Source organism: Pseudomonas sp. TUM25319, assembly GCF_056388475.1.
Genome location: NZ_CM150751.1, coordinates 3,264,088 through 3,321,758, shown reverse-complemented (window position 1 = coordinate 3,321,758; position 57,671 = coordinate 3,264,088). Strand labels below are relative to the sequence as shown.

Here is a 57,671-nt window from a genome sequence, read left to right as displayed (position 1 = left end):
CTTGAAATGCGCGATGCGGTTCTTGCACCAGGCCTGCAGCTCGACGTCAGTGGCGCTGTGGCCGGGGTGGAACTTGATCCAGGCGACGATTTCCTCGCCGTAGCGATCATCCGGAATGCCGATCACCTGCACGTCCGCCACGGCCGGATGGGTGAAGAAGAACTCTTCCAGTTCCCGTGGATAGATGTTCTCGCCGCCCCGGATGATCATGTCCTTGTTGCGCCCGGCAATGCACACGTAGCCCTGCTCGTCCATGCTCGCCAGGTCGCCGGTGTGCATCCAGCCCGCCGGGTCGATGGCTTCGGCCGTGGCCGACGGATTGCCCCAATACCCCAGCATCACGCTGTAGCCACGGGTACACAGCTCGCCGATCTGTCCCCGCGGTACCACGCAGCCGTGCTCGTCGATGATCTTGCTTTCCAGTTGCGGCTGGGTGCGGCCGACGGTGGTCACCCGCAATTCCAGCTCGTCATCGGGACCGGTCTGCAGCGACACCGGGCTGGTCTCGGTCATGCCGTAGGCGATCTGCACCTCGCTCATGTGCAGATCGCTGATGACCCGACGCATCACCTCGATCGGACAGGTGGCGCCGGCCATGATCCCGGTGCGCAGGCTCGACAGGTCGTAGTCCTGGCGCTGCGGCTGGTCCAGTACGGCGATGAACATGGTCGGCACGCCATACAGCGCGGTGGCCCGCTCTTCGGCCACGGTCTGCAGGGTCAGGGCCGGGTCGAAGGCGTCGTTGGGGTAGATCATGGTGCTGCCGTGGGTCATGCAGCCGAGGTTGCCCATGACCATGCCGAAGCAATGGTAGAGCGGCACCGGGATGACCATGCGGTCGTGCTCGGTCAGGCCCAGGCTCTCGCCCACCATGTAGCCGTTGTTGAGGATGTTGTAGTGGCTCAGGGTCGCGCCCTTGGGGAAGCCGGTGGTGCCGGAGGTGTACTGGATGTTCACCGCCTGGTCGAATTGCAGGCTCTGCTGGCGGGCCTGGAAATCGTCGACGCTGATCCGCTCGGCGAACTCGCCCAGGTCGTCCCAGCGCAGAAAACCCGGAGGCGGCGCGTCGCACAGGCTGACCAGCCCGCGCAGGTCGGGCAGGCGCTCGCTGTTGAACTGCCCCGGCGACAGGCTGGCAAGCTCCGGCAGCAACTCGCCGAGCATGCCGTGGTAGTCCGAACTCTTGAAGGCCCCCGCGCAGATCAGCCACTGGCAGCCGGACTGCTTGAGCACGTACTCCAGCTCGCTGGTGCGATAGGCCGGGTTAATGTTGACCAGGATGATCCCGGCCTTGGCGCTGGCGAACTGGGCGATGCACCACTGCGCGCAGTTCGGTGCCCAGATGCCCAGACGGTCGCCGGTCTTCAAGCCCAGGGCCATGAAGGCGCGGGCATGCAGATCGACGGCGGCGGCGAGTTCCGCCCAGCTGTAGCGCAGGTGCTGATGGCGGACCACCAGGGCCTCGCGTTCGGCAAAACGTGACACCGTGCGGTCGAATGCCTGACCGATGGTCATGGCCAGCAAGGACTTGTCCTGACGGCCCTGGGTGTAGCTGGGTTGATTCATGGCGATCCCTTTTTGTGGTTGTTCTGGGAGCTGATTCGGGGCGCGAACTACTCTGGCGCAAATTTACGTTAACGTAAAGGTCACAGTGATGATTGACAGCTTCCGGACTCAGGTTTACGTTAACGTAAAGGTTACGGACCAGACCCACACCCCTCCAAGAACAATCAATAGAAGGTGCCAGAGCATGCGTTATCCCTCCCTGAACTTCGCCCTGGGCGAAACCGTCGACATGCTGCGTGACCAGGTACAGGCGTTCGTCGCTAGCGAACTGGCGCCCCGCGCCGCGCAGATCGACCACGACAACCTGTTCCCCGCCGACATGTGGCGCAAGTTCGGCGACATGGGCCTGCTGGGCGTGACCGTCAGCGAAGAATATGGCGGCGCCGGCCTGGGCTACCTGGCCCACGTCGTGGCCATGGAAGAAATCAGCCGCGGCTCGGCCTCGGTCGCCCTTTCCTACGGCGCCCACTCCAACCTCTGCGTCAACCAGATCAACCGCAACGGCACCCACGAGCAGAAAGCCAGATACCTGCCCAAGCTGATCAGCGGCGAACACATCGGCGCCCTGGCCATGAGCGAGCCCAACGCCGGCTCCGACGTGGTCTCGATGAAGCTGCGCGCCGAACAACGCGGCGACCGCTTCGTGCTCAACGGCAGCAAGACCTGGATCACCAACGGCCCCGACGCCAACACCTACGTGATCTACGCCAAGACCGACCTGGACAAGGGCCCTCACGGCATCACCGCGTTCATCGTCGAGCGTGACTGGAAAGGCTTCAGCCGCAGCAACAAGTTCGACAAGCTGGGCATGCGCGGCTCCAACACCTGCGAGCTGTTCTTCGACAACGTCGAAGTGCCGCAGGAAAACATCCTCGGCGCGCTGAACGGCGGCGTGAAGGTACTGATGAGCGGCCTCGACTACGAGCGTGTCGTCCTGGCCGGCGGCCCCACCGGCATCATGCAGGCCTGCATGGACCTGGTGGTGCCCTACATCCACGACCGCAAGCAGTTCGGCCAGAGCATCGGCGAGTTCCAGTTGATCCAGGGCAAGATCGCCGACATGTACACCCAGCTCAACGCCAGCCGCGCCTACCTGTACGCCGTGGCCCAGGCCTGCGACCGCGCCGAGACCACGCGCAAGGACGCCGCCGGGGTGATCCTCTACACCGCCGAGCGCGCCACCCAGATGGCCCTGGAAGCGATCCAGATCCTCGGCGGCAACGGCTACATCAACGAGTTCCCGGCAGGCCGCCTGCTGCGCGACGCCAAGCTGTACGAGATCGGCGCCGGCACCAGCGAGATCCGCCGCATGCTGATCGGTCGCGAACTGTTCAACGAAACGCGCTGAAGCAGCTGCAAGTTTCTAGCTGCAAGCTGCAAGTAAGGCAGCCTTGCGTTCGAACCATTCTTGCAGCTTGAAGCTTATGGCTTGAAGCTGCCAAAGGACCTCTGATGATTCTCAAGTCTCAGTTGAACACCCGCGCCCCCGACTTCGCGGTCAACAGCGCCGCCATGCTGGAGCAGGTCAATGCCCTGCGCACCCTGCTCGCCCAGGTCCACCAGGGCGGCGGTGCCAAGGCCCAGGAACGCCACACTTCCCGCGGCAAGCTGCTGCCCCGCGAGCGGATCGACCGCCTGCTCGATCCGGGCTCGCCGTTTCTCGAAGTCGGCCAACTGGCCGCCCATGAGGTCTATGGCGAGGACGTCCCCGCCGCCGGCGTGATCGCCGGCATCGGCCGGGTGGAAGGCGTGGAATGCATGATCGTGGCCAACGACGCCACGGTCAAAGGCGGCTCCTACTACCCGCTGACCGTGAAAAAGCACCTGCGCGCCCAGGCCATCGCCCAGCAGAACCGCCTGCCCTGCCTCTATCTGGTGGATTCGGGCGGCGCCAACCTGCCGCGCCAGGACGAAGTGTTCCCGGACCGCGAGCACTTCGGCCGGATCTTCTTCAACCAGGCCAACATGAGCGCCCAGGGCATTCCGCAGATCGCCGTGGTGATGGGTTCCTGCACCGCCGGCGGCGCCTATGTGCCGGCGATGTCCGATGAAACCATCATGGTCCGCCAGCAGGCCACCATCTTCCTCGCCGGCCCGCCGCTGGTCAAAGCGGCCACCGGTGAAGTGGTCAGCGCCGAAGACCTGGGCGGGGCCGACGTGCACTGCAAGACCAGCGGTGTCGCCGACCACTACGCCGACAACGACGAGCACGCCCTGGCCATCGCCCGGCGCTGCGTCGCCAACCTCAACTGGCACAAGCAGGGCGAACTGCAACTGCGCACCCCGATCGCGCCGCTGTACGCCGCCGACGAGCTGTACGGCGTGGTCCCGGCCGATGCCAAGCAGCCCTTCGACGTGCGCGAGATCATCGCCCGCCTGGTGGACGGTTCGGTGTTCGATGAGTTCAAGGCGCTGTTCGGCACCACTCTGGTGTGCGGCTTCGCCTACCTGCACGGCTACCCGATCGCCATCCTCGCCAACAACGGCATCCTCTTTGCCGAGGCTGCGCAGAAAGGTGCGCACTTCATCGAACTGGCCTGCCAGCGCGGGATCCCGCTGCTGTTCCTGCAGAACATCACCGGGTTCATGGTCGGCCAGAAATACGAGGCCGGCGGCATCGCCAAGCACGGCGCCAAGCTGGTGACGGCCGTGGCCTGCGCCAGGGTGCCGAAGTTCACCGTGATCATCGGTGGCAGCTTCGGCGCCGGCAACTACGGCATGTGCGGCCGTGCCTACGACCCGCGCTTCCTGTGGATGTGGCCGAACGCACGGATCGGCGTGATGGGCGCCGAACAGGCCGCCGGCGTGCTGGCCCAGGTCAAGCGCGAACAGAGCGAGCGCAGCGGCCAGCCGTTCAGCGCCGAAGACGAAGCCCGCCTGAAGCAACCGATCCTCGATCAGTACGAGCACCAGGGCCATCCCTACTACTCCAGCGCCCGCCTGTGGGACGACGGCGTCATCGATCCGGCCCAGACCCGCGACATCCTTGGCCTGGCCCTGTCCGCCGCGCTCAATGCACCGATCGAATCCACCCGCTTCGGCATTTTCCGGATGTGACCGATGACCGACTTCAGCACCCTCGAACTGATCAAGGATCCGCGCGGCTTCGCCACCCTGTGGCTGAGCCGCGAAGACAAGAACAACGCCTTCAACGCACAGATGATCCGCGAGCTGATCCTCGCCATCGACCAGCTCGGCGCCGACGACAGCCTGCGCTTCGTCCTGCTGCGCGGTCGCGGCCGGCACTTCAGCGCGGGCGCCGACCTGGCCTGGATGCAACAGAGCGCGGCGCTGGACTACCAGGCCAACCTCAACGATTCCCGTGAGCTGGCCGAGCTGATGTACAACCTGGCGCGGCTGAAAGTGCCGACCCTGGCGGTGGTCCAGGGCGCGGCCTTCGGTGGCGCACTGGGCCTGATCAGTTGCTGCGACATGGCCATCGGCACCAACGACGCGCAATTGTGCCTGTCTGAAGTGCGCATCGGCCTGGCGCCGGCGGTCATCAGCCCGTTCGTGGTCCAGGCCATGGGCGAGCGCGCCGCCCGCCGCTACGCCATCACTGCCGAACGCTTCAGCGGTGCCCGTGCCCGCGAACTGGGCCTGCTGGCGGAAAGTTATCCGGCGGACGAACTCGATGCCCGGGTCGAGCAATGGATCGCCAACCTGCTGCTCAACAGCCCGCAGGGCATGCGCGCCAGCAAGGAACTGCTGCGCGAGGTCGGCCCCGGCGAACTCACGCCGGCGCTGCGCCGCTACTGCGAGAACGCCATCGCCCGCATCCGCGTCAGCCCTGAAGGACAGGAAGGCCTGCGCGCCTTCCTGGAAAAACGCACACCGGCCTGGCAGGCCGAACCGATCGACAAGGAGCCACGCCCATGAGCCGTCCCGAGCTGACCACCCTGCTGGTCGCCAACCGCGGCGAGATCGCCTGCCGGGTGATGCGTACCGCCAAATCCCTGGGGCTGACCACGGTCGCCGTGCACAGCGCCGTCGACCGTGAGGCCCGCCACAGCCGCGAAGCGGATATCCGCGTCGACCTGGGCGGCACCAAGGCAGCCGAGAGCTACCTGATCGTCGACAAGATCATCGCAGCGGCCAAGGCCAGTGGCGCCCAGGGCATCCACCCCGGCTACGGCTTCCTCTCGGAGAACGCCGGATTCGCCAAGGCCATCGAAGAAGCCGGGCTGATCTTCCTCGGCCCGCCGGCCAGCGCCATTGAAGCCATGGGCAGCAAGTCGGCCGCCAAGGCCCTGATGGAAACCGCCGGCGTGCCACTGGTGCCCGGCTACCACGGCGAAGCCCAGGACCTGGAGACCTTCCGCGCCGCCGCCGAGAAAATCGGCTATCCGGTATTGCTCAAGGCCACTGCCGGCGGCGGCGGCAAGGGCATGAAAGTGGTCGAGCAGGAAAGCCAGTTGGCCGAAGCGCTGGCCTCGGCCCAGCGTGAGGCGCAGTCGTCGTTCGGCGATGCGCGGATGCTGGTGGAAAAATACGTGCTCAAGCCCCGCCACGTGGAAATCCAGGTATTTGCCGACCAGCACGGCAACTGCCTGTACCTCAACGAGCGCGACTGCTCGATCCAGCGCCGCCACCAGAAAGTGGTGGAAGAAGCGCCGGCGCCGGGCCTGAGCGTGGAACAGCGCCGGGCCATGGGCGAAGCGGCGGTGCGCGCCGCCCAGGCCATCGGCTATGTGGGCGCGGGCACCGTGGAGTTCCTGCTCGACGCCCGCGGCGAATTCTTCTTCATGGAGATGAACACCCGCCTGCAGGTGGAGCACCCGGTCACCGAGGCCATCACCGGCCTGGACCTGGTGGCCTGGCAGATCCGTGTCGCTCGCGGCGAAGCGCTGCCGATCACCCAGGAGCAGGTACCGCTGACCGGGCACGCCATCGAAGTGCGGCTGTACGCGGAGGACCCGGCCAATGACTTCCTGCCGGCCACCGGCAAGCTGGCGCTGTACCGCGAAAGCACAGCGGGTGACGGGCGCCGGGTCGACAGCGGTGTCTGCGAGGGCGACGAGGTGTCGCCGTTCTACGACCCGATGCTGGGCAAGCTGATCGCCTGGGGCGAAGACCGGGAGCAGGCGCGCCTGCGGCTGCTGTCGATGCTCGACGAGTTCGCCATCGGCGGCGTGAAGACCAACATCGCGTTCTTGCGGCGCATTCTCGCCCACCCGGCGTTCGCCGCGGCGGAACTGGATACCGGTTTCATCCCGCGCTACCACGACGACCTGCTGCCGGCTCCAGGTGCCCTGCCCGCGCCGTTCTGGCAGGCGGCGGCAGAAGCCTACGTGCAAGGGTTGCCAGCCACGGTGCGCAGCGACGATCCGCATTCGCCCTGGTCGTCACGCCAGGGTTTGCGCGCCGGCGTACCGACGCAGATCAGCCTGCACCTGAACGCCAACGGCGAGCAGCAGGCGGTGAGCCTGCTCCATCAGGCGCCCTCGACCTTCGTTCTGGATGGCGAGCGGCTGCTGGTGGATGACAACGGCCTGCGCCGCCAGCACCTGGCGATCCGCCGCGGCGACACGCTGTACCTGCACTGGGACGGTGAACTGCACGCCGTCAGCGCCTACGACCCGATCACCGAGGCCGAAGCCGGCCACAGCCATCAAGGCGGCCTGACGGCGCCCATGAACGGCAGTATCGTGCGGGTGCTGGTCGAGCCCGGGCAAACGGTGGAGGCCGGTACGCAACTGGTGGTGCTGGAGGCGATGAAGATGGAGCACAGCATTCGTGCCCCGCATGCCGGGACGGTTGCGGCGCTGTACTGCCAGGAAGGCGATATGGTCAGCGAAGGCAGTGTGCTGGTGGCACTGGAGCAAGCGGCGGGCTGATCGGTCTGGCGCAATGAAAAACGGCGCCCTCGCCATTGCGAGCGGCGCCGTTTTTTTCGATCAGAGTTTGAGGCTGGCGCGCATCACCACACCCGTCAGCTCGCAGTCATCGCCGCAGAGCATCATCGGGTAGGTGGGATTGAGCGGCTTGAGAAAGCGCTGGCCGCCTTCCTGCACCAGTTGGCGGAACAGGCCCTGTGGGTTGCCTGGCAGGCGGGCGATCACCAGCTTGCCCACCGCGACCTCGGCACCGCTGTCCACCAGGATCAGCATGCCGGCGGCGATGCTCAGCCCGGTGGGCGACGTCATGGCATCGCCCTCGACCCGCAGCCAGTAGGCGTTGCCCAGCGCCTTGTAATCGGTAAGGTCGCCGCTCTCGGCAACGTCCTCGCCCTCGTCCACCGCCCCCAGCCGCTGCCAGTCCGAGACCGGGTAGCGGAATCCGCGAGGCAGGTAATAGATACCCGACTCTTCGCCAAGCTCGGTGGGTTCCAGCTTGATGTCGAGTTCGAGGGCGACGAGCAACTGGTCCAGGCGCTCGAAAGACAGCTTGCGCTGACCACGCAGCCAGTGACCGACGGCTCCCTGGGAGAAACCGATTCGTTCGGCGAGTTGTTCTTGCGTGAGGTTCAGTTCACGCATCCTGGATTTGACCAGGGCAATCCATTTATCCATCGCAGGCACGATACGGACTGCCTTTTGCCGCTCAATACACAAATTGTAGTATTTGTGCAGCCACTTAAAATACATTACGTACTAAATTGGCGTTGTCCCCTCCACTCCCATCAAGGATGACCCTTCATGAGCACACCGACTTCCAGTGAAATGGACAGCGAAGCCTGCCGCCGCGCCCTGGATCACTACCTCAGCCCCGAGCCCGAGCCACTGCCTGAACTGAACCGCATCAAGACCATCGTGGCGCACAGCGACCTGTCCGCCGACGACGCCGCCGAGCAAGTGCTGTGGGCCCTGCGCTGCGCCTCCAGCAATGTCGCCGAGGCGGTACGGCATCTCAAGGGACGGCAACAGGAACAGGTCATGACCGCCTCGCACCTGATCAACCTGGCGTGGGTCATGTACGAACATCACCTGAAAAAGGCAGCACGGGAGCGTCTCGACAACGGCGATCCACGAGACTGAAAAACGAGGAAATACAACGGGAAGGCCCGGAAAACCCGGAAGACGGAAACGGCGAAAAAGAATTTTCGTAAAATTACAGAAAATTCATTTGACTTGAAAATGAGAACGATTATTATTGCAAGCAACTGGTCGCGAGACTGGTTGGATAAGCTGAAAGCCCTTAGGTCGGACTCTCAGATTATCTCCTCATCAGGCTAATCACGGTTTTTGACCCGGCTTTTTGCCGGGTCTTTTTTTTGGCTCTTCAGGCTAATGAAGGCGTTGTGTTTCTGAATGTGGCGAATGATATCAAAGGACTGTCACCGGATGTAACCCCGGAGTGCGGCTTTGCTGAATTTAGCACTTGAGAATCAATCTCGTTACGATTAAGCTCATGCCCGCGTCAGGGAAGATGCCCCCACCACCGACTCCTCCGTATCATCTGCAAGGAGCTTGAACCATGACCCGTCTGTTGCTGCCTCTGAATCATCACGCCGACTGCACCGACGCCGCTGAGCGGGCGTTGCTGCACCCGCTGAAAAAGCTGCCGCGCCGGGTCCAGCAGGTGTTCTTGCTGAACCGCCTGGACCAACTCTCCTACGCCGATATCAGCCGCCGCCTGGACCTGTCCGACGCGGCCATCGAGCGCCACATGAATCAGGTTCTGCAGGCCACCCTGCCCTCGCCGTCGGCCATCGCCCGCGTGGCCGGCCAGTGGTACGTGCGCCTGCAGAGCCCGCAGGTCACTGCCAGCGAGCGTATCGATTTCCGCCGCTGGCTGGATGCGGCGCCCGAACACCTGGCGGCGTTCCACGCCACCGAGCTGCGCTGGCGCACCCTGCTCGCCCCGGCCCGCCAACTGGGCGAGAGCCGGTGGTATCGCCAGGGTCGCGCGGCGTTTTCCTTCGGCGGCTGCACCGTGGCCATGAGCCTCGGTGCAGCCGCACTGCTGGCGCTCGGTTTCTGGTCCTGAGCCAGGTTGTGTAGAGTGGTTGCCCACAATAACTCTACACAGGACCGTGGCAATGACCGAACTGAGCATCGACTGCGACTTCGACTCCGGCAATATCCTGGTACGGGATGCCAGCAATCCCCACGAGGTGCGCCTGGCGATACGCAAAGACACCTGCAGCGACCATTTCCAGTGGTTCCACTTCAAGGCCACCGGCCTGACGCCCGGGCAGTCCCACAGTTTCATCCTCGAGAACGCCAGCGAGTCCTCCTACAAGAACGCCTGGGACGGTTATCACGCGGTCGCCTCCTATGATCAGCAGACCTGGTTCCGCGTGCCCTCGAGCTTCGACGGCAAGGCGCTGCGTTTCAGCCTGGAGGCCCGCGAGCCGCAGGCCTGGTTCGCCTATTTCGAGCCCTACTCCCGCGCCCGCCACAACCAGTTGATCGAACGCGCCCGGCACCTGCCCAACGTTACCCTGCTGGCCACCGGCCGCAGCGTCGAAGGCCGCGACATCCCGCTGCTGCGGGTCGGCGACGGCGCAGCGCACAAGCGCAAGGTCTGGATCATCGCCCAGCAGCACCCGGGCGAGCACATGGCCGAATGGTTCATGGAAGGCGTGATCGAGCGCCTGGAAGGCAACGACGCCCGCCTGCAGACACTGCTGGCCGCCGCCGACCTGTACCTGATTCCCAACATGAACCCCGACGGCGCGTTCCGCGGGCACCTGCGCACCAATGCCAAGGGCCGCGACCTCAATCGTGCCTGGCAGGACGCCAGCAGCGACCAGACGCCGGAGGTGCTGTTCGCCCAGCAGCAGATGAAGCTGCACGGCGTCGACCTGTTCATCGATGCCCACGGCGATGAGGAAATCCCCCACGTCTTCACGGCGGCCTGCGAAGGCAACCCCGGCTATACACCACGCATCGCCGCACTGGAAGCCCGTTTCCGCCAGACCCTGTGCGCCCTCACCGCTGACTTCCAGGACGTGCATGGCTACCCGCGCAGCGCGCCGGGCGAGGCCAACATGACCCTGGCCTGCAATGCCGTGGGCCAGGCCCATGACTGCCTGTCGCTGACCCTGGAAATGCCGTTCAAGGACCACGACGACGCCCCGAACCCGACCACCGGCTGGTCCGGCGAGCGTTCCAAAGCGTTGGCGAGTTCGGTGCTCGATTGCATCGGCGACCTGGTGGGTGAATTGCGCTGAGCGCTGGCCTTTGTAATTGGATGGACCGCGGGTGGGCTAGTCTGTAAGCCTCCGTACCCACCTCAGAACTGCACATCCAGAATCACGCTGTCCTGGTACGCCGCCGCCGGCGGCGTGGCCTGGTCGGTGTAGACCCGCGCGGTGTAGTTGAACACCTGGCTGCCGGTTCCGGTCCCGTTGCCGGGGTTGATGTCGGCATCGCTGCTGGAACGCCGGGCCGTGGTGAGCGAGCCCCAGCGCACCGCGGTGGCGCTCTTGAAGATGTCGTAGGCCAGGTAGTTGTTGGCCGAGGACTTCATCCGCCGGCGACCGCCGGACACATACAATCCATCGTTCAACCCCACGGTATAGGCGCTACCCTTGGTGCAGCTCAGGCTTACACTCTGGCTCACCGCGGAGAAGCCGCTGACCACCGGCGCCGTGCCGAAGTTGATGGTCGGTGTGGTGATCTGGCAGTCGGCGGTTACCGTCAGGCTTACGGTCATGGTGGTGGTGCCGCTGGTGGTCTGGCGACCGAGGCACAGGCCGCCGACGCCAATGCCATAGCAGTAGTCCCAGTTCCAGAACACGTTGAAGGTTTCCTGGTACAGCCCCGCCGCGACGTTGCCGCCGGTCAGGGTACGGGCATAGACCGGAACAGTGCCGGGCACGACGTTGCCCAGCAGGCCAAGCGCGTCGAGGATGCCGTTGCGGCCGAAGTCGTATGGCTGGCCGCGGGTGATCGGGTGCGCGGTGGTGCCATCGGCGTACAGGGTGTACTGGATGACATCGCCCGTCGGACCGACCAGCCCGGTGGTCGTGCCGACAGGGGTAAAGGTTGCCTTGAAGAAGTCGTCGGTGCGCAGCAGGGTCAGCAGCGAGCCGCTGCAACGCAGGCCGCCGTTGGTGGTGGAACTGGACTGCACGGTGGATGCCACGGTGGTCGAGGCGACGCTGCCGAACAGGATATTGGTGGCCTGGACCACCGTGCACTGGGCCTGCGCCTGCTGCGCGCCGAGGCACAGGAGCAGCGCCGCCAGCAGGCGTCTCACCGGCACACCAGCGGGCCGATCAACGGCACGTCGTCCTGGTTGTCCGCCAACGGGAACTGCACCTGGCAACGGCCACCTCCGGCAATCTGCACCTCCAGGGTGTTCTGCGCCGCCAGCCCTTCCAGATAGACCAGCCCGTCCCAGCCCACCACCGCCAGCCCGCCACTCTGCTGGTGCAGCACCTGGCTGCCCAGCGGCAGGTCCTGATGATTGGCGTCCACCAGTTCGATACTGGCGGCGCGTACCCGGCTGAGCGGGAAGTTCAGCAAGTAACCGGCCCCGCGGCGTACCGCCACCCGCTGCTCGACATTCTGCGCCCGCACGTTGGCTGGCAGCTCCAGGGTGTCGATCTCGTACTTGCCGCGGTAATAGGCGCTGCTCCACGGCACCAGCAGATGGCCCTTGCTGTCGGTGCGGCCGACGGTCTGGTTTTCGTAGCGCACCGGCACATCGGCGAAGCCGTCGGTGCTGACCACCACGAAGGCGTCATTGATGCGGTTGGCGGCGAACAGCCCGGCGTCCATCCAGACCAGCGAGCCGCTGGCGTCGGCCCAGCGGGTCATGCCTTCGCGGGTGCCGTAGGTGCCGGCCTGCAACTGTACTGATTGCAGGCGCCAGGTCAGGTCGGCCTGACGATAGGCTTCCTGGTCACCACCGGCATAGCCCAGGTTATAGCCGACACCCCCCTCGCTGGGCACGGCATGGCTGTAGTTGACCCGCTGGATGCTCTCGCCGTTCTGGTTGCGCTCGGCGCTGAGGCTGAGGGTGCCGTACAGGTCGAAGGGAATCACCAGTTGCGCCTGGGTCGCCCACTGCCCGCCGCCGACCTCGCGGTTGGCCGACAGGTACAGGCTGGTGTTGCCCCACAGCGATTTGCTCCAGCTCAGGTTGAGCAGGCGGGTGCGGGATTCGTCGCCGGCGCGCACGTCGAAGTAACCGGCACCGAGGCTGCCATAGCGCTCCAGGTTGAGGCTGACGGTCATCTGCTCGCTGCGCTTGCTCAGACGCGTCCAGGGGCTGTCGAGCAAGGTCAGGTCGGCGTAGTCGCCATAGCGTTCCAGGCGCTGGTAATTGAAACCGATGCGCTGGCTGTTGTACTGGTAGCCGAGGCTCACCTGGCGGCCGCTGCGGCTCTCGAAACGGCTCTGGCTGACCGCCGCATTGACCACACCGAAGGTGCCCACCAGCAGGTTGCCGCCCACACCGCCCAGTGCCAGGTTCTCGGCCGCCTCGGCGTGGCTTTCCAGGGTGAAGCTGTCGCTGACACCGTAGCGCAGGCTGGCGGCAGTCAGCGCCGGGCCATAGCCGAAGTCGCGCAGGCCGTAGTCCCGACGCAGGCTGCCGGCGGCCACCGAATAGTCCATCAGGCCTTTCTGCAGCAGCGTGCTGGTGACGTAGAACGGCAGCGTGGTGGACACCTGGCGGCCCTGGGCATCGGTGGTCACCACTACGGCGTTGCCGGCACCGTTGATGTACGGCACGTTGGTCAGGGTGTAGGGGCCAGGCTGCAGGTCGGCGCTGGCGCTCTTGTAGCCGTTGATGAACAGGTCCACCGAGGATGGCACTGCCGCCTCGCCGGCGAAGGCCGGCAACGGGTAGGTGACCAGGTCCGGGCGCACCGAGAAGTCCCGCGACACCTGGACGCCGCCCAGGCGGACCGAACTGGTCCAGGGCAGCGAGCCGCTGATCACATCACCGGCCTCCAGGGTCAGCAGGCGCGCTTCATCGGTGTAGCGGAAGGTGGTGTCATAGCGCAGGAAGCCGCGCCGGCCGCTCTCGAAGTTGCGCCCGCTGATCGGCTCGCGCCACTGCCCGGTGGTCGAGAAGGTGCCCCAACTGTCGAACAGCCGCAGCTCGTTCCACACCGACAGGCTGCTGCCGACGTCGTCGGTGTCGTTGAGATAGGCGTCGTAGTTGAGCAACGCACCGAAGCTGCTGAAGGCCTCGCCGCCAGGGAACAACGAACGGTTGCCGATGCGCTGGTCGGGCAGCCATGACGGCGGTACCTCCAGCACCAGGCGCTGGGCCTGGCTGTCGTAGTCGCTGTGCAGGCCGTCGACGCTGTCCAGCGCCACCTGCTCGCCTACTGCCACCGGGAAGGCGATACCTGCGGCCTGCAGGTCGTCGCGGGCGACATACAACCTGCCGGAGCGTTGATGAACGATGACCACGTTACCGCTGCTCATCTGGTTGACCACCAGTTCCAGGTACAGCTCGGCGTCGCTCACCACCTCGCCTGCCGTGGGCGGCGGCGGTAGCTCGCCCGCCCACAGCGGGGCCGCGGCGCACCACGCCATGCCGCCCGCCAAGACCAGCGTGCAGGTACAACACGACCACCCCTTCACGCACTTCGTCCCACCATCGTCGGGTCCTCCGTGGCCCCTGGTCCTTCCGTCACTCGCTCACGTCACTGGCCCTGAGCGATGGTCTGGGCAGTCTCGCTGCCATTGATCCGGCCCTTGAGCACCGTGGCGGCCGAAGCCTGCAGCGGTGCCGGCCAGCGCATGATCGCGCCCGGCAGAACATAGCCCAGCAGCCCCTGGACCACCGATCGCTCCTGCCCGCCCTGCTGCATCACCACATCGGTCAGGCGCGCATGCACCGGGCCGGTGTTGCGCAGTTCCACATAGGGGCGGCCCTGTACCGATACCTGGCGCCAGCTCAGCAGCGGCTTGCCCACCCCGGCAGCGTCACGCGGGTCATTGGCGTCGGGCTTGCCTCGCAGTCCCTCGCCATAGACGAACAGCGGCACCGAATAGCGCATCTGGAAGCGGATCGCCGCCTGAGGCTTGTCGGTGCCATCGCCCGGCGGCCGGGCCGACGGAATTTCGTCGATGATGATGCGATAAGCCTGCTCCTGCCCCACCGGCGACGAACCGATACGGTTCAGGCGAATGAGCTGTTTCTGCCCCGGCTCGATCTTCGCCACCGGCGGGCTGCCGATCACCTCCCGCTGTTCCTTGTACTGGTCATCGAAGTCGCCCTGGCGCCAGGTGAAAACCCGCACCTGCAGGTTGGCGACCTCGTCACCGCGATTTTCCAGCCACAGGGCGCCAGCCTTCTGGCCGGCATCGATCACCGGATCGATCGGCCAGATCAGCACCGAGGTCGCCGCGTTCGCAGGCCCGACCCACAGCAGCGCCAGTGCGGCAATTCCCACATGACGCCGAGCGTCCCTACCCATGCCTCTCTCCTTCGTTGTTGTTATCCGCCCGAGAAGCGCTCTCAGAAGGTCAATGTCACTTGCAGCACATCGCTGTAGCTGCCCGCCGGCAGTGTCCCGGTCAATTGCGCGCGGGCGTAGACCGGCAGCTTGATGGCGGTGGGATCGCTGTAAGTGACCGTCACCGTCTGGTCGATGCCCAGGCTCTGGCTGAACGCGGCGTCGCTGTACAACTGATAGGCCACCAGATTCGCCCCGGTGCTGCGCTTGAGGTTGCGAGTGCCGTTATTGTTCTGGCCGCCGCCGACCTTCATGCTCAGGGTGACCCCCGGTGTGCACTGCAGGGTCACGGTAGTGCCGCTCAACTGGGTGCTGGCGGTGGTGCTGGCCAGCGCCGAGTAACTGCCGAAGTCGAGGTTGCCGTAGTTGGTCACGCCCCCCACCACCAGACAGCCGGCCTGGATCGTGGCATTGACCAGAAAGGTGCTGGTCAACGCGGCGTCCAGCGGTGGGGGCAATACCGCCACCGCCAGTGCCAGCGTTGCCGCCAGCCGCCCGTGCATGGCTCAGAAACTCAACTCGACCGCAACAGTATCGGTGTAGGTGCCTGGCGGAAGGCCGGCCTTGCCCACGGCCTTGCCGTACAGATTCACTGCTTGCGCCGTGCCGGTACTGGTGGGCAGGGTGATGGTGCCGTTGATCGCCAGCGGCGTCGTGAGACCGGAATCGGTGAAGAAGTCATAGCCCACATAGTTGGCAGACCCGTCATACAGCGCGCGCGTACCGCCGGTGCCCTGGCCGTCGTGGGCGCCGGCCCCGACCTTGACCACCGGGATCGCACCGTTGGAGCACAGAATGCTCAGGGCACTGCCGCCGGTACCGAGCACCTGGGCCCCGGCCGTGGTGAACAGCGCGGTCTGGGTACCGAAGTTGAGGGCACCGAAGTTCACCCCGCTGGTGGCCGTGGAGCCGTTGACCTGGCAGCTGGAGATCAGCACCAGCGAGGCGTTGATCTGTCCGGTCACCGTGGCGGCCTGGGCCTGGGAAGCCAGCAACAGCCCTACGCCGGCGAAGAGGAAACGGGAAAGGGTCGGTTTCATGATTCACTCCTTTGACTGTCACCAGTCCAGCGTCACCGTCAGGGTGTCGCGATAAACGCCTGCGGGCAGGGCTTGGGGGTTGGCTACGACGACGCCGTAGATGGGGATGGGAATCTGTGCCGCGCTGCTCACCGAGAAGCTCAATTGCTGGCCGATGCCGTAGTTGCTGCGGCCGGCCGGATCGGTGGAGAGTTGGTAGGGAATCAGCACACCGCCATTGCTCAGGCGGCGGGTGGCACCGTCGGGGTTGGTGCCGCCGTTGATCGTCACGGTGAAGGCGCGTACCTGCGGGTTGCAACTGACCTGCAGATTGCCACCGCCGCCTGTTTCATCGATGGCGGCACGCAGGGTCTGGTTCCACAACGGGCCCTGCTGCCCGAAGTCGAGCACGCCGCCGGTGGCGGCCGGGGCCGTGGTGTCCGGGTCGCTGCTGATCTGACAGGCGGAAGTGATCACGAGCCGCGCCTGAATATGGCCGCTCATCGCCCCCTGGACGCCGGTGCTGAGCAGGAGCGGTCCCAGGCTCAGCAGGAGGATGCGTGATGTCTGCATGCTGCTCGCTCCTTAAGCAGTGCGTTCGTGGCCGTCACCAGGTAACGGTCACCTTCAACAGGTCCGAATAGCGTCCCGTCCGTGGAAGCTCGGTTTGTGTGTCGATACGTGCATAGAGCGGAAGTTCCACCGAACCGCTGTCCGGTACGCGAGCGTGCTGGGCAATGTTCACCGACAGCGGCAAGCGCCAGGCAGGATCCTGGTAGAGACGGTAGGGAATGGGCCTGGCCCGGGCATCGTCGGACACCAGGTAACGCACCTCGCCAGTGCCGCCATGCAGCCCGCCATCGACCTCGACCTGATAGGCGGTATCGGGGTTGCACTCCAGGCGCGGCGGCCGCTGCGCCAGCAACTGGCTGCTCAGCGGGCCGGCAGGATCGTCCAGCCGCGGGGTCTGGCCGAAATCGAGCACCCCCAACGCCTGGGCCGATGCCGAACGCGGCTCATGGACAAGCAGACAGCCGCGCTGAACGTCGATGCGCACTTCAACAAGGAAATCCGTGGCGGCAACGCCTTGGGCCGCACACAGCCCGAACAGCGCCACCCGTGACAGTCCCTTCACCTTCCCTCCCTGATTCCGTAGGAGTACCGATGTTTGAGGGTAGCAGCCGAGGAAAATGCTGCCAGCCGATCAAGAAATGTACAGATCCTGTACAAGAAATTTCCGACGGAGGCCCAAGCAACGACTGGCAGCACTTTTCACTATCTGGTTAATATTGCCGCCGTTCGCCCTGCCCGGCCTTACGAGGAGCTTGTTTTGCCCGCCTGGATCCGCTCGCCATTGCGCACCCTGCGTCAGCGCCTGACCCCATCCGCCCGCAGCGAGACGGTCGCCGACGACGAGATCTCCGCGTATTTCCGGCAAAAGGCCGCGCAACAGGGCTACAGCCTCAGCCACGGCCAGCAGCAGGTGATCGCCGCCATGGCCGCACAGACGGCGCTCCTTGCCAGCGGCCAGGCCCGCAGTCTGTACCTGCATGGCCAGGTCGGCCGGGGCAAGAGCTGGCTGCTGGACGGGTTTTTCCATGCCTTGGGCGACCTCGCCAAACGGCGCCTGCACTTTCATGATTTTTTCGCCCGCCTGCACCAGGGCATGTTCGAACACCGCCGCGAACCCGACGCCCTGGCCGTTACCCTCGACGCCCTGCTCGGCGATTGCCGGGTCCTGTGCTTCGATGAATTCCACGTTCACGACATCGGCGATGCCATGCTGCTGACCCGGCTGTTCCAGGCGTTGTTCGAACGCGGCATCTTCGTCGTGCTGACGTCCAACTACCCGCCGGCCGGCCTGCTGCCCAATCCCCTCTATCATCAGCGCTTCGAACCGGTGATCCGGCTCATCGAACAGCGCATGCAAGTGCTCGAAGTCGGTGGCGACCAGGACTACCGCGCCCTTCCCGGCGCCGGTACCCAGCAGCGTTTCACCCAGGGCATCTACCTCTGGCCCGGCAGCCCTGAGCAACAGCGCGAGCTGGGGCTGGTGGCGCCGGGCGATTTCGTGCAACTGGACGTCAACAAACGCCCGTTGCGCGCCCGCCTGCGGGATGAACACAGCGTGGTATTCGACTTCGCCACCCTCTGCGAGCAGGCCACGGCCGTCATCGACTACCTGGAACTGATCCAGCGCTTCGACCACTGGACCCTCGAAGGCCTGCCCGACCTCGAAGACTGCACCCTCGCCGCCCAGCAGCGCTTCACCAACCTGGTGGACGTGCTCTACGACCGCGACAGGCCACTGCTGCTGATCGGCGAGCGGCCGCTGGGCGAAAGCCTCGGCGGCAGCGCCGCCGACCTGGCCCGCACCCGCAGCCGCCTGGGGCAGTTGCGGCAGATCGGGCCCGACTGACCGGGGCGGGGCCTCACCCCGCCCGCGCCAAGCCCGCCAGCACCTCCTCGATCTCCACCAGTACCGCCGGATCATCCAGCGTCGATGGCGGCGTATACGGCTGCTGGTCGGCGATCTTGCGCAGCACTGCCCGCAGGATCTTGCCCGAGCGGGTCTTCGGCAGGCGCTTGACCACCCGCACCCGGTTGAAACACGCCAACGCGCCGATCTGCTCACGCACCGTGGCAACCAATTCGCTCTGCAACTGCGCTTCGCCGATCCCCGCGCCGTCCTTGAGCACCAGCAACGCCAATGGCACCTGGCCCTTGATCTCGTCGCGCACACCCACCACCGCGCACTCGGCCACCGCCGGATGCCGCGCTACCAGGTCTTCCATCTCGCCGGTGGAAAGGCGGTGCCCGGAGACATTGATCACATCGTCGGTGCGGCCCATGATGTAGACGAACCCCTCCTCGTCGAGATAGCCACCGTCGCCGGTGTGGTAATAGCCGGGGAAAGCCTGCAGGTACGACTCCAGATAGCGCGAATGGTCGCCCCACAACGTCTGGCTGCAGCCCGGCGGCAGCGGCAGGGAAATCACGATAGCGCCCTGCTGGTTGGCGCCCAGTACCTGACCGTCCTCGTCCAGCACCCGGACGTGATAGCCGGGTACCGCGCGATTGCTGGAACCGGCACGCCCGGCGCTGCCATCGAGCCCCAGGCACGGCGCGGTCACGGGCCAGCCGGTTTCGGTCTGCCACCAGTGGTCGTGCACGGTCTTGCCACTGATGCTCTCCAGCCATTGATGGGTACTGGAATCCAGGCGTTCGCCGGCGAGGAAGAACTGGCGCAGCGAATTCAGGTCGTAGCGGCGCAGCAACTGGCCGTCCGGGTCTTCCTTGCGGATCGCGCGCATGGCTGTCGGCGCGCAGAACAGGCCGTTGACCCGGTATTGCTCCACCACCCGCCAGTAGGCACCGGCGTCGGGGGTCCGGATCGGCTTGCCTTCATAGAACACCGTGGTGCAGCCATTCATCAGCGGCCCATAGACGATCAGCGAATGCCCTACCACCCAGCCGACATCGGAAATGCCCCACCACACCTCGCCCGCCCGCATGCCGTAGATGTGTTCCATGGCAAAACGCAGGGCCACGGCGTTGCCGCCGTTTTCACGAACGATGCCCTTGGGTTTGCCGGTGGTGCCGGAGGTGTACATGATGTACAGCGGGTCGGCGGCGCTCATCTCCACCGGTTCCACGGCTTGTGCCTTGGCCAGCGCAGCCTGCCAGTCGAGGTCTCGGCCCTCCACCAGGCTCGCACGGGCCTGGGGCCGTTGCAGCACCAGCACCTTGCGCGGCTGATGGCCGGACTGTTGCAGCGCGCTGTCCACCAGCGGCTTGTATTCAATGACCCGGTCGAACTCCAGGCCGCAGGAAGCGGTCAGTAGCAGGGTCGGCCGGGCATCGTCGATGCGCAGCGCCAGTTCGTGGGGGGCGAAGCCGCCGAATACCACCGAATGCACCGCTCCGATCCGCGCGCAGGCCAGCATCGCCATGGCTGCCTCAGGCACCATGGGCATGTAGATGACCACACCGTCTCCCTTGTTCACGCCAAGCGCGCGCAGCAGGCCGGCCAGCCGCGCCACTTCGTCGCGCAACTCGGCAAAGCTGTAGCGGCGCTGGCTGCCGGTCACCGGCGAGTCGTAGATCAGGGCGGTCTGCTCACCCCGGCCCTCTTCGATCTGGTGATCCAGGGCCAGGTAACAGCTGTTCAGGCGACCGTCGGCGAACCACTGATGGGTGCCGTCGGCGTTGTTGCGAAGGATTTCCGTGGGTTTGCGGAACCAGGCCAGGCGCTGGGCGTGTTCGGCCCAGAAGTCGGCGGGCGCGGCAATGGAACGGTCATAGCACTGCTGATAACTCATCGACGAATAACCCTACGTTTGTTGTTATTAAAAGGGCGAAGGCCGAGTATGGCCGGATGGGGCCGGGCCGCTATCGAACTTAAGTCGCATGCGGCCCTGTGTTTGCCGCTATGATGGCCGCCGTTTCGATTGCCGGTCCCCTCCATGCACACCCTTGAAGACCTCAAAGCCGGCCGCCTTGCCGGTACTGCCCGCCTCGACCTGGCCTGCGGCCTTGAGCAGTTTCCCGACGAAATCTTCGACCTGGCCGACAGCCTGGAAGTCCTCAATCTCACCGGCAATGCGCTGACCCGCCTGCCCGACGACCTCGGACGGCTGCACAAGCTGAAAATCCTGTTTTGTTCAGAGAATCGCTTAAGCGAACTGCCTGCCGGTATCGGCCAGTGCGCGCAACTGGAAGTGGTCGGGGTCAAGAGCAACCGCATCGAGCAGGTTTCTGCCGCGGCGTTGCCCCCGCGCCTGCGTTCGCTGGTGTTGACCGACAACCGTGTGGAACGCCTGCCCGACGCCCTGGGCGAATGCGCCGATCTGCAAAAACTCATGCTGTCGGGCAACCGCTTGCGCGAGCTCCCTGCCAGCTTGGCCCGTTGCCACAAGCTGGAACTGCTGCGGGTGGCCGCCAATCGCCTGGAACACCTGCCGGACTGGCTGCTGCACATGCCCAACCTGGCCTGGCTGGCCTACGCCGGCAATCCGCTGCCGGAAGGTTTCCGCCCGCCTGACGTAGCCGGCGCATGCCCGAGGCTGGACTGGGCGGCCGTGACCCTTGGAGAGGTGCTGGGCCAGGGCGCGTCCGGCGTGATCCATCGCGCGCATCTGGCGGGCCGTCAGGAGTCGGTGGCGGTCAAGCTCTACAAGGGCGAGATCACCAGCGATGGCACGCCGCTGGATGAAATGAACGCCTGCATCGCCGCGGGCAACCACCCTCACCTGATCCCGTTGCTGGGCCGTATCGACGACCATCCGCAGGGCGTCCCGGCGTTGCTGATGGAACTGATCGATCCGGCCTGGTACAACCTCGCAGGCCCCCCGAGCCTGCAAAGCTGCACCCGCGACAGCTATCCCGCCAGCCGCCGCCTGAAAGCTGCCGGCGTCCGCCGCCTGGCCTCGGCCATCGCCTCGGTGGCGCAGCACCTGCACCGCCATGGCTTGAGCCATGGCGATCTGTATGCCCACAACATCCTCTGCAACGACCATGGCCACAGCCTGCTGGGAGACTTCGGCGCGGCGTCGTTCCATCCACTGGATGGCGGCCGTGCCGCGGCGGCGCTGGAGCGCATCGAGGTGCGGGCGTTCGGGATTCTGCTCGGGGAATTGCTGGCGCGGTGTGACGAGGAATTGCCGGGGCTTGGCGACTTGCAGAGCGATTGCGTGCAGAGCGCAGTACAGCGGCGGCCAGGGTTCACCGAGGTCGTGGCAAGGCTTGGGGAGTAGCGCAGGATTGATGGGCCTCATCGCTGGCAAGCCAGCTCCCACAGGAGGTTGAGCATCTGTGGGAGCTGGCTTGCCAGCGATGAGGCCAGCACCAGCAACCCGAAAAAGAAAGGCCGCATCGCGCGGCCTTTCTTCATGAAGCGATGCCTCAGGCAGTCAGGCCCACGTAGACGTTCTGCACGTCGTCGTGACCATCGATGGCTTCGAGGAAGGCTTCCACCTCGGCCAGGGCTTCCGCGCTCAGGCTGGCAGCGCTGACCGGGTTTTTCGGGGTGTAGCCGATTTTCGCCGAGATCACGGTGAAACCCTGCTCAGGCAGGGCTTTCTGCACGCTGTCCAGGTCGGTGGTTTCGGTGATGAACAGGGTCGCGCCCTCTTCCGCCGGCTCGAAGTCCTGGGCTCCCGCCTCGATGGCGGCCATCTCGGGATCGGCGTCCGGGCTGTCCGGAGTGGCTTCGATCAGGCCGACGTGGTTGAAGTCCCAGGAGACCGAACCCTCGGCGCCCAACTGGCCCTTGCGGAACAGCACGCGGACTTCGGCGACGGTGCGGTTGACGTTGTCAGTCAGGCACTCGACGATCAGCGGGACCTGGTTCGGGGCGAAACCTTCGTACTTCACCGCGTGGTACTGCACTTGATCGCCCAGCAGGCCAGCACCTTTCTTGATCGCACGCTCCAGGGTCTCGCGAGTCATCGAGGCTTTCTTGGCCTGCTCGACCACCAGACGCAGACGGGGGTTCATGTCCGGGTCGGCACCGCTGCGCGCAGCGATCTGAATTTCCTTGGCCAGCTTGCCCATGATCTTGCCCTTGGCATTGGCAGCTTGTTCTTTATGCTTGGCTTTCCACTGTGCGCCCATTCTCGACTCTCTTGTTTCAACAGCCGGTTCAGGAAGCGACCGGCAAAGTGGGTGCAGTTTACCGCCAATCGACAAGAAATGCGGGGCTGACGTGCAGCCCCGGCGATTTTCAGGTCCGGGCCGGCTTGATGGCCATCGCGGTGTTCGGTGCCACCTGAGGATCATGCCCGGCGCTGGCCGGACGGCTGTTCCAGTGCGGCACCAGCACCAGCGCCGAAAACAGCGCGCAGCCGGCGAACACGATGAACACCGTTACCCCGTCGAAATACCCCGGCAACAGGCCACCCAGGATCGCGCCCACCGAGCCGCAGCCATTGACGAAGCCCGCAGCGGTGGCGCCGGACTTGGCCGTGCCGAAGTCGATGGCAGCGGCGCCGCTGATCATCGAGTCCGGCCCGTACAGGGTCAGGCCCATGACGAACAGCAGGCCCACCACCAGCGCCACACTGCCGCTGTGCAGCGCGCCCATGAACAGCGCCAGCACCACCGTGAGCACCAGCAGGCTGATGACACAGGCCGGCATGCGCCGGGCGCCGAACAGTTTGTCCGAAGCCAGGCCGATCATGATCGGGCCGAGCAGCCCGGCCAGTTCGAACGCCGTGGGGATGATGGCCGCGCCGACCTTGCCCACCGACGGCATCTGCTCGAAGACAATCACCGGCCCCCACAGCAGGATCGCGTAACGCGCCGGCTTGAGCAGGAAGTACGCCAGCCCGAGCACCAGCACCGTGCGGTTGCGCAGCACCGCCTTGAGTGGCGCCCAGACACTGCACAGGTGGCCGGCCGGCGCCATGCTCTGCGGTTCCGGCTCCACCGCCGGCAGGCCGACGTCTTCGGGCTTGTTGCGTTGCAGCAGGAAGAACAGCAGCGCCACCACGGCCACCACGGCGGCACTGGAGAAGAATGCTGCGTGCCAGGTGCCGACCAGGGTGTAGGCCCACCAGCCGGCGAACGGCGAGGCCACCAGCCCGCCGAAGGCATAGCAGGAACTCCACAACCCGAGCACCCGTCCGCGCTGCGCCGCCGGGAAGAAGCTGCCGATGTTCTTGCACAGCCCGGCCCAGCCGGTGGACTGCGCCAGGCCCTGGACCAGCATGCAACTGGCGAAGATCGGGAAGGTGGCATAGCTGCCCATCACCAGTGCCGCCGCCGCCGAGATCAGCAGGCCGCCAAGCACCACGACCCGCGGACCGAAGCGATCGGCAAGCATGCCCCAGGTGAACTGGCCCACCGCGTAGGCGCCGAGGTAGAGGGCATCGAGGTTGGCCATGGCCATTTTGTCGAGGGTGAAATCGGGGTCTTCGGCGATGCCGAGCTTGGCCACCGAGAAGGCTTTGCGGGTGAAATAGAACGCCGCGTAGGCGAGCCAGGTAATGGCGAAGATCTGCATGCGCCAACGCTGGATGTCGGGTGTGTGCTTGTTCATGTGAATCTGACCTCAAGACTGAGTGTGCCGGCAGAATTGGGAAAAAACGCCTGTGTTGTTCTTGTGTTGCGCACTGCGTGACGGTCGATCGCACCGTCACCTGGTCAGATGGAACCTGGAGCACGCTCTATTGTTGTCTGCGCTTCTCAACAGGGTCCATGGCCGCGCCGCGCGGGCATGCCGGGAGGCGGGGTTGAGAGATGGAAACAATTACTGACTGATAAATAAAATCGATTTATCGTATTTCAAATATAAGCCCAGCTTGTTACAGGTCCTCGCCATGCCGGTTTCCCACGCGCAGTTGAAAGCCTTCCATGCCGTTGCCTTGCACGGCAGCTTCACCCGGGCCGCCGAACGGCTGTTCCTCACCCAGCCGGCGATTTCCGACCAGGTGCGCAAGCTGGAGGAGCGCTACGGTGTGCTGCTGTTCCACCGCAACAAGCGCTCGGTGCAGCTGACCGACCTGGGCGAGCGCCTGCTGGGCATCACCCAGCGCCTGTTCGCCTGCGAAACCGAGGCCAGCGAACTGCTGCAGGACTCCCGCGCCCTGCAGACCGGCACCCTGGTGCTGGCCGTGGACGCCCCGGTGCATGTGCTGCCGCAGGTCGCGCGATTCTGCCAGCGCTATCCGGGCATCAGCGTGAAGATCGAGACCGGCAACACCGACGAGTCCCTGGCCCGGCTGTTCAGCTATCAGGCCGACCTCGCCCTGCTCGGCCGCGACGTCAACGACGAGCGCCTGTATTGCGTGCCCCTGCAGGACGAAGCCATGGTCGCGTTCGTCTCCCGCCACCACCCCTGGGCCGGACGCGGCGCAATCAGCCTGGCCGATCTGGACGACACCCCACTGGTGCTGCGCGAACCCGGCTCGGTCACCCGCCAGACCCTCGAAGAGGAAATGCAGCGCGCCGGCCTGCGCATCCGTCCGGCGATCCAGGTGGAAGGCCGCGAAGCGGCGCGGGAGGCAGTGGTGGTCGGCATCGGCGTGGGCGTGGTGTCGGCCGCCGAGTTCGGTGCCGATGCGCGGGTCTGCGCCCTGCCCATCGTCGACTGCCAGCGGCGGCTGAAGGAAACCCTGGTGTGCCTCAACGAGCAGCGCGAACGACGGCTGGTGGCGACCTTCCTGCAGATGGTCGAGGAGAGCCTTGCCGGCACGACAGGCTGAGACAGGGCAGTTTTCTTCAATACCCGCCACCGGGCGCCCGATAGGCTCCAGCTTTCTTCACTGACAAGAGAGACGCTGCATGAGCCTGTCGCTGTCCATGGCCGCCTTCGCGCTGGCCGCTTCCATTTCTCCCGGCCCGGTCAATCTGGTGGCCCTCGGCGCTGGCGCGCGCCACGGCCTGCGCCCGGCCCTGCGGCATGTCACCGGGGCCACCCTGGGTTTCTGCCTGTTGTTGCTGCTGGTGGGCTATGGCCTGCACGCGGTATTGCGGCAATGGCCGGGGCTGACCGAAGCCCTGCGCTGGGCCGGCATTCTGTTTCTGCTGTACATGGCCTGGAAACTCGCCGCCGACGACGGTCGACTGGGGGACGGCAGCGCCGGCAAACCGCCGAGCATGGGCTACGGCGCGCTGATGCAGTGGCTCAATCCCAAGGCGTGGCTGGCCTGCGTGGCCGGGGTCGGGGCCTTCGTCGGCCAGGGCGAGACGGCCTTGCTGTGGCAGTTCACCCTGATCTACCTGGTGATCTGCTATCTGTCGGTGGGTTGCTGGGCCTGGGCCGGCACGGTGATCCGCCGCTACCTCGACGAACCACGGCGCATGCGCCTGTTCAACCGCGCCCTGGCCCTGTTGCTGGTGGCGAGCGCAGCGTACCTGCTACTGGGCTGAGCGGTAATGCCCGGGAGTCGCCGCCAGGTGCAGCTTGAAGGCCCGTTGCAAATGGGCCTGATCGGCGAAACCCGCTTCGTGGGCGACGTCGGCAATCAACCGGCCTCGGCGCAACTGGGCGCGGGCGTAGCGCACCCGCTGATCGAGCAGGTAACCATGGGGCGTCATGCCGTAATGCTGCTTGAACGCACGGATCAGGTAGGAGGTCGATAGCCCCGCCGCCTCGCCGATATCCTCCAGCTTCAGCGGCTCGGTGCAGTGTTCGCGGATATAGTGCGCGGCACGCTGCAACCGTTGATTGCCCTGCCCTTCACCGGCCGGTGCCGCCTGTACCTGGGCGCGCAACTGGCCGAAGAAGCAGGCGGCGGCGTCGCGCTTGCGTTGGCTGTCGCCGTCAGGATCGACCAGAACGGCGTACAGCGTGGTCAACGCCTCATACAACGGTTGCGCGGTGCTCAGGGTCTGCGCCAGCGGCTCGAAGCCCTGCTCGCGCAACCAGGGAAGGTCAACGTAAAGCATCAGGTACGACCAGGGCTGGTCGGCGATGGGGTTGCAGGCGTGGACCACCCCGGGATTCATCATCACCACCGTGCCCTGCCCGATCTCGTGCCAGCGCTGACCGTCGAAATAGGTACTGCGTCCGGCGGTGATGGCACCGATGGAAAAGCCCTCGTGCGAGTGGCGTGCGTAGCAGACCTTGCGGCCGTCGCCCACGCCACGGGCCTCGATGAAGGGCAGTGCCGCGTCGCGCCAGAAAGACGATGTGCTGCTCACCCGAAACCTCCCCCAAACCTTGCGAAATGCAGACACAGAGCCTAACACCGCTCAGCCAGCCTCTCCAGCGGTGCGCAGCCCGAAGGCGTGCAGGCTCGGCCAGACCAGCCGCTGCGCTGACGACAGCTCGCCGTTGACCAACGGCAGAATCAGCCCGGCCGCACCGCGATAGAGCGCGCCGCCGCCGACCTGCTGCTTGCGGCAGTGATCGAACAGCGCCAGCAGCCTGTCACCGGCCGCCTCCGGCAGCGCCGGCTCATGGCGCGCCGCGAGGCAGATCGTCTCGAAGAACGAGTGATAGCCGTTGCGCAGCAGAAACGCGCTGGCCATCAATTGCAGGCGCCAGTAGGTTTCCAGCCCTGACAAACGGCCGGAAAGCGCTGCCAGATGACGGCACAAGGCCTCGACCCGGGTGCTGAGCCCGCCAATGAACGGCATATCCAGATCGTTCATGCAGGCACCGATGTCACTGTCCGCATCGATGCTGAAACGGTGGTATCCCCGGTATTTGTCGTCTGTGATGATCCCGACGGGATCCGAGCCCCTTTCCGCCTCGGGCCGGCTATTGAGCAACAGGTACGGATCGGGCCGCTCGATCCGTCCAGACAGCGATCGAGCGTCAGGCGTCTCGTGCACAGTGGCCGCGGGCTCATTCCCCGAAGATGTCCAGGCGTGCAACAGCAACACCTGACACAGCGCCCGCTTGCGCAGGTCACGGCCTTGGGTGTCGCCCAGCAACACCTGCACATCCAGTGCTGACGTCGCGCCCGGCCACTGCGCTTCGCCGCTCAGCAGCAGGTGCAGCAGCCGTTGCATGCGCAACCGGTAAGGCAATGGCGCCAGCACCGCCGCCAGCCGTTGCCAGACACAGGCCAGGGTCTGTTGCAGGTAGGGATCCTGCAGCATCGAGTTCGATACCTGGGAAGCCATCTCCCGCCCCAGGCGTTGCAGCAGGACCTCGCCCTCCGGCCAGCCCCAGACCTGTTCGGCGAACGCCTGTTCCCAGTGCAGTTTGCCCAGGGCATTGCCCTTGATGTCGCGCCGGTTGTCGCGCAGCTTCGCCGGTGGCGGCAACACGCCGCCCGGGGTCAGGTGATTGCGCTCCAGCAGGCGCAACCAGTGAGCTTCGAAGTGCCTGCGATCGCGGGGGCTGGCCAGCCAGCGACAGCCAGCCTCGCCCTCCTCGCGCAACTGTTGCAAGCGCTGGAAGAACGCCTCGTTGTGCAGATACGCCGCGCGCACCTGAGCGGCGCTGAGGTGACGGCTGCCTGCGCCGCCGTCCGCGCCATCCAGCACCGCGAAGGGCGTCGCCGCGAGGTACTGATCGCCGAACGGCAACTCCAGCAGATACAGCCGTTCGCCAAAGCCGACCCGTCGCTCCAGCGTGCGGACATCGACGAAGCTGCCGTCCCGGTCCGGGTCATAGTGACTGGCGGCGTAGCTGCCGCTGGCGATCGTAGCGAAGCTGGCGAGATCGGCATGGCGGTCGAGCAGCTCGCCAAGACGCCCTGACACGTCGGCGCACCCACGGTGAGCGGCGCCGTGGGCTTCGGCGAAAATCCGCAGACCGAGCTGATTGGGCACCTTGCGATCGACGTTGACCACCCTCAGGCACATGCCCTGTTCGAGTACCTGCGCGAAAAAGCCCGAGCGCTGGCTGGATTCCGATACCGCGAACAGCCCGAGCAATTCCATGACGAAGTGGCTGCGTACCAGCACCGAACGGATCGGCGCGAAGGTCGGCGACTGCAGCTCGGCAGGTTCCTGTTTGAGGCGGTAATGCTGTTGCCAGGCGAGGGCCCGGGCCGGAGTGCCGAACGAGACATACATCACGCCACGGGCCTGCAGCATGAGCCGTCCCTGGTCCAGATGCAGGTCCTTGTAGCGCCCGTCATAACAGGGATCGACCAGGGCCAGGGTGAGACGGACATAACCCGGGCGCTCTTCCATCAGCAGCAGCGACAGGTTCACCGGCAGGTCATCGGAGACCTGCGGCACTTCGCCCAATGCGATCAACGCCGTGCCGCTTCCGGCCGGATCGTTCAGTAGCGCCTGGTAACGGTCGGTCACCGTCTGCCAGCCCTGGGCCCGGGCAAACAACGTCATCCGGCCCTGACCCGGCGAGCTCCCGCTGTCGTCCAGCTTGCGCTGGGCCAGCCGTGCCAGGCGCTGCAGGCGTGGCAGCAGGTCCGCACGGGGCGCTTGCAGCCCGCCGCCCGCCTGCAGCAGCTTCAGCGCCTTGCGCCAGGCCTGCTCGAAACCGCGCATGGCCTGCTGTTGCCAGCCATAGAGCTGGATGTCTCGGTCCAGCTCATTGCGATAGGTCGCGGTGGCCGTGGCGTCCAGGCGTTCACGGCAGGCTCTGAGCACCTCCAGGTGCTCGTCGATGCTGCGCGGGTTTTCCGCCAGGGTGAAATACTGCGCTGCCAGCACGTTGAAGGTGGTGTGCTGGATCTCCAGCAGGCGCCGTTCGACCTCCGCGAGGTAGTCGCTGCGTTCGTCGGAGGTCATGTGGAACCAGGGGCTGCGGGGCCCGGCGCTGGCAATGCGTTCATCGACAAGAGCATTGAGCAGGCGGGTGTAGGCGCGAGAGGGCTGAAGCATGCGGACCGTCCTTGGGCGTTCGAAGAAAGCCCTGATGCTAGGTCGGCGAGGAGGCGCAGAGGATCGGGAAAGCTGTCTCCGCGTCCTTGATTGTCAGATTGGCCGAAGTGTTCCCATTGATTAAAAACGATGGATATCAGGCTGAATATTAATTGCCCGCGAAATATTCAACGTTATTTATATAAATATCCATGGCGATAAATTTATACAGAACAAACCGCGTATTTGCCGCACACCCTCAATACACTGTCAACTGACATTTCTAACAGTTGTTGTGATCAACCGGAAAGACAAGAATTGAATGCCAATGCACCCTTGCATTGATCAATTACCGGAGATACACAACATGGAAAACAAGTCCACTGCACCCAAGGCGGAACAGATTCGCAACGGTGATTTCTCTGCCGGGGGTACCGATTGGCTAGCCTACAATCCGGTCAACTTCGACGACGAGCGCTGCAATCTCAGCCCCTACGGACGGGCCGTGCAGATTCTTCCTGTCGTTCCAGCGGGACGTTATCGCCTCACTTGCCGGGCAGCGCTCGTCGAGCGTGGCGTGGGCACCCGCGCGCGCCTGCGTATGGAGGTCAATCGTGAACATTCCCACAGCGGTACTACGCCTGCGAAAAAAGTCGGCTACGACTCGATTATCGATATCACCGACCCTACCGAGCAGCAATACGCTAGCTCTATCAGCCTGACAGACGCTGAAAACCATCTGGTTCTGCATCTCGAGGGCAACGCTGACGCTGCCTGGATCGACGATATCTCGTTTGATCTCTATGAAGAAGAAGACGAAGAACTGATTCAGAACGGCGACTTCTCCCAGGGCAGCAATTTCTGGGAGCCGACTGGCGCAGTCTTCGACGCGCAGACCTGCGCACTGCGTGCAGACGACATCTCGCAGAACGTCGCCATCTCGAGCGAAGGCTATTACATGCTCAAAGCCCGGGCTCGCGCGGGCGCCGGGTCGGAGGGGCGTATCGTGATCGCCCGACTTCCTTCGGGCGAGTTTCAGTATTCGGCCGTCCTGGCCAACTCCTGGCAGGATATCGAAATCGCGGTGGACGCCCTGAGCGGAGAAACCGGGTTCAAAGTGTCGCTGATCCGTGATCAGGGCAACGACATCGAATTCGACGATATTTCCCTCAAACTTTTCAGACGCCAGTAAGAAAGCGGCCTGAGTGGCAGCCCCTGTTCCCTTGACCGGGAACAGGGGGCTCCAGCGCACTCCGACATTCCCGCTATCGATCCCCGACGCGGCGCAACCGCCCGGGGCTCGCGCCAGGTCATTGACTCATGGATTCACCTGACCCAAGCTGGGCGCTTTTTCCTTCAACCCATTACCCGGACGCTGCATGCCCAGACCGCGCCTCTATCTCCTCGCCGGCCTTGCCCTGATCGCGGTCATCGGGCTGGGCAGCGTGCTGTTCGGCGGCAAGGCACCCGCCCCCGCGCCCAACTTGCAACATACCTATGCCAAAGCACTGGCGCAGGCCCACAACGGCCTGCCGGGTGCCGCGCGGGTGCTCTACCAGCAACTGGCCCGCACCGACCTGTCGGCGATCCGCCGGGCCAGCCTGTATGCCGAACTGCACAACTACCCCTCACCTCAAGCCCTGAAACTCGCCAGCCAGGACCTGCACCATGAAGAGCCGCTGGTGCGCCGCGCCGCCATCGAGGCGATCGCCGCACTGGTGCCCGGCCCGCAGCGCAGCCTGCTGCTGGGGCCCATGCTCGATGACGAGGAACAAAGCGTGCGCTTCGCCGCAGTGGATGCGCTGCTGGGACTGACGCCGGACGAGGTGGGCCTGTACTTCGGGCCGGTGCAGGAGATCCTCGACCAGTATCAGCAGGCGCTGCTGGCACGTACCGATTCGGCCAGCGATCAGGTGCATCTGGCGCGGCTGTATGTGCACGAGCAGGACTTCAGCGCTGCCAACGCCGCCCTGGACCGCGCCCGCGTACTGGAACCGGACAATCTCGACGCCCTCGCAGCGAAAGTCCGGCTGCTGGACAGCCAGGGCCAGGGCGATGCCTCGCGGGAACTGCTGGCCACGTCCCTGCAACGGCATCCGCAGTCGGCGTTCCTGCAGCACGAACTGGGGCTGTGGCTGCTGCGTCACAATCAGAACGAGTACGCCCTGCTGGCATTCTCCCGGGCGCTGGAGCTGGAGCCGGACAACAACGACTACCGATACACCCTGGCCGCCAGCCTGCACAGCCTCGACCAGCTCGACGCGGCGCAGAAGCAGCTGGAAATGATCCTTGCCCGCGAACCCGCCAACCGCAAGGCACGGGTGCTGCTGATCGAGTACTGGAAGGAAAGCGGACAGTTGCAGAACGTGCAGATCCTGCTGGCGCAACTGGAGCAGCAGAACCCGGACGACCCTCTGGTGCAGCAAGGCCTCTGAGCCACGCCACAGCACCTGTAAAAAACGGTTGAACCCCGCCTTTGACGGCGTGGTCCAGTGATAGTAAGGCCGCTATGGCAGTCCACTGCCGTGCGCGTGCTATCAAAAGGAGATCAACCGTGAACGATTCGTCTGCCAACAGCGAGCGTGCACTGGTCCTGGCCCCGCCGGCGATCAGTGGCCTGGCGCTGAGCCTGCTGGACCAGGCCGGTGTCAGTACGTTGGCCGCCGCCAACCTGGAAGAGCTCGGTGACGCCCTCGACCAGGGCGCCGGCCTGGCAATCATCGCCCACACCTGCCTGGACGGTTTCGAACGCTCCCTGCTCAAGCACTATCTCGGCAACCAGCCGCTGTGGTCCGACTTGCCGGTGGTGGTGCTGGGCGACGGCGAACGCCCCATCAGCAACAGCCCCGACCTGTGCCTGGCCCTGGGCAACCTGTTCGTGCTGCCCTGCCCCTTTCCCGATCAGGACCTGCTCGACCTCACCCATTCCTCCCTGCGCGCCCGTCGTCGACAGTACCAGTGCTGCCGGCAAGGTCTGGAACTGGCCAGCCTGCAGCAGCAGACCGAGGAACGGGTGCGCCATCTGCGCGAAGAAGAACAGCGGCTGCGCCACGACGAAAAGATGGAAGCCATCGGCCAGTTGGCCGGTGGCGTTGCCCATGACTTCAATAACCTGCTCACCGGTATCGGCGGCAGCCTGGAACTGATCCGCCAGCGCCTCGCGCAACATCGCCCCGAGGAAATCCCCAGGCTGGTGGACATGGGCATCGGCGCCGTGCAGCGCGCCGCCGGCATCACCCACCGGCTGCTGGCCTTCTCCAGTCGCCAGTCGCTGGACGACCGCCCGGTGCAACTGGCCGCGCTGCTGGAACGCAAGCGCCTGACCCACCTGCTGGGCCCAGGCGTGCGCCTGCAGGTGCAGGTCGACGAGCAACTGTGGCCCGCCCAGGCCGACGCCCGGCAGTTGCAGGAGGCGCTGGACAACCTGCTGGTCAATGCCCGCGATGCCTTGCCCGACGGCGGAGAAGTGCGCATTCAGGTGAGCAATCGCCATCTGCCACGCCCCTTGCCGGAGGCTCATCCGCTGGCCGGGACCGACTTCGTGAGCATCCACGTCAGCGACAACGGCTGCGGTATGCCGCAAAGTGCCGTGGACCGGGCCTTCGACCCGTTCTTCACCACCAAGCCCATCGGCCAGGGCACGGGGTTGGGGTTGTCGATGGTGTACGGTTTCAGCCGCCAGTCCCACGGCCATGTCAGCCTGCACAGCCGGGTTGGCCAAGGGACCCAGGTGGAACTGCTGCTGCCGCGCCATCACCCGGCGGGTGAAACGCCGGCCACCGGCGACGCCGCCCGCGCCCGCGACAACAGCGAATACCGGGTGCTGATCGTCGAGTCCGATGTCACCGTGCGGCAACTGGTGCGCGACACCCTCGTCGAACAGGGCTACCGCTGCCAGGACGTCTCCGACGGCAACCTCGCCCTGACCCTGCTGCGCGCCGAGCGGCCCTTCGACCTGCTGGTCTGCAACGTCGGCCTGCCCGGCATGAGCGGCCGGCAACTGGCCGAGGTGGCGCGCAAGCTGCGCAGCGGTCTGCGCGTGTTGTTCATCACCGGCTATGCAGAACAGGCGTCGTCCCACCTGGGACGCCTCGACGCGGGCATGCAAGTGCTGAACAAGCCGTTCACCTTCGGCCAGTTGCGCGACAAGGTGGCGCAGATGCTCACCCGCGAGGGCAACCCATGAGCCAGGCGCAACGCCCGGTCGACCTGACCGAACTGGCCCCGGTGGACACGCTGCGCGTGCTGACGGTGAACGTGCACAAGGGCTTCAGCCCGTTGAACCGGCGCTATGTGTTGCCGGAACTGCGCGAGGCGGTGCGCAGCCACCACGCCGACCTGGTGTTTCTGCAGGAAGTGCTGGGCAGTCACAGCCGGCACGCGGAACGCTATCCGGGCTGGTCGCCGCTGCCGCAGTACGAATTCCTCGCCGACAGCCTGTGGCCGATGTTCGCCTACGGCCGCAACGCGGTGTACCCCCATGGCGAGCACGGTAACGCACTGCTGTCGAAGTTCCCGATCCTGGAGCACCGCAACCTCGATGTCAGCGTCGGCGGCAGCGAGGAGCGCGGCCTGCTGCACTCGCTGCTGGAACTGCCCGGCGGGCGCCAGGTGCACACGGTGTGCGTGCACCTGGGGCTGGACGAGAAGCAGCGCCGCCAGCAGTTGACCCTGCTGTGCCAGTTGCTCGACAGCCTGCCGCCGGATGCGCCGGTGGTGGTGGCCGGTGACTTCAACGACTGGCGCCAGCGCGCCGACCGGCAACTGGCCGCCTGCGGCCTGTTCGAAGTGTTCAGCCAAGCCTTTGGCGCGCCTGCCCGCAGCTTTCCGGCGCGCCTGCCGCTGTTGCGCCTGGATCGCATCTACTTGCGCAATGCCCGGGCCCGCGCGCCCGAGGTCATGGGGCGCAAGCCCTGGTCTCACCTGTCCGATCACCTGCCACTCTGTGTAGAGGTCCTGTTATGAACACCGAATGGCGTGACGCAAACGAAGTGCAATTGTTGATCAACGGCGAGGAATACTATCCCTCGGCGTTCGAGGCCATCCGCCAGGCCCGGGAAGAAGTACTGCTGGAAACCTTCATCATCTACGAGGACAAGGTCGGCCTGGAGCTGCAACAGGTGCTGATCGATGCCGCCCGCCGCGGCGTGCGGGTCAAGGTACTGGTGGATGGCTACGGCACCGCCGAGCTGAGCCGCGAGTACCTGCAGGCGCTGTTCGATGCCGGCGTCGACCTGCAAGCCTTCGACCCCAGCCCGATGGTCATGGGGGTGCGCACCAACCTGTTCCGCCGGCTGCACCGCAAGATCCTGGTGGTCGACGGCAGCCTCGGTTTCGTCGGCGGGATCAACTACTGCGCCGATCATCTGGGCGATTTCGGCGAGCAGGCCAAGCAGGACTACGCCGTACAGGTGCGCGGACCGATTGTCGACGACCTGCGCCAGGCCACGCTGAAGCTGATGGAAAGCCGCACCCGGCTGGGCGGCAATCACCGTCGCCGCTGGTGGCAACGGGCGGCCGCCTTGCAGCCGGACAGCGAGCAGGCGCGCATGCGCCTGTTCATCCGCGACAACAACGAGCACCCCACCGATATCGAAGAACAGTACCTGCGGGCCATCGTCAGCGCCCATGAGCGGATCGTCATCGCCAATGCCTATTTCTTCCCCGGCTACCGCCTGCTGCGGGCCCTGCGCAATGCCGCGCGCCGGGGCGTGGACGTGACGCTGGTGCTGCAGGGCATGCCGGACATGCCCTGGGTGCGCCTGTGCTCGCGGCTGCTCTACAACTACCTGCTGCGCGACGGGGTGAAGATCCACGAATACTGCGAACGGCCGCTGCACGGCAAAGTGGCGCTGGTGGACCGACACTGGTCGACGGTGGGCTCGAGCAACCTCGATCCGCTGAGCCTGTCGCTGAACCTGGAAGCCAACCTGGTGATCCGTGATGAAGCGTTCAATCAACGCCTGTACGAACACCTCGACGAACTGATGCACAAGCGCTGCAAGAAGGTCACCCTGCAACGGGTATTGCGCGGCTACTGGTGGCGGGCACCGCTGATCTTCCTGACCTTCCACTTCACCCGTTACTTCCCGGCGCTGATGGGTTCGCTACCGGCCCACACACCGCGGCTGAAGCCGCTGTACCGAGCGGATATCGGCCAGGAGCGGCTGTCATGAAGGCCCGCCGCTCGCTGTGGAAACGCGCCCGCCAACTGCTGACCCTGGTGTTTTTCATTTTGGTGCCGGTGCTGCTGTTCATGCTCCTGCGCAACCAGGACTGGAACGAGGTCTGGCAGGCCCTCACCTCCTACCGGCCCACGGTCCTGCTGACGGCCCTGGCGGTGGTGGTGTGCAGTTTCAGCCTGTTCGCCAGCTACGACCTGCTGGGCCGCCGCTACACCGGGCATCATTTGCCGGCGCGCCAGGTCCTGCCCCTGGCGTTCGTCTGCTATGCCTTTAACCTCAACCTCAGTGCCTGGGTCGGTGGCGTTGCCTTGCGCTACCGGCTGTATTCCCGACTGGGGCTGGAGACCTCGACCATCACCCGCATCCTCGGGCTCGGTCTGGTCACCAACTGGCTGGGCTATCTGCTGGTGGCGGGCAGCCTGTTCGCCCTGGGCTTCCCGAAACTGCCGGCCGGCCTGGAAATCGGCAGCACCGGGCTGCGCCTGATCGGCCTCGCCATGCTGCTGGTGGCGCTGTTCCATCTGCTGGCCTGTGGTTTTTCCTCGCGGCGTGAATGGCATGTGCGCGGGCACCGGATCCGCCTGCCTTCCTGGCGCCTGGCAGCGCTGCAGGGGGTGATGGGCGCGGGCAACTGGGCCCTGATGGGGTGGGTGGTGTACATCCTGCTGCCGGACAAGGCCGGGTATCCGACCATTCTCGCCATCCTGCTGGTGAGCAGCATCGCCGGGGTCATTACCCATATTCCGGCGGGGCTCGGGGTGCTGGAAAGCGTGTTCATCACCCTGCTCCAGGGCCAGTACAGCCAAGGCACGCTGCTGGCGGCCCTGATCGGCTATCGCGCCGTGTATTTCCTGCTGCCGCTGTTGCTGGCACTGGTGACCTATCTGGTACTGGAGCGGGTCGCCAGTCAGCGTGGCCGTGCGTCGGCGTCGGCGTCTGCCGCCAGCCGCTCCGGCTGAAGCATCGCGCTGACCTTGTGCACCAGGGCTTCGAGGCCGAAGGGCTTGGTCATCAGTTCCAGGCCCGGGCCAAGGACTTCGCCGGGGTCCAGCGCTTCCTCGGTGAATCCGGTGATGAACAGCACCGGCAAGCGCGGCGCGCGCTGGCGCAACTGCCGCGCCACCTGAATGCCGCTGACGCCACCTGGCAAACCGATATCCGACACCACCAGATCGATCGGGCCGCCCGTTTCGAACAGCGCCAGGCCGCTGCTGGCGTCGGCAGCGTCCAGCACTTCCAGCCCCTGCTCCTCCAGCGCTTCCTTGATGAGCATGCGCAACGTTGGCTCGTCGTCGATCAGCAGAACACGCTCGTTGCGCACCGCCAGTGCCGCGGGAGAAGGCGCTTCGCTCGGTTGAGGCGATGGCACGGCAGGGCCGGCGAAGCGCGGTAGCAGCAACTCGACCCGTGTGCCTTTGCCCTCTTCGGAAGTGATCCAGATCCGCCCGCCCGACTGGCGAACGAAGCCATAGACCATCGACAGGCCCAGGCCGGTGCCCTGGCCGGCAGGCTTGGTGGTGAAGAACGGGTCGAACGCCCGCGCCAGGGTCTGTGCCGACATGCCGCAGCCGGTATCTTCGAGGCACAGGCTGCAGTAATCGCCCGGCGGCACATCGCTGCCGGGAATGTCGGCATGATGGCGTTCGTTGCTGGTGCTGATTTTCAGGCGTCCGCGCCTGCCCATGGCATCACGGGCGTTGGCGCACAGGTTGATGAGCGCGTTCTCCATCTGACTGTTGTCCACCAGCACCCGCCATGGCTGGGGGTCGGCCTGTATCTGCAGTTCGACGTCCGGGCCCATCACCTGCAGGATCAGCGGCTCGATCCCGGCCAGCAACCCGTTGAGGTCAGTGGGCTTGGGCGACAAGGGCTGGCGGCGAGCGAAGGCCAGCAACCGATGGGTCAATTCGGCCGCACGGCAGGAGGCCTGGCGTGCGGCGTGGAGGTACTTGTCCAGATCGTTGGTCTGGCCGCGGGCAATGCGCCGTTCGAGCATTTCCAGGCTGGCGCTGATACCCGCCAGCAGGTTGTTGAAATCGTGGGCCATGCCGCCGGTCAGTTGCCCCACCGCCTCCATCTTCTGGCCATGGCGCAGCAGTTCTTCGGCCTGGCGCAGGGCCAGTTCACGCTCGCGGTCCTGGGTAATATCGCGGCCCATCAGGATCGCGGCATCGGGGCCGGGCATGACGCTCAAGGCAAACCAGCGGTAGTGGCCGTCACGGTGGCGCAACCGGCCTTCGCCGGTAGCCTGGGTGCCGCCCAGCAACTGCGCAATGCCGTCACGGTCGTCCGGATAGACCATGTCGAACAGCGCCTGGTCCAGGTTGTCGTCATCCCAGCCCAGCACTTGCTGACAGGCCGGGTTGAAGGTACTCAGGCGCAAATCGTCATGGACCTTGAACATCAGGTCGCTGGACAGCTCCCACAAGCGCTCGTGATCGGCCGTACGCTCCCGTATCTGCTGTTCGAAGGAGCACGCCAGGTCGCGCCACTGGCGCTCGGACTCGACACTGCTGGTGGTCTCCAGCACGGTGTCGAGAAAGCCCACGACCCGTCCATGCTCATCCCTGATGGGGCTATAGGAAAAGGTAAAGTAGACCTGCTCCATTGCCCCGTTGCGGCTGGTGACCAGCGGAAAATTCTCGATGAACACCGCCTCGCCGCCCATGACCCGGTACACCAGCGGGCCGATCTCGCTCCAGACGTCGCTCCAGATCTGGTCGAAGCCACGCCCCAAAGGGCTGGGCTTGGTGCCGAGGATGGGCACGAAGGCATCGTTGTACAGCGTGACCATCTCGCTGCCCCAGACCAGGCACCCGGGGAAACGCGAGGCCAGCATCAGGTCGACCGCGATGCGCAGCGCGCTCGGCCAGCGGTGCAGCGGTCCCAGGGAGGTCTGGCTCCAGTCGAACTGGCGGACCGCTTCGCTCATCCCGCCTTGCTCAACCGGCCGGGGCTGGAGGTGAATGATGTGCATGCTCGGGTGCTTCCTTACGGTTACTCAGCAGTCCGACTCCTGGCCAATGTCTTCGTTCCACAAGGTTGGCTGCGCCGTGATGAACTGTTGCATCAACTCGATACAGGCCTGGTTCTGAACGACTGAAACCTTCACGCCGCGCTGCTCAAGCAAGGCTTCTTCGCCCAGGAACGTGCGGTTCTCGCCGATCACCACCTCGGGAATGCCATAGAGCAGGATCGCCCCGCTGCACATCGAGCAGGGCGACAGGGTGGTGTAGAGGGTGGATTCGGCGTAGACGCTGGCAGGTTGTCGTCCGGCATTTTCGAACGCATCCATTTCGCCATGCAGCACGACACTGCCCTGCTGCACCCGGCGGTTGTGTCCGCGACCGATGATGCGGCCCTTGTGCACGATCACCGAGCCGATGGGAATACCGCCTTCGGCCAGCCCCTTGCGTGCCTCCTCGATGGCGGCTTCCATGAATTCCTGCGATGGCGCCTGGGCATCGGCCATGACCGCTCTCCTTTTGTGGGATTCCAGTGTGAACGCTAGCACATCGCCATGCCCGATGGCGGGCTTTTCCCTGGCGACTATGCTCAATACGTTTGTCCGTCCACGATTGCTCGCCGTGCAACCTTCGCTCAAAGGAGCGCCGCAATGACCAAGCACGTTCTGGTGGTACTGACCAATACCGCCAAGTACCCGACCCTCAAACGCGCCACGGGCCTGTGGCTGGGTGAAGCCGTCCACTTCGCCGATGTCGTGCAGCAGGCCGGTTTCCAGGTGGACTACGTCAGTCCAGCCGGCGGCTACGTGCCGATCGACCCCCACAGCCTGAGCATGGCCCAGGACATCGACTGGCAGTGGTACAACGACAAGGCGTTCATGAACCGCCTGGGCACCACCCTGGCGCCCGGCCAGGTCAACCCCCGCGATTACCAGGCGATCTATTACGCCGGTGGTCATGGCACGATCTGGGACTTCCCCGACAACCACGCCCTGCAGGACATCGCCCGGCAGATCTTCGAGAGCGGTGGCGTGGTGGCGTCGGTCTGCCACGGCGCGGTGGCGCTTCTGAACATCAAGCTCAGTGACAACTCGTTGCTGGTCAAGGATCGCGAAGTGACCGGTTTCTCCAACACCGAGGAGCAACTGGCCGAACTGGACAAGGTCGTGCCATTCCTGACGGAAACCGAGCTCAGCGCCCGTGGCGGGTTGTACCGCAAGGCCGAGGATCCCTGGCAGGCCTTCGCCATCGCCGACCAGAAGGAGGGCCGGCTGATCACCGGACAGAACCCCGCCTCGGGGGCCGAGGTCGGTCGCTTGGTGGTCAAGGCGCTGGGCGGAAAAAGCCGCCCCTGAGCAGGCCCATGAAGCGACCCTTCTCACACCTTCTGTCCGCACCTCTGACAGGGCTTACTCACAGCGCTCACTTATGCTGAGCGGACCGGGCCCGACAGTCATTGACCTGTCGGCCCCTGCCCTCTGCCTACAGGTGAATCATGCCCTCTCCCACTACTCATTCCGGACGCGTGCTGCTTGAAGTGTTCACCACCTTGCTGGTCGGTCTGTCACCGGTCGTATGCGGCTTGCTGGTGATGGCCTGGCAAGTGGACAAGAAGCTCGACGACTCCGCGGTCATCGCCCGCCAGAAGGCGTTGCACAGCGTTGACCAACTGATCGACTCACTGCATGCCGCCAGCAACAAAGTCCTCAACCTCGCCGAATACCCCTGCGACAAGGCCCTGCCGACGCTGTACAGCGAAGTGGTGGCGAACCCCGAGTTGCGTTCCCTGACCCTGGTGCGGGAAAACCGTGCCTACTGCAGCACCTTGCGCGGCGAATCCGGCCTGCTGGTAGACCCGGGCGACTACTTCAACCATCGCCTGCGCCTGGAACCCGGCAACGACAACACCCCGGACTCGGCGATCCTCTTCTACCGCCTGCAGGAATACCCCTATGGCGTGCTGGCCGTGGCAGATGGGCAGATACTCCAGCGCCTGCTGCGCGGCCTTCACGAATCGGCCAGCGTCCTGCTGCAATTCGGGCCGAACCGCATCGGCGCCACCGGCGAGGTGCAGGAAACCACCGAGGCGCCCGATCTGGAGCAGTACACCAGCATGGTCTCGCCGCTGTACGGCTACACCTTGCATGTGGGCTATCCGCCGGGGCATACCGCCCGCCAGTTGCTCGACAACAGCGTCGCGCTGGCGCCCTCGCTGCTGTTGGTGGGCGTGATCACGGCGATCGGCAGCTACTGGGCAATGAACCGCCGCCGCGCGCTGCCGCGCCGTGCCTGACGCCAGGTCCGGCCTGCGGGCGGCGCCGCGGCGAGGGATCGCGGTCACTGCTCCCCTTCGGGATTCAGGTCCGGATCCGCGTTCCCGGTCTTCTGGCCCACGGGGTCGATGTTCTCCGGGTTGGCCGGATCCTGACGCTTGTCGATCCCCGGTGCCGGTTCCAGTTGCAAGACCTCGTTGGTGTAGGCCCACTCCCGGGCCACCGCCTCGGGATCGTCGTTCAGGTGAGTGCCGTAGCTGGGGATGATCTGCTTGAGTTTTTCCTGCCAGGCCGAAGACGCCAGGCGATCCTTGAACACCTTCTGCATCAGGTCGAGCATGATCGGCGGCGCGGTAGAGGCGCCTGGCGAAGCGCCCAGCAGGCCGGCGATGCTGCCATCCCTGGCCGCCACGACTTCGGTGCCGAGCTTGAGCACGCCGCCCTGGTTCTCGTCTTTCTTGATGATCTGCACCCGCTGACCGGCCTGCCACAGACGCCAGTCTTCTTTCTTCGCCGTAGGGAAGTAGGTTTTCAGTGCGTCGAAGCGATCGTCGTCGGACTGCATCACCTGGCCGATCAGGTATTTCACCAGGTCGAATTCGCGAACCCCTACCCGCACCATCGGCCAGGTGTTGTGCAGCGACATGCTGGCCATCAAATCAAGGTAGGAGCCCTCCTTGAGGAACTTGGTGGAAAAGGTCGCGAACGGTCCGAACAGAATCACCCGCTTGCCGTCCAGGACCCGGGTGTCCAGATGCGGCACCGACATGGGCGGAGCCCCTGTGGAGGCGATGCCGTAGGCCTTGGCCATGTGCTTGAGGGCAATGTCCTGGTTATCGGTGACCAGGAACGAACCGCCCACCGGGAAGCCGGCGTAATCCTTGGCCTCGGCGATGCCGGATTTCTGCAGCAGCGGCAGCGCCGCCCCCCCGGCACCGATGAACAGGAATTTGGTATCAGTGGCGCCTTTGCTGCCGTCCTTGAGGTTCTTGTACTCGACGCGCCAGGTGCCGTCGGCGTTGCGGCTGATGTCCTCGACCTCGCTGCTCAGCTTGAGGCTGAAGTTCTGCCGGGTTTGCAGATAGGCCACGTACTGGCGGGTGATCTCGCCAAAATTCACGTCGGTGCCGATCGGCGTCCAGGTCACTGCCAGCTTCTGTTGCGGATCGCGCCCCTCCATCATCAGCGGCACCCATTTGCGGATCTGCTCGTGATCCTCGGAATATTGCATCGGCCGGAACAGCGGGCTGGCCTGCAGCGCTTCGTAGCGTTTCTTCAGGAAGCGGATATTGTCATCACCCCAGACAAAGCTCATGTGTGGCGTGGAATTGATGAACGACCGGGGATTCTTCAGCACACCGTTCTTGACCTGCCAGGCGAGGAACTGCCGGGTGATCTGGAAGGACTCGTTGATTTCCACGGCCTTGGTGATATCGACCTTGCCGTCCTTCTCTGGCGTGTAGTTCAGCTCGGCGAGGGCAGAGTGGCCGGTGCCGGCGTTGTTCCAGCCGTTGGAGCTTTCGTTGGCGACCTTGTCCAGGCGCTCGATCATCTCCATCGACCAGCCGGGTTCCAGTTCGTTGAGCCAGATCGCCAGGGTCGAACTCATGATGCCGCCGCCCACCAGCAGCACGTCGACCTTCTTCGGCTCCTCGGCCTGAGCGCTGGTGAACCCCCAGAGCAACGTCAGCCCGACGAGCGCCCCTCTCCATTTGATCCCGATCTTCATGTTTTCTCCCATGGGGCAAGCCCCGATGTGGTTGGCGTGAATTCCCTGCCCACTGGACCGACAGCCAGCACCCGGTGCCGCGGTCTTCGCGCCCTGTGCACGCAAGGCGAGCGAAGCCCGATGGCGGGGCCTGAAGGGTCAACACTTCGAGGTTCGCCATCGCAGAACAGTTCAAAGGTTAGCTGAGCCGCTGCACCGTGCTCCGGCCATGGGGCTCGAATCGCGTGGCGTCTTCAGGAAGTCACGAAACGGGAGGTGGTTTTTTTAGGTTCTGGTTGTGCCACCAGTACCGAAACCAGCACCAAAACCGGAGCCCGTGCGGGCTTATCCGTTCGATGCAGCGAGGCTGCCGGCCTCTTTCGCTTCTACGGCGTCTGGACTGACGTGCAGAAGCAGATCGACCTGTCGGCACAGCCTCTGATTTCGAAGATCCGGCCGTGAGAGCGCCGCTCGTAACCTGCGACTTCAGGAGGCCGAGTGGAGGTGTTCGGAAGGGGCTGGGGCGCAGCCCCCTTCGGCGTAGCCGAAGAGCGCGGGTCGTAGACTTGGCGAAGCAAGTCGTAGGCCGCGCGGCCCCTGGAGGACACCGGAGCGAGGGGACCCGGAGCGAAGCGTAGGGCCGTATGTGGGAGCCAGCGGTTTTGGTTCCTTTTTCCAAGAAAAAAGGACCCGCCGTAAAGGCGGAACGGGCCGGCAACGTCGCCGAAAATAACGGATATGCCCGCAAAAATCAGCACAAAAACCAACACCAAAACCGACATCCATGTGAGCTTATCCGTTTGATGCAGCGAGGCTGTCGGCCCCTTTCGCCTTTACGGCGAGTCCATTTTGTCTTGGCAAAATGGACGAAAACCGCTCGCTCCCAACATCCGGCCCTACGCTTCGCTCCGGGTCCCCTCCTTCCGGCACCTTTCGGGGCCAGCGCGGCCTACGATTTGCTCCGCAAATCTTCATCTCGCGTCTTCGGCTGCACCGAAGGGTGCTTACGCACCCGGCCCCTACAGGCACCTCCACTCGGCCGGCTGAAGTCGCAATTGGCGGCGTCTGGACTCACGCGCATCAAGAGCAAAAGCAAGATCAAAAACAGAAACGGAAGCACATCGAGCTGTCCGCACCGCCTTTGATTTCGAAGATCCGGCCGTGAGAGCGCCGCCCGTAACCTGCGACTTCAGGAGGCCGAGTGGAGGTGTTCGGAAGGGGCTGGGGCGCAGCCCCCTTCGGCGTAGCCGAAGAGCGCGAGTCGTAGACTTGGCGAAGCAAGTCGTAGGCCGCGCGGCCCCTGGAGGACACCGGAGCGAGGGGACCCGGAGCGAAGCGTAGGGCCGTATGTGGGAGCGGGCGGTTTTGCTTACTTTTGACAAGACAAAAGTAAGCCGCCGTAAGGGCGGAACGGGCCGGCAACGTCGCTGAAAATAACGGATATGCCTGCAAAAACCAGCACAAAAAACCAGCGCCAAAACCGGCACCCTTGAGAGCTTATCCGTTTGATGCAGCGAGGCTGCCGGCCCCTTTCGCCTTTACGGCGAGTCCATTTTGTCTTGGCAAAATGGACGAAAACCGCTCGCTCCCAACATCCGGCCCTACGCTTCGCTCCGGGTCCCCTCCTTCCGGCACCTCTCGGGGCCAGCGCGGCCTACGATTTGCTCCGCAAATCTTCATCTCGCGTCTTCGGCTGCGCCGAAGGGTGCTTACGCACCCGGCCCCTACAGGCACCTCCACTCGGCCGGCTGAAGTCGCAATTGGCGGCGTCTGGACTCACGCGCATCAAGAGCAAAAGCAAGATCAAAAACAGAAACGGAAGCACATCGAGCTGTCCGCACCGCCTTTGATTTCGAAGATCCGGCCGTGAGAGCGCCGCCCGTAACCTGCGACTTCAGGAGGCCGAGTGGAGGTGTTCGGAAGGGGCTGGGGCGCAGCCCCCTTCGGCGTAGCCGAAGAGCGCGAGTCGTAGACTTGGCGAAGCAAGTCGTAGGCCGCGCGGCCCCTGGAGGACACCGGAGCGAGGGGACCCGGAGCGAAGCGCAGGGCCGTATGTGGGAGCCAGCGGTTTTGGTTCCTTTTTCCAAGAAAAAAGGGACCCGCCGTAAAGGCGGAACGGGCCGGCAACGTCGCCGAAAATAACGGATATGCCCACAAAAACCAGCACCAACCCAAAGAGCCAGAAAACCAGAAAACCCGGGTCAACCCAAGGACAACCCAACCCCAGCCCGAACCTCCCCACCACGCAGCGACTGAGCACGATACACCCGGCTCACCAGAACCAGCGTAGTCGCCGCAAACACCACCTCCGTCACCTGAAAGCCCCCCAGCACCAGGGCATTGAACTGAGTCGTCTCCCACGTCCGCAGTACATCCACCCAATAATCCGCAACGCCGCCGACAAACTTGTCCAGCACGAAAACACTCCACCAGAACGGCAGCAACCTGCCAGTCCCCACAGCCTTCGGATCCTCGGGATTCTGGCTGGCCTGGAACACCTCCTTCACCACCTGAAACGGCTTCCACAATTGCATGACCGGAACGAAGAACCAGCCAACCGCCCAACCCGGGGTAAAGCGCATGCCCTGCGCGCCCAGTTGCCGGGCATTGTGGTTGCTGCGATAGATCCACTTGAACATCACCACCGCAGTGGCAATGAACAGCACCATCCCCAGCACCTCGACGAGCCGTTGCCGCCGGTCATTCTCGATGCTTCGAATCAACAGATCGGCCGCTGTCTCAGCGGTGCGCTGGGCGATATCCGCCGCCAGGCGGTATTCCATCGCAAAGCTGACAACCGCGACCAGGCTGAGCAAGATCTGCCCGCCGAGCAGAACCTTCAGCGCGCGGGTCAGGCCAGTGGTGGCCATCAGGCCGGTTACCGGGTCGATGCCGGCGCGCCCGCGCTTGCGGGAAAACCACCAGGCGACCAGCAACGGCAACGCGGCGACAAACAGGTAGCTGCCAATCAGATACCCCACCGAATAGCCACTGGCGCCAGGCCCCATCAACAACACCGACAGCTCGACGGTCATCGACACCGCCAGGAGGATCAGGAACCCCTTGGAACCATTGACCAACCGGCCGCTGTACTGGTTGATCAACGCCGCACCGAAAAGAAACAGCAACCACACCACCAGCAGCGGTCCGAGGGTGGTGCCGTTGACGAGGGAAAACGCAACCATTGCACGACATCCTTATTCAAAAAAGGGCCTTCCAGAAGCGCGCGAGGGTATCAGGGGGCCCTTGATACTGTCGATCCGCCAGCCAAGGTCTCCGGCCGACAAACATCAGTTTTTCCTGATGCCAGCCAAAGCAATCATGAATTTTTCCTGACGCGATGCCGACTTACTCTGAGCCGGAACCCGCCCGGCCTCCCCGGGGCAACCGAGTGTCCACAGAGGCACCGGATCTCGATAACAACTCCAATACCTGCCGAGGATCCCCCAATGCCCGTCCACGCCTTTTTCACCCCGCATCCCTCGATGCCCGAAACCTTGCGGAGGGCGCCATGACCGACGCCCGCCCTGTTACCGCCAACCCCGACGAACACCTGCTGGCCAGCCACGGCTACCGCCAGGAACTGGACCGCGGCCTGAGCCTGTGGTCGTCGTTTTCCGTCGGCTTCGCCACCATCTCGCCGGTGGTGGGCATCTATTCGGTGATGTCCCTCGGCGCCATCAGCATCGGCCCTTCCTGGGTCTGGATCGTGCCCCTGTGCCTGTTGCTGCAACTGAGCGTGGCCCTGGTCTATGCCGAACTGTCGTCGCAGTTCCCTCTGGCCGGCGGTTGCTACCAGTGGGTGCGGCGCCTGGTGGGTGATCGCCTGGCCTGGTTCACCGGTTTCCTCTATCTGGCAGCAGCGCTGGCCTCGCTGACCACCGTGGCCTACCTCGGCGGCTTCTGGCTGGGCTTGCTGATCACCAACGAACCGCCTTCGGCCAACACCCAGGTCGCATGCGGTGCAGCGCTGCTGGCCCTGGGGCTGGGGGTCAACCTGCTGGGCATCAACCCGCTGAAGTACTTCGTCAATGCCGGGATCTTCGCCGAGGCCATCGCTTCCATCGGCATCGGCGTGGTGTTGCTGCTGTTCTTCCGCAACCATGACTTCAGCCTGCTGTTCAGTAGCCTGGGCGCCGAAAGCGCGTCCGACGGCTCGTACCTGAGCGGCCTGCTCACCGCGCTGGCGGTGTGTGGCTGGGCCTTCCTCGGTTTCGACGCCTGCTCGCAGCTGTCCGAGGAAACCACCGACGCCCGCGTGTCCACGCCCCGGGCCATCCTGCGCTCGATGCTGGTGGTGGGCCTGACGGTGATGCTCACCGCCTTCGCCGTTACCCTGTCGTTCAAGGACCCGGCCGCCGTGGTCAGCGGGCAGATCGTCGATCCGGTCACCCCGGCCGTGGTGGATGCCCTTGGCGCCTGGGCAGAGCGGCCCTTCGTCGCCATCGTGCTGATCGCCTTCGTCGCCTGCGTGGTGTCGGTGCAGACCTACATCGGCCGGGCCATCTTCGGCATGGCCCGCGACGGCATCCTGCCCGGCTCGGCCGTGCTGCGCCGGGTAGACCGGCGCAAGGTGCCGATGGCGGCGATGGTGTTCAGCACGCTGGTGGCCAGCCTCGGGCTGGGCCTGGGCCTGAATGCCACGGCGGTCGGCACGCTGATCGCCTTTGGCAGCGGCGGCTTTTTCTTCGTCTTCCTGATCGTCACCGTCAGCGCACTCTACGCCCGTCTCAGCGGACGCTGGGATCCGGCCAAGGGCGCCCTGCAGCTCGGCCGCAAGGGCTTGGCGATCAATGCCTTCGCGGTGTGCTGGCTGCTGTTCGAGGCGATCAACGTCGCCTGGCCCCGTGAACTGCTGGCCCCACCCGGCGCCCCCTGGTTCCAGGTCTGGGCGGTGGTGGTGGTGTTTTCCGCCCTGGCCCTGTTCGGCCTCGCCTACCTGTGGCTGGCCAAGCCCCATCGACGCATCGCCACCAGCCTCAGCTTCGCCAGTCGCGCCGTCGACTGATCCCCCCTCTGCGCCCCGCCCCACCACACCGGCCCCGCTGCCGGTGGGGCGGGCGCCTGCCTGAATGAAGGAACCGACCATGTCCACCCTGCATTACTGGAACTACCCCACCGAGATTTTCTGCGGCACCGGCGCCCTCGACCTGCTCGCCCAGCGCTGCGCCCTGGCGGGCATGCAGCGCCCGCTGCTGGTGACCGACCCCGGCATGCTGACGTTGCCACCGCTGCTCGCCGTGCGCGCCCACCTGGACGCTGCGGGCATCGATTACCGGCTGTTCCACGGCCTGTCCGGCAACCCGAGCCTGGACGAAGCCCGCGCCGGCGCGGCAGCGTTCGCCGCCGGCGGGCATGATTCGCTGATCGCCGTGGGCGGCGGCAGCGCGCTCGACGCCGCCAAGGGCATCGCCCTGCTCAGCCGCGACCCCGATGGCCTGGAGCGCTTCGAATGGGCGCAGATGCTGGCCCACTATCCGACCCTCGGCGACTACCCGGCGTTGCAACTGCCGCCGCTGATTGCCCTGCCAACCACCGCGGGCACCGGCTCGGAGCTGGGCCGCGAGGCGGTGCTCACCGACACCGCGCAAGGCGTGAAGAAGGTCATCGGTCACCGTGAACTGCTGGCGCGCAGCGTGATCCTCGACCCGGCGCTGACCACCGGCCTGCCCGCGAACCTCACCGCCGCCACCGGCATGGACGCCCTCACCCATCACCTGGAGGCGCTGTTCTCGCCGCTGCATCACCCGATGTCGGCCGGCATTGCCGTGGAAGGTGTGCGCCAGGTCAAACTGCACCTGGAAAACGCCGTGCGCGATGGCAACGACCTGATCGCCCGCGAAGGCATGCTGGTGGCCTCGGCCAGTGCCGCGGTGGCGTTCCAGAAGGGCCTGGGCGGCGTGCATGCCCTCGCCCACCCGCTGGGCGCGCGCCATCACCTGCACCACGGGTTGCTCAATGGCGTGTTGTTGCCTTACGTATTGGTGGCCAATCGCAGCGCCATCGAGCGCGACGCGGCGCGGCTGGCGCGCTACCTGGAACTGGACGACCCCAGCTTCGACGGGCTGCTGGCCTGGGTGCTGGAGCTGCGCCAGCGGGTGGGCATTCCGGCGAGCCTGGCGCAACTGGGGCTGACCGGCGAGGACGCGGCGCAAGTGGGTGAGCTGGCCGTGGCAGATGTATCGTCCTCGGACACCAATGCCTTGCCCCTCACGGCGGCGGACTATTCACGGATCTACCGCAATGCGGTGGCGGGCATCCTGGCCGGTTGAACCGCTGCAAGCACGCGGTCAGATGGCCAACCCGTGCACCCTGAGCAGGTCTTCGATGAACGCCCGCGCCGCCTCGCTGCGCGGGCGTCCGCCGTAGGTAATCATGCTGTGCTCCACTTCGTAGCGCAGGTGCTGCGGCTGCAAGGCGCGCATCCGTCCGCGCTCGATCCAGATCTGCGCGTAGTGGGTCGGCAGGTAGCCCAGGTGGGTCCCGGCCAGGACCGCATGGGCCACGGCTTCCATATGGTAGGCCGTGGCCCGGCTGCGCTCGGGGCGCAGCGGCAGCGCCTGGTTTTCCGGGAGGAAACCGTGGCTGATCCAGTTGCACGCAGCAATGCTGTCCAGCGCCGGTTCGGCTTCGTCGAACAGCGGATGCCGGTCGCCACAGAACACCCCGATTTCTTCACGGTACAGCGGCAGGTAATCCAGGCTTGGCCGGGACCGGCTGAAGTACGACACCGCCAGGTCCAGTTGCCCGTCGATCACCGCCAGCTCAAGCTCGGTGGGCGAATTGACGTAGAGGTTCAACTGCACGTCCTGCTCGCGGCGATGGAAGGTGGCCAGCGCCTCGCCGAAGCGTGCCTGGGGCAAGGTGGCGACGTTGTCTGCCAGGCCCACGTACAGATCGCCCACCAGATTGCCCGACAGCGCCTGGGCCTCGTCGCGAAACAGGCCGATGGCGTCGAACATTGCCCGGGAGGCCTCGAGAATGCGCCGGCCCTTGGCGGTCAGGCGAAAGCCGCCCTTGCCCCGCTCGCACAGGCGATAGCCCAGGCGTTTTTCCAGGCTGCCGATGTGCATGCTGATATTGGACTGGCTCATGTTCAGTTCGGCCTGGGCCGCCGTAAAGCCGCCGCATCGCACCACAGTGGTGAAGATGCGCAACAGGCGCAGGTCGAGGTCGGTGACGGTACGGAGCATGACGGGCGAGCGCTGGAAGATAGGCGACCAGTGTAGGCGCCATGACCCGGAGCCACCAGCGGCCCGGACGAAAGTTTTTCTACTGCCTGCCCTGTTCTTCGCCGCGCCATGGCGGTAGCTTCGTTCAGGTCTTTTCCCTGGCGAACACACCCTCATGGCACTCGATTCCGGCCCTTCCCTCAACGCCCTGCGGGTGTTCGACGTGGTGTCGCGGCACGCCAGCTTTCGCCTGGGCGCCGAAGAGCTGGGCGTGACCCAGGCCGCGGTGGCGCAGCAGATCCGCGGGCTCGAGGCCAGCCTCGGCCTCAAGCTGTTCGAGCGCCTGCCCCGCGGCCTGGCGCTGACGGACAACGGACGCACCTACGCCGCCAGCCTGCGCAAGGCTTTCGAACTGATCGACGAAGCCACCCGCGCCCTGCGCCCCGAGCCCACTCACCTGACCATCAGCGTGACACCCAGCTTCGCCTCGCGCTGGCTGATCCCGCGGCTGGCCGCATTCACCGAGGCCCACCCGCAGATCGACCTGCGGGTGCTGGCCACCGAGCGGCTGTCGCATTTCCACACCGATGGCGTCGACATCGCCGTGCGGTATGGCCGGCCGCCCTTCGGGGCGGGGCTCAATGCCGAGCCGCTGTTCGATCAGCACATCGTCGCCGTGGGCAGCCCGGCCCTGCTGGACAGCCAGGGCATGCCACGGCAGGTCAGCGACTTGCAGCATTTCATGCTGCTCCACGATGCCCACAACCTCTGGCCGCAATTCATCGCGCGGTTCTTCGAACAGCCCCTGGCGAACACACCGAAGAACATGCGATTCAACCAGACCTCGCTGGCCATCGAGGCGGCCATCGCGGGTCAGGGCCTGGCGCTGGCCAGTCACTTTTTCGTTCAGGATGATATTCGCGCCGGTCGTTTGCGCAGCCTTACCGAGCAGCCGTTGCAGTTGGACACGGGCTTTTATCTGGTGTGGCCGCGCAAGGCGCGTCACGTCGGGGCACAGGCGGTGGTAAGGCAGTGGTTGGTGGATCAGGCTGGGGCGTGTGCGAATGCTAGGTTGCCGGCCTCCGGCAACGGTCAGTCGGGAAACGCCTGAGACTTCGGTAACTTGCTGCACTCGGGCTGACGAAATTGGAGTATGAAGAGGATGGATAAAATGGCCCCGCCCATTAAAAACGGACGGGGCCGAACTTCAAATATCAAAAATCATGTCAGTGAACCACATATAGTTTTCAACGGGCCTGTCATTTACCCCCTCTATTCTGGAGATGAATTTTCCGCTAGGCGCCTTAAATTCGATTCTTATTTGGCTACTTGACCCTATGGCACGCTCCCTTCCCAGTTCCGTACCCTGCGCATCATAGAATATGTAAGTAGCCCAATAGTACTGGCCCGTCATACTTGAAAAATTAACCCGACGACACTCAAATTTCAAATCCAGACGAATGGATCTACGACCATCCATGCGTGGCCCTGCTGCTACTATTCTAGCCGAGCCAGCAACATCCTCCACTGTAATATCCATTGTAGGAAGTTCTATCAACCCACCATAAGTAATCGAGTGATCTCCGTGTTTATCAAATTTCTCGAAAATCAGATTATGCTCCGACCGAACAGAGACACTCAAAATCGGGAAGCGTGAAGCCGCACTTTCCTGATCTCCGCCATTGAGTGCCGCTTTCAGTTCAACTTTCAGCTCGCTGTAGTTGCGTAACAACAGCAAATCACTTCGCGGCAGGAATACCTTCAGGCCCGCGGTGACTTCCCCCGACGTCACTGCTTCGGCTATTACCAGTTCGACGATGTGCGCGCCCCCCTCCTTGTCGGTGCCGTAAGCGCGCAGCCAGTAACGCTGACCGGCGCTGATCCCCGTCCATGGCTCAACGGTGATTTCTGCATCGCCATTGAAGTCATGAAGATCGAGCAGCCCCTCCTTGACCTGTGGAATGACCGGCGTCGGCAAACCTTCCGGCGGGATTTCCATGACCACCAGCCTCAATTCCTCTGAAAGCCGGCCCTGGCCTTTACGAACTCGCGCGTAAAACACCTGAATTCCGTGACCGTCACTGGCCTGCAACACATCCGCCGGCACCGGGAAGTCCACGTACCCCTGCGTGCTGCCCGGTTGCTGTGTGCTGTCATAAAGAGGCTTCTCACCCACAAAGCCCCAAGTGATGGCCAGAATGTCTTCCGGCACCATATCCGCATAGCTCACACGCACCGTGGCGCCCTTCAGCGGATCGAGCAATCCATCCACCGCTTCCAGCACCACCGCTGCGGGCAGCGGTGCATCCTCCTCCTGTTCCTTGCCGATCTTCAGCCGCAGGCTTTCCGAGTAACGCGTCGGCTGGCCCGGCTCTTCCACCCGGTACAGCACCTCCACTTCGCCGTCGAGGTTGTCCCGCAATTGTTCGCCATCGACCAGGAAACGTACCGGTTTGCCAGCCGTGAATTCGTTGATCGGCATCGAGTCGCTGAAGTTGCTTCCCGCTGTGGCTCGCCATTCCAGGTGCACGGTTTGCCCGTCGCGCATGTTGGTGTAAGGCGCGATCACCACGTCCACGCCGTTGGGCAGCAGGTCCGGGTCGAGCCAGCCATCGCTGGCCGCCGGGCTCACATCCGGGGCCGGTAGTGCGTTCTGTGCTTCGCCCACTTGCAGATGCTCACGCTCGGACGTAAGCGGTGCGTCCAGACCGGAGCGGCGAATTTCGTAGTAGACCTCCAGCCGACCGCCTTCCAGCGGTTTGATGTAGTTGGCCTGAACGGTGAAAGGCAGGGGTTTGCCTACTCCGCCGGCACTGACCGAGCGCGCTTCGGTGTGCAACAGCGGGCTACCACTGGCCAGCGTACCCAGCCAGGTCATCGTTACCCAGTCCCCGGCTTGCAGCGCCGCGCCGGGCACTACGACGGTGGCAAGAGGCAAGTCGGGGTCAAGGCTGCCGCCTACCGCTTCGGTGACCGTAGGCTTGGGCAGCTGCTGTTCCACTCCGATGAAACTGGCGAAGGCGCGCTTGGAGGTCACGTCGCTGCCATCGCTGCGGCTGACCTTGTAAGCCGCTACGCCACGGCCGTGGCCCAGTCCGCGGACATCGGCATTGGGCACTTCGAAGCTCAGCACTGCGGGAATCCGCTGAACGTTCTGCGGTTCGGAGGTGTAGCTGATTTCCTGGCCTTGGGCCGTTGTGCCGATCCAGGTGAGTGTCACGCTGTCACCCACCGCGATGCCGCCATCGCGAACCACGATGACCTCCACGGGAAGGTCGTCATCACCCAGTTTGTCCAGGTCGATCACATCGTACGGATCGGCATTGTCGTCGGGGTTGACGATCAAAGGCGCATCCGGCCGGCTGCCGTCGACTTCCACCATCACATGACTGCGTGGCGACCAGTCGCTGGATTGGTTGTGCACCTCGTCCATCACCCGGTAGACCAGCACCAGTTCGTCACTGTCGCCGGCCTTGAGAATCACGGCTTCAGGCACGGTGATCTCCACCGCCTGCCCCACCTCGGCGGCCTTCACCTGGTGCGTAACGAGTTCACCGCCCCAGCTCAGGGTAATGCGGTCGTACTCGCGCATGTTGGGATAGGGCGCGATGCTGACCTTGACCCCATTACGGGCGGCCTCTTCGTCGATGATGCCGCTGGGTGGCAGTTCCGGTGCTGGCGGAGCGAGGTTCTGATGACCTGGCAGGTCCGGTTCGGGATCGGTGCCACCGGGCTGGGCGCGGCGTACCAGTATCTGCAGCTCCAACGAGAGCTCCTTGTTGCCGCTGCCCGAGCGGGTGACGGTGTAATGCACCTTGTGCAGGCCTTCCGGAATCTTGCCGGCATTGACGAACAAGGCGAAGCTGGCGCCGATATGTTCTTCCAGAACCAGCCCCGAGGCCGCCGAGGCCGAATCGTCACCCCAGTAGATATCGACCCAGTCACCCGCACGCATATTGCTGTAGGGCTGCACCAGCACCAGCAGGCCATCGGCGTGCTGACTCAAGGCGGCATCATTGAGCCCGCCATCGGCACCGGGGGTTTGCATGGGGGTGATCAGGGCCGGGATGTACAACGGATCGAGGGCCAGCGTGTCGCCCGAGCGGGCGCGGATCTGCTGGCTGAACAAGGCGATCCGGTGAAGAAGACTGCCGGAATCGAGGGGTTCCTGGATGGTCATGACGGGTGCTCTCCGCTAGCGGGTGGGAACAACGACTCGGGTGGAACGAGGAGTCATTGAAGAGCCGCGCGGGGAATCGCACAACTGACAAAAATATCAGGTGCTGGGCCGGAAGCGAGACGGAGTGGATGTGGAAGGACGCAATCGTCGGCTGTGCAGAGGATTTATGGAGGTCACTGTGAAAGTGGATATTGAAGAACGTGTATAAATGGCCCCGACCATTGAAAATAGACGGGGCAAGCCTTCAGGAGTTAAAGCTCAAAAATCATGTTTTCCGTCCACGAACTACTTGAGCCAACCGCCTCTATCCTGGAAATTAAATCACCATTTTTTGCTTTAAATTCAACGTCAGAGTACAGTGGCGTGCCCAAAGTGACACTCCACCTACCAAGCTCAACCCCCTGAGCATTATAAAACACGTAAACAGCCGCATAGATTGAACTTCGGAAGTTAGTAAAGTTCACGCGCCAGCATCGGAACTTCAGTTCAAGGCGAATCGTTCTATTCCCTATCAGATATCTCGACCCAAGAGAGGCACTCCCTTGAGCATTCAACACCGAGATTTCCATCGTATCGATATCAAGAGGCTCCCCATAATAAATTTGCTTAGATCCGTATTTCTCAAACCTCTCAACAATAAGATTATGCTCTGACCGAACTGGGACACTCAAAATCGGGAACCGTGAAGCCGCACTTTCCTGGTCGCCGCCATTGAGCGCCGCTTTCATTTCGACTTTCAGCTCGCTGTAGTTGCGCAACAACAGCAAATCGCTTCTGGGCAGGAATACTTTCACTCCAACGGCTACTTCTGCCGATGTTACGGTTGCAGCCAACGCCAGCTCGACAATGTGCGCTACACCGTCTTTGTCAGTGCCGTGGGCGCGCAACCAATAACGCTGACCGACACTGATCCCCGTCCATGGCTCCACGGTGATTTCTGCATCGCCATTGAAGTCCTGAAGGTTGAGCAGCCCGTCCTCGACCTGGACAATGACCGGCGTCGGCAAACCTTCCGGCGGAATTTCCATGACCACCAGTTTCAGATCCTGTGAAAGCCGGTTCTGGCCTTTACGAACCCGCGCGTAAAACACCTGTACGCCATGACCATCACTGGCTTGCAGTACCTCCGCCGGCACGGGGAAGTCCACGTACCCTTGCGTACTGCCCGCTTGCGGCTCGCTTACGTAAAAAGGCTCCTCGCCAACCAGCCCCCACGCAATGGCCAGTTCGTCGCTCGGCACCATGTCCGCATAACTCACCCGCACCGTCGCCCCCTTCAACGGATCGAGCAATCCATCTACCGCTTCCAGCACCACCGGTGCGAGCAGCGGTACATCCTCTTCCTGTTCCTTGCCGATCTTCAGGTGCAGGCTTTGCGAGCGTCGCGTCGGCTGGCCCGGCTCTTCCACCCGGAACCACACCTCCACCTCGCCCTCGGCGTTGTCTTGCAGTTGCTCTTGCTCGATTCGGAACAGTATCGGCTTGCCCGCCGAGAATTCGTTGAGCAGCATGTAATCGGTGAAATGGCCTCCCACCGTGGCCCGCCATTCCAGGTGCACGCTCTGGCCGGCACGCATGTTGGAGTACGGCGTAATCACCACGTCCACGCCATTGGGCAGCAGGTCCGGGTCGAGCCAGCCATCGACGGCCGCCGGGTTTACGGTGGGCGCCGGCAGTGCGTTCTGCGCCTCGCCAACCTGCAGGTGCTCGCGCTCGGACGTAAGCGGTGCCTCCAGGCCCGTGCGGAGGATTTCGTAGGAGACCTCCAGCCGCCCGCCATCGAGTGGCTTGATGTAGCTGCCTGGCACGGAGAAGCGCATCGGGCTGCCACCGCCATTGGCACTGACCTGCCGCTCGGCCGTGTGCAGCAGCGGGCTGCCGCTGGCCTGGGTGCCCAGCCAGGTCATCGTTACCCAGTCCCCGGCCTGCAGCTCCGCGCCGGGCACCACCACCGTGGCCTGGGTCAAGTCGGGATCGAGGCTGCCACCCACCGCTTCGCTGACCGTGGGCTTGGGCAGCTTCTGTTCCACACCGATGAAACTGGTGAAGGCGCGCTTGGAGGTCACGTCAGAGCCATCACTGCGGCTGACCTTGTAAGACGCCACGCCACGGCCATGTCCCAATCCGCGGACGTCGGCATTGGGCACTTCGAAGCTCAGCACTGCGGGAATCCGCTGGACGTTCTGCGGCTCCGAGGTGTAGCTGATCTCTTGCCCCTGAGCGGTGGTGCCGATCCAAGTCAGCGTCACGCTGTCGCCCACCGCGATTCCACCATCGCGAATCACCATCACGTCGACAAACAGGTCGCCATCGCCAAGTTTGTCCAGGTCGATCACATCGTACGGATCGGCATTGTCGTCGGGGTTGACGATCAAAGGCGCATCCGGCCGGCTGCCGTCGACTTCCACCATCACATGACTGCGCGGCGACCAGTCGCTGGACTGATTGTGTACTTCGTCAATCACCCGGTAGACCAGCACCAGTTCGTCACTGTCGCCGGCCTTGAGGATCACCGCTTCAGGCACGGTGATTTCTACGGCCTGCCCCACCTCGGCGGCCTTCACCGCGTGCGTAAGGATTTCGCCGCCCCAGCTCAGGGTGATGCGATCGTACTCGCGCATATTGGGGTACGGGGCGATGCTGACCTTGACGCCGTTGCGGGCGGCCTCCTCGTCGATGATGCCGCTGGGTGGCAGTTCCGGTGCTGGCGGAGCGAGGTTCTGATGGCCTGGCAGGTCCGGCTCGGGGTCGGTGCCACCGGGCTGGGCGCGGCGTACCAGTATGTGCAGCTCCAGGGACAGCTCCTTGTTGCCACTGCCCGAGCGGGTGACGGTGTAATACACCTTGTGCAGGCCTTCGGGAATCTTGCCGGCGTTGACGAACAAGGCAAAGCTGGCGCCAATATGTTCCTCCAGAACCAGGCCCGACGCCGCCGAGGCCGAGTCGTCACCCCAGTAGACATCGACCCAGTCACCCGCACGCATATTGCTGTAGGGCTGCACCAGCACCAGCAGGCCATCGGCGTGCTGACTCAAGGCGGCGTCGTTGAGGCCGCCATCGGCGCCGGGGGTCTGCATGGGCGTGATCAGGGCCGGGATGTACAACGGATCGAGGGCCAGGCTGTCGCCCGAGCGGGCGCGGATCTGCTGGCTGAACAAGGCAATCCGGTGAAGCAGGCTGCCGGAATCGAGGGGCTCCTGGATGGTCATGACGGGTGCCCTCCGTTAGCGACTGGAAACAACGACTCGGATGGAACGAGGAGTCATTGAAGGGCCGCGCGGGGAATCGCACAACTGACAAAAATATCAGGTGGCTGCCTAGAACCGAGGCGGAGTGGATGTGAAAGGTGCAATCGTCGGCTGTGCTGAGGATTTATGGAAGGCACTGTGAAAGCGGATATATTAATAACGCGTATAAATGGCCCCGGCCATTGAAAATGGACAGGGCCAGCCTTCAGGTATTAAAGCTCAAATATCATGTTTCTGAACGATGACACACTAGGGCTAATAGCTTCTATCCTGGAAATAAATCTTCCAATCGACGCTGTGAATTCGTGGTGCTGGTAACCAGCCTCGCCAGACAGGATAATCTTGCCCAGTTCAGAGCCTTGGGGGTCATAGAAAACATAAGTAATCGAATGCTGCGTGTAGCGATACGCGGTGAAGACAAGGTGCCGACACTCGAATTTCAGATTTAGGCGATAAGACTTGTAACCAGCCAACATAGGCACTGTCCCTGTTACACTGGCATTCCCAGCAGCATCTAGAACCGTAATATCCATCGTTGGAATATCGATAACTTCACCATAGTAAATTTGTTGAGTTCCATATTTATCAAATTTCTCAACAATTAGATTATGCTCTGAGCGAACAGGGACACTCAAAATCGGGAACCGTGAAGCCGCACTTTCCTGATCACCGCCATTGAGCGCCACTTTAAGCTCGACTTTCAGCTCGCTGTAATTGCGCAATAACAGCAAATCGCTTCTGGGCAGGAACAC

At 64.3% G+C, this 57,671-nt stretch carries 44 protein-coding genes (2 of these 44 only partly in view); 22 read left to right on the top strand and 22 right to left on the bottom strand.

The features are described from left to right. Positions 1–1,566, bottom strand: the 5' portion of a protein-coding gene (locus AC05QJ_RS15635; protein ID WP_476747726.1) for an AMP-binding protein. 126 nt of this gene lie to the left of the window's left edge; 1,566 of the gene's 1,692 nt are visible here — the first part of the coding sequence; its start codon is at positions 1,564–1,566; its stop codon lies off the left edge, out of view. A gap of 184 nt (positions 1,567–1,750) precedes the next feature. Here AC05QJ_RS15635 and AC05QJ_RS15630 point away from each other — a divergent pair, with 184 nt between their 5' ends. From AC05QJ_RS15630 to AC05QJ_RS15615, 4 genes are all read left to right on the top strand, one after another. Then, a complete protein-coding gene (locus AC05QJ_RS15630; protein WP_476747725.1) occupies positions 1,751–2,914 on the top strand; it encodes an isovaleryl-CoA dehydrogenase in 1,164 nt (387 codons plus the stop codon). A gap of 101 nt (positions 2,915–3,015) precedes the next feature. Then, a complete protein-coding gene (locus AC05QJ_RS15625; protein ID WP_476747951.1) occupies positions 3,016–4,623 on the top strand; it encodes a carboxyl transferase domain-containing protein in 1,608 nt (535 codons plus the stop codon). A gap of 3 nt (positions 4,624–4,626) precedes the next feature. Beyond that, positions 4,627–5,445, top strand: a complete 819-nt coding sequence (locus tag AC05QJ_RS15620; protein WP_476747724.1) for a gamma-carboxygeranoyl-CoA hydratase — start codon at positions 4,627–4,629, stop codon at positions 5,443–5,445. Next, the gene (locus tag AC05QJ_RS15615; RefSeq protein WP_476747723.1) at positions 5,442–7,403 is read left to right on the top strand and encodes an acetyl/propionyl/methylcrotonyl-CoA carboxylase subunit alpha; all 1,962 of its coding nucleotides are present in this window, start codon (positions 5,442–5,444) and stop codon (positions 7,401–7,403) included. Before AC05QJ_RS15620 ends, AC05QJ_RS15615 begins: the two co-directional genes overlap by 4 nt. A gap of 60 nt (positions 7,404–7,463) precedes the next feature. Here AC05QJ_RS15615 and AC05QJ_RS15610 read toward each other — a convergent pair whose 3' ends face one another. Next, positions 7,464–8,078, bottom strand: a complete 615-nt coding sequence (locus tag AC05QJ_RS15610; RefSeq protein WP_476747722.1) for a LexA family protein — start codon at positions 8,076–8,078, stop codon at positions 7,464–7,466. A 126-nt stretch (positions 8,079–8,204) separates the two neighbouring features. Between AC05QJ_RS15610 and AC05QJ_RS15605 the strand changes: the two genes are divergently transcribed. From AC05QJ_RS15605 to AC05QJ_RS15595, 3 genes are all read left to right on the top strand, one after another. Next, positions 8,205–8,543: a DUF6124 family protein gene (locus AC05QJ_RS15605; RefSeq protein ID WP_476747721.1), complete on the top strand. Its 339-nt coding sequence runs from the start codon at positions 8,205–8,207 to the stop codon at positions 8,541–8,543. A 439-nt stretch (positions 8,544–8,982) separates the two neighbouring features. Next, positions 8,983–9,495 (top strand): DUF4880 domain-containing protein, encoded by a 513-nt coding sequence (locus AC05QJ_RS15600; RefSeq protein ID WP_476747720.1) that lies wholly within the window; start codon positions 8,983–8,985, stop codon positions 9,493–9,495. Positions 9,496–9,547: 52 nt separating this feature from the next. After that, the gene (locus AC05QJ_RS15595) at positions 9,548–10,684 is read left to right on the top strand and encodes a M14 family metallopeptidase (protein ID WP_476747719.1); all 1,137 of its coding nucleotides are present in this window, start codon (positions 9,548–9,550) and stop codon (positions 10,682–10,684) included. A 62-nt stretch (positions 10,685–10,746) separates the two neighbouring features. Here AC05QJ_RS15595 and AC05QJ_RS15590 read toward each other — a convergent pair whose 3' ends face one another. From AC05QJ_RS15590 to AC05QJ_RS15560, 7 genes are all read right to left on the bottom strand, one after another. Then, positions 10,747–11,715 (bottom strand): Csu type fimbrial protein, encoded by a 969-nt coding sequence (locus tag AC05QJ_RS15590; RefSeq protein ID WP_476747718.1) that lies wholly within the window; start codon positions 11,713–11,715, stop codon positions 10,747–10,749. Beyond that, positions 11,712–14,012, bottom strand: a complete 2,301-nt coding sequence (locus tag AC05QJ_RS15585) for a fimbria/pilus outer membrane usher protein (protein WP_476747717.1) — start codon at positions 14,010–14,012, stop codon at positions 11,712–11,714. The genes AC05QJ_RS15590 and AC05QJ_RS15585 overlap by 4 nt, the downstream gene beginning before the upstream one ends. A gap of 110 nt (positions 14,013–14,122) precedes the next feature. Then, complete coding sequence (locus AC05QJ_RS15580; RefSeq protein ID WP_476747716.1) at positions 14,123–14,899, bottom strand: fimbrial biogenesis chaperone; 777 nt, start codon at positions 14,897–14,899, stop codon at positions 14,123–14,125. Between the two features lie 41 nt (positions 14,900–14,940). Further along, entirely contained in the window at positions 14,941–15,441 is a 501-nt protein-coding gene (locus AC05QJ_RS15575) for a Csu type fimbrial protein (protein WP_476747715.1), read from the bottom strand. A 3-nt stretch (positions 15,442–15,444) separates the two neighbouring features. Beyond that, positions 15,445–15,978 (bottom strand): Csu type fimbrial protein, encoded by a 534-nt coding sequence (locus AC05QJ_RS15570; protein WP_476747714.1) that lies wholly within the window; start codon positions 15,976–15,978, stop codon positions 15,445–15,447. A gap of 18 nt (positions 15,979–15,996) precedes the next feature. Beyond that, positions 15,997–16,530: a Csu type fimbrial protein gene (locus tag AC05QJ_RS15565; RefSeq protein WP_476747713.1), complete on the bottom strand. Its 534-nt coding sequence runs from the start codon at positions 16,528–16,530 to the stop codon at positions 15,997–15,999. Between the two features lie 34 nt (positions 16,531–16,564). Then, entirely contained in the window at positions 16,565–17,092 is a 528-nt protein-coding gene (locus AC05QJ_RS15560; protein WP_476747712.1) for a Csu type fimbrial protein, read from the bottom strand. Between the two features lie 195 nt (positions 17,093–17,287). Here AC05QJ_RS15560 and zapE point away from each other — a divergent pair, with 195 nt between their 5' ends. Continuing rightward, the gene (zapE, locus tag AC05QJ_RS15555) at positions 17,288–18,376 is read left to right on the top strand and encodes a cell division protein ZapE (protein ID WP_476747711.1); all 1,089 of its coding nucleotides are present in this window, start codon (positions 17,288–17,290) and stop codon (positions 18,374–18,376) included. A gap of 13 nt (positions 18,377–18,389) precedes the next feature. On the opposite strand, the gene AC05QJ_RS15550 is transcribed toward zapE, so the two are convergent. Further along, positions 18,390–20,279 (bottom strand): propionyl-CoA synthetase, encoded by a 1,890-nt coding sequence (locus AC05QJ_RS15550; RefSeq protein WP_476747710.1) that lies wholly within the window; start codon positions 20,277–20,279, stop codon positions 18,390–18,392. A gap of 144 nt (positions 20,280–20,423) precedes the next feature. Here AC05QJ_RS15550 and AC05QJ_RS15545 point away from each other — a divergent pair, with 144 nt between their 5' ends. Beyond that, positions 20,424–21,713 (top strand): leucine-rich repeat-containing protein kinase family protein, encoded by a 1,290-nt coding sequence (locus tag AC05QJ_RS15545; protein WP_476747709.1) that lies wholly within the window; start codon positions 20,424–20,426, stop codon positions 21,711–21,713. A gap of 148 nt (positions 21,714–21,861) precedes the next feature. Here the strand turns inward: AC05QJ_RS15545 and AC05QJ_RS15540 are convergent, their stop codons facing one another. Both AC05QJ_RS15540 and AC05QJ_RS15535 read right to left on the bottom strand, forming a co-directional pair. Continuing rightward, positions 21,862–22,572 carry a YebC/PmpR family DNA-binding transcriptional regulator gene (locus tag AC05QJ_RS15540; RefSeq protein WP_476747708.1) on the bottom strand — a complete coding sequence of 237 codons (711 nt, stop codon included), beginning with the start codon at positions 22,570–22,572 and terminating at the stop codon, positions 21,862–21,864. A gap of 109 nt (positions 22,573–22,681) precedes the next feature. After that, a complete protein-coding gene (locus AC05QJ_RS15535; protein ID WP_476747707.1) occupies positions 22,682–23,998 on the bottom strand; it encodes an MFS transporter in 1,317 nt (438 codons plus the stop codon). 280 nt (positions 23,999–24,278) lie between these two features. Between AC05QJ_RS15535 and AC05QJ_RS15530 the strand changes: the two genes are divergently transcribed. Continuing rightward, positions 24,279–25,163 (top strand): LysR substrate-binding domain-containing protein, encoded by an 885-nt coding sequence (locus tag AC05QJ_RS15530; protein ID WP_476747706.1) that lies wholly within the window; start codon positions 24,279–24,281, stop codon positions 25,161–25,163. Positions 25,164–25,242: 79 nt separating this feature from the next. Then, a complete protein-coding gene (locus AC05QJ_RS15525; protein ID WP_476747705.1) occupies positions 25,243–25,830 on the top strand; it encodes a LysE family translocator in 588 nt (195 codons plus the stop codon). Here AC05QJ_RS15525 and AC05QJ_RS15520 read toward each other — a convergent pair. Next, positions 25,819–26,604, bottom strand: coding sequence for an AraC family transcriptional regulator (locus AC05QJ_RS15520; protein WP_476747704.1), 786 nt, complete (start codon positions 26,602–26,604; stop codon positions 25,819–25,821). The two genes, AC05QJ_RS15525 and AC05QJ_RS15520, sit on opposite strands and share 12 nt — an antisense overlap. A gap of 51 nt (positions 26,605–26,655) precedes the next feature. Then, on the bottom strand, positions 26,656–29,208 hold the full coding sequence (locus tag AC05QJ_RS15515) for a hypothetical protein (RefSeq protein ID WP_476747703.1): 2,553 nt from the start codon (positions 29,206–29,208) through the stop codon (positions 26,656–26,658). Between the two features lie 346 nt (positions 29,209–29,554). On the opposite strand from AC05QJ_RS15515, the gene AC05QJ_RS15510 reads away from it, so the two are divergent. The 6 genes from AC05QJ_RS15510 (at position 29,555) to AC05QJ_RS15485 (ending at position 36,331) form a co-directional block, all read left to right on the top strand. After that, positions 29,555–30,379, top strand: coding sequence for a hypothetical protein (locus AC05QJ_RS15510; protein ID WP_476747702.1), 825 nt, complete (start codon positions 29,555–29,557; stop codon positions 30,377–30,379). Positions 30,380–30,566: 187 nt separating this feature from the next. Then, a complete protein-coding gene (locus AC05QJ_RS15505; protein WP_476747701.1) occupies positions 30,567–31,622 on the top strand; it encodes a tetratricopeptide repeat protein in 1,056 nt (351 codons plus the stop codon). Between the two features lie 119 nt (positions 31,623–31,741). After that, positions 31,742–33,373, top strand: a complete 1,632-nt coding sequence (locus AC05QJ_RS15500; protein ID WP_476747700.1) for an ATP-binding protein — start codon at positions 31,742–31,744, stop codon at positions 33,371–33,373. Then, positions 33,370–34,152, top strand: a complete 783-nt coding sequence (locus AC05QJ_RS15495) for an endonuclease/exonuclease/phosphatase family protein (RefSeq protein WP_476747699.1) — start codon at positions 33,370–33,372, stop codon at positions 34,150–34,152. Before AC05QJ_RS15500 ends, AC05QJ_RS15495 begins: the two co-directional genes overlap by 4 nt. After that, on the top strand, positions 34,149–35,363 hold the full coding sequence (gene clsB / locus AC05QJ_RS15490) for a cardiolipin synthase ClsB (protein WP_476747698.1): 1,215 nt from the start codon (positions 34,149–34,151) through the stop codon (positions 35,361–35,363). The genes AC05QJ_RS15495 and clsB overlap by 4 nt, the downstream gene beginning before the upstream one ends. Beyond that, complete coding sequence (locus tag AC05QJ_RS15485) at positions 35,360–36,331, top strand: lysylphosphatidylglycerol synthase domain-containing protein (protein ID WP_476747697.1); 972 nt, start codon at positions 35,360–35,362, stop codon at positions 36,329–36,331. The genes clsB and AC05QJ_RS15485 overlap by 4 nt, the downstream gene beginning before the upstream one ends. Here the strand turns inward: AC05QJ_RS15485 and AC05QJ_RS15480 are convergent. Further along, the gene (locus AC05QJ_RS15480; protein WP_476747696.1) at positions 36,280–38,349 is read right to left on the bottom strand and encodes a hybrid sensor histidine kinase/response regulator; all 2,070 of its coding nucleotides are present in this window, start codon (positions 38,347–38,349) and stop codon (positions 36,280–36,282) included. The genes AC05QJ_RS15485 and AC05QJ_RS15480 overlap by 52 nt on opposite strands. 24 nt (positions 38,350–38,373) lie before the next feature. After that, positions 38,374–38,844: a nucleoside deaminase gene (locus AC05QJ_RS15475; RefSeq protein WP_476747695.1), complete on the bottom strand. Its 471-nt coding sequence runs from the start codon at positions 38,842–38,844 to the stop codon at positions 38,374–38,376. Positions 38,845–38,988: 144 nt separating this feature from the next. On the opposite strand from AC05QJ_RS15475, the gene AC05QJ_RS15470 reads away from it, so the two are divergent. Both AC05QJ_RS15470 and AC05QJ_RS15465 read left to right on the top strand, forming a co-directional pair. After that, a complete protein-coding gene (locus AC05QJ_RS15470; protein ID WP_476747694.1) occupies positions 38,989–39,693 on the top strand; it encodes a type 1 glutamine amidotransferase domain-containing protein in 705 nt (234 codons plus the stop codon). Between the two features lie 140 nt (positions 39,694–39,833). Then, positions 39,834–40,631: a CSS-motif domain-containing protein gene (locus AC05QJ_RS15465; RefSeq protein WP_476747693.1), complete on the top strand. Its 798-nt coding sequence runs from the start codon at positions 39,834–39,836 to the stop codon at positions 40,629–40,631. Positions 40,632–40,675: 44 nt separating this feature from the next. On the opposite strand, the gene mqo is transcribed toward AC05QJ_RS15465, so the two are convergent. Both mqo and AC05QJ_RS15455 read right to left on the bottom strand, forming a co-directional pair. After that, positions 40,676–42,340: a malate dehydrogenase (quinone) gene (gene mqo, locus AC05QJ_RS15460; protein ID WP_476747692.1), complete on the bottom strand. Its 1,665-nt coding sequence runs from the start codon at positions 42,338–42,340 to the stop codon at positions 40,676–40,678. 2,180 nt (positions 42,341–44,520) lie between these two features. Continuing rightward, positions 44,521–45,504: a DUF4328 domain-containing protein gene (locus AC05QJ_RS15455; protein ID WP_476747691.1), complete on the bottom strand. Its 984-nt coding sequence runs from the start codon at positions 45,502–45,504 to the stop codon at positions 44,521–44,523. A 326-nt stretch (positions 45,505–45,830) separates the two neighbouring features. Between AC05QJ_RS15455 and AC05QJ_RS15450 the strand changes: the two genes are divergently transcribed. Together AC05QJ_RS15450 and AC05QJ_RS15445 are read left to right on the top strand one after the other, a co-directional pair. Further along, positions 45,831–47,327 (top strand): APC family permease, encoded by a 1,497-nt coding sequence (locus AC05QJ_RS15450; RefSeq protein WP_476747690.1) that lies wholly within the window; start codon positions 45,831–45,833, stop codon positions 47,325–47,327. 79 nt (positions 47,328–47,406) lie between these two features. Further along, a complete protein-coding gene (locus AC05QJ_RS15445; protein WP_476747689.1) occupies positions 47,407–48,591 on the top strand; it encodes an iron-containing alcohol dehydrogenase in 1,185 nt (394 codons plus the stop codon). An 18-nt stretch (positions 48,592–48,609) separates the two neighbouring features. On the opposite strand, the gene AC05QJ_RS15440 is transcribed toward AC05QJ_RS15445, so the two are convergent. Continuing rightward, positions 48,610–49,512: a LysR family transcriptional regulator gene (locus AC05QJ_RS15440; protein ID WP_476747688.1), complete on the bottom strand. Its 903-nt coding sequence runs from the start codon at positions 49,510–49,512 to the stop codon at positions 48,610–48,612. 154 nt (positions 49,513–49,666) lie between these two features. On the opposite strand from AC05QJ_RS15440, the gene AC05QJ_RS15435 reads away from it, so the two are divergent. After that, positions 49,667–50,602 (top strand): LysR substrate-binding domain-containing protein, encoded by a 936-nt coding sequence (locus AC05QJ_RS15435; protein ID WP_476747687.1) that lies wholly within the window; start codon positions 49,667–49,669, stop codon positions 50,600–50,602. A 96-nt stretch (positions 50,603–50,698) separates the two neighbouring features. Here the strand turns inward: AC05QJ_RS15435 and AC05QJ_RS15430 are convergent, their stop codons facing one another. From AC05QJ_RS15430 to AC05QJ_RS15420, 3 genes are all read right to left on the bottom strand, one after another. Continuing rightward, positions 50,699–53,671 carry a hypothetical protein gene (locus AC05QJ_RS15430; RefSeq protein ID WP_476747686.1) on the bottom strand — a complete coding sequence of 991 codons (2,973 nt, stop codon included), beginning with the start codon at positions 53,669–53,671 and terminating at the stop codon, positions 50,699–50,701. Positions 53,672–53,922: 251 nt separating this feature from the next. Further along, entirely contained in the window at positions 53,923–56,880 is a 2,958-nt protein-coding gene (locus AC05QJ_RS15425) for a hypothetical protein (protein ID WP_476747685.1), read from the bottom strand. A 251-nt stretch (positions 56,881–57,131) separates the two neighbouring features. Continuing rightward, a protein-coding gene (locus tag AC05QJ_RS15420) for a hypothetical protein (RefSeq protein ID WP_476747684.1) crosses the window boundary here: on the bottom strand, positions 57,132–57,671 show its end. Its footprint extends 2,421 nt past the window's final position; only the last 540 of its 2,961 coding nucleotides appear in the window; its start codon lies beyond the right edge, outside the window; it ends in the stop codon at positions 57,132–57,134.

Bases quoted from the DNA above. Each gene is read 5' to 3' on its own strand.
- AC05QJ_RS15630 (WP_476747725.1), top strand. From the start codon at position 1,751: ATGCGTTATCCCTCCCTGAACTTCGCCCTGGGCGAAACCGTCGACATG.
- AC05QJ_RS15620 (WP_476747724.1), top strand. From the start codon at position 4,627: ATGACCGACTTCAGCACCCTCGAACTGATCAAGGATCCGCGCGGCTTC.
- AC05QJ_RS15615 (WP_476747723.1), top strand. From the start codon at position 5,442: ATGAGCCGTCCCGAGCTGACCACCCTGCTGGTCGCCAACCGCGGCGAG.
- AC05QJ_RS15610 (WP_476747722.1), bottom strand. From the start codon at position 8,078: ATGGATAAATGGATTGCCCTGGTCAAATCCAGGATGCGTGAACTGAAC.
- AC05QJ_RS15605 (WP_476747721.1), top strand. From the start codon at position 8,205: ATGAGCACACCGACTTCCAGTGAAATGGACAGCGAAGCCTGCCGCCGC.
- AC05QJ_RS15600 (WP_476747720.1), top strand. From the start codon at position 8,983: ATGACCCGTCTGTTGCTGCCTCTGAATCATCACGCCGACTGCACCGAC.
- AC05QJ_RS15595 (WP_476747719.1), top strand. From the start codon at position 9,548: ATGACCGAACTGAGCATCGACTGCGACTTCGACTCCGGCAATATCCTG.
- AC05QJ_RS15585 (WP_476747717.1), bottom strand. From the start codon at position 14,012: ATGGCGTGGTGCGCCGCGGCCCCGCTGTGGGCGGGCGAGCTACCGCCG.
- AC05QJ_RS15580 (WP_476747716.1), bottom strand. From the start codon at position 14,899: ATGGGTAGGGACGCTCGGCGTCATGTGGGAATTGCCGCACTGGCGCTG.
- AC05QJ_RS15575 (WP_476747715.1), bottom strand. From the start codon at position 15,441: ATGCACGGGCGGCTGGCGGCAACGCTGGCACTGGCGGTGGCGGTATTG.
- AC05QJ_RS15570 (WP_476747714.1), bottom strand. From the start codon at position 15,978: ATGAAACCGACCCTTTCCCGTTTCCTCTTCGCCGGCGTAGGGCTGTTG.
- AC05QJ_RS15565 (WP_476747713.1), bottom strand. From the start codon at position 16,530: ATGCAGACATCACGCATCCTCCTGCTGAGCCTGGGACCGCTCCTGCTC.
- AC05QJ_RS15550 (WP_476747710.1), bottom strand. From the start codon at position 20,279: ATGAGTTATCAGCAGTGCTATGACCGTTCCATTGCCGCGCCCGCCGAC.
- AC05QJ_RS15545 (WP_476747709.1), top strand. From the start codon at position 20,424: ATGCACACCCTTGAAGACCTCAAAGCCGGCCGCCTTGCCGGTACTGCC.
- AC05QJ_RS15540 (WP_476747708.1), bottom strand. From the start codon at position 22,572: ATGGGCGCACAGTGGAAAGCCAAGCATAAAGAACAAGCTGCCAATGCC.
- AC05QJ_RS15535 (WP_476747707.1), bottom strand. From the start codon at position 23,998: ATGAACAAGCACACACCCGACATCCAGCGTTGGCGCATGCAGATCTTC.
- AC05QJ_RS15530 (WP_476747706.1), top strand. From the start codon at position 24,279: ATGCCGGTTTCCCACGCGCAGTTGAAAGCCTTCCATGCCGTTGCCTTG.
- AC05QJ_RS15525 (WP_476747705.1), top strand. From the start codon at position 25,243: ATGAGCCTGTCGCTGTCCATGGCCGCCTTCGCGCTGGCCGCTTCCATT.
- AC05QJ_RS15515 (WP_476747703.1), bottom strand. From the start codon at position 29,208: ATGCTTCAGCCCTCTCGCGCCTACACCCGCCTGCTCAATGCTCTTGTC.
- AC05QJ_RS15510 (WP_476747702.1), top strand. From the start codon at position 29,555: ATGGAAAACAAGTCCACTGCACCCAAGGCGGAACAGATTCGCAACGGT.
- AC05QJ_RS15505 (WP_476747701.1), top strand. From the start codon at position 30,567: ATGCCCAGACCGCGCCTCTATCTCCTCGCCGGCCTTGCCCTGATCGCG.
- AC05QJ_RS15495 (WP_476747699.1), top strand. From the start codon at position 33,370: ATGAGCCAGGCGCAACGCCCGGTCGACCTGACCGAACTGGCCCCGGTG.
- clsB (WP_476747698.1), top strand. From the start codon at position 34,149: ATGAACACCGAATGGCGTGACGCAAACGAAGTGCAATTGTTGATCAAC.
- AC05QJ_RS15485 (WP_476747697.1), top strand. From the start codon at position 35,360: ATGAAGGCCCGCCGCTCGCTGTGGAAACGCGCCCGCCAACTGCTGACC.
- AC05QJ_RS15480 (WP_476747696.1), bottom strand. From the start codon at position 38,349: ATGCACATCATTCACCTCCAGCCCCGGCCGGTTGAGCAAGGCGGGATG.
- AC05QJ_RS15475 (WP_476747695.1), bottom strand. From the start codon at position 38,844: ATGGCCGATGCCCAGGCGCCATCGCAGGAATTCATGGAAGCCGCCATC.
- AC05QJ_RS15470 (WP_476747694.1), top strand. From the start codon at position 38,989: ATGACCAAGCACGTTCTGGTGGTACTGACCAATACCGCCAAGTACCCG.
- AC05QJ_RS15465 (WP_476747693.1), top strand. From the start codon at position 39,834: ATGCCCTCTCCCACTACTCATTCCGGACGCGTGCTGCTTGAAGTGTTC.
- mqo (WP_476747692.1), bottom strand. From the start codon at position 42,340: ATGAAGATCGGGATCAAATGGAGAGGGGCGCTCGTCGGGCTGACGTTG.
- AC05QJ_RS15455 (WP_476747691.1), bottom strand. From the start codon at position 45,504: ATGGTTGCGTTTTCCCTCGTCAACGGCACCACCCTCGGACCGCTGCTG.
- AC05QJ_RS15450 (WP_476747690.1), top strand. From the start codon at position 45,831: ATGACCGACGCCCGCCCTGTTACCGCCAACCCCGACGAACACCTGCTG.
- AC05QJ_RS15445 (WP_476747689.1), top strand. From the start codon at position 47,407: ATGTCCACCCTGCATTACTGGAACTACCCCACCGAGATTTTCTGCGGC.
- AC05QJ_RS15440 (WP_476747688.1), bottom strand. From the start codon at position 49,512: ATGCTCCGTACCGTCACCGACCTCGACCTGCGCCTGTTGCGCATCTTC.
- AC05QJ_RS15435 (WP_476747687.1), top strand. From the start codon at position 49,667: ATGGCACTCGATTCCGGCCCTTCCCTCAACGCCCTGCGGGTGTTCGAC.
- AC05QJ_RS15430 (WP_476747686.1), bottom strand. From the start codon at position 53,671: ATGACCATCCAGGAACCCCTCGATTCCGGCAGTCTTCTTCACCGGATC.
- AC05QJ_RS15425 (WP_476747685.1), bottom strand. From the start codon at position 56,880: ATGACCATCCAGGAGCCCCTCGATTCCGGCAGCCTGCTTCACCGGATT.